The sequence below is a fragment of the Geothermobacter ehrlichii genome (assembly GCF_008124615.1).
In the GTDB taxonomy this organism is placed as follows: domain Bacteria; phylum Desulfobacterota; class Desulfuromonadia; order Desulfuromonadales; family Geothermobacteraceae; genus Geothermobacter; species Geothermobacter ehrlichii.
The window spans coordinates 115,001-172,671 of sequence record NZ_VNIB01000007.1 but is presented as its reverse complement, the minus strand read 5'-3'; the positions used below and the strand labels follow the sequence as shown (position 1 = coordinate 172,671).

The 57,671-nt window shown below is 59.6% G+C and carries 46 protein-coding genes (2 of these 46 running past the window's edge); 33 read left to right on the top strand and 13 right to left on the bottom strand.

All coding sequences use genetic code 11. From position 1 onward, the window contains the following. The 23 genes from EDC39_RS09375 to EDC39_RS09270 all read left to right on the top strand — a co-directional run. Positions 1–664, top strand: partial view of a glycosyltransferase family 2 protein gene (locus EDC39_RS09375; protein WP_148896118.1) — the 3' portion only. The gene continues 248 nt to the left of window position 1, outside the view; only the last 664 of its 912 coding nucleotides appear in the window; the start codon falls outside the window, past its left edge; the stop codon is at positions 662–664. 125 nt (positions 665–789) lie between these two features. After that, positions 790–1,890, top strand: coding sequence for an O-antigen ligase family protein (locus EDC39_RS09370; RefSeq protein WP_187426732.1), 1,101 nt, complete (start codon positions 790–792; stop codon positions 1,888–1,890). 202 nt (positions 1,891–2,092) lie between these two features. After that, positions 2,093–3,313, top strand: a complete 1,221-nt coding sequence (locus EDC39_RS09365) for an ISL3 family transposase (RefSeq protein ID WP_148896115.1) — start codon at positions 2,093–2,095, stop codon at positions 3,311–3,313. A 20-nt stretch (positions 3,314–3,333) separates the two neighbouring features. Continuing rightward, on the top strand, positions 3,334–4,479 hold the full coding sequence (locus EDC39_RS09360) for a glycosyltransferase family protein (RefSeq protein WP_148896116.1): 1,146 nt from the start codon (positions 3,334–3,336) through the stop codon (positions 4,477–4,479). Between the two features lie 310 nt (positions 4,480–4,789). Beyond that, the gene (locus EDC39_RS09355) at positions 4,790–6,010 is read left to right on the top strand and encodes an ISL3 family transposase (protein WP_148896115.1); all 1,221 of its coding nucleotides are present in this window, start codon (positions 4,790–4,792) and stop codon (positions 6,008–6,010) included. Between the two features lie 56 nt (positions 6,011–6,066). Continuing rightward, the gene (locus EDC39_RS09350; RefSeq protein ID WP_148896114.1) at positions 6,067–7,056 is read left to right on the top strand and encodes a radical SAM/SPASM domain-containing protein; all 990 of its coding nucleotides are present in this window, start codon (positions 6,067–6,069) and stop codon (positions 7,054–7,056) included. Between the two features lie 268 nt (positions 7,057–7,324). Then, on the top strand, positions 7,325–9,514 hold the full coding sequence (locus EDC39_RS09345; protein WP_148896113.1) for a bi-domain-containing oxidoreductase: 2,190 nt from the start codon (positions 7,325–7,327) through the stop codon (positions 9,512–9,514). Between the two features lie 6 nt (positions 9,515–9,520). Beyond that, the gene (locus EDC39_RS09340) at positions 9,521–11,143 is read left to right on the top strand and encodes a heparinase II/III family protein (RefSeq protein ID WP_148896112.1); all 1,623 of its coding nucleotides are present in this window, start codon (positions 9,521–9,523) and stop codon (positions 11,141–11,143) included. Continuing rightward, positions 11,121–12,392, top strand: coding sequence for a glycosyltransferase family 4 protein (locus tag EDC39_RS09335; RefSeq protein WP_148896140.1), 1,272 nt, complete (start codon positions 11,121–11,123; stop codon positions 12,390–12,392). The genes EDC39_RS09340 and EDC39_RS09335 overlap by 23 nt, the downstream gene beginning before the upstream one ends. Beyond that, the gene (gene wecB / locus EDC39_RS09330) at positions 12,389–13,504 is read left to right on the top strand and encodes a non-hydrolyzing UDP-N-acetylglucosamine 2-epimerase (RefSeq protein WP_148896111.1); all 1,116 of its coding nucleotides are present in this window, start codon (positions 12,389–12,391) and stop codon (positions 13,502–13,504) included. Before EDC39_RS09335 ends, wecB begins: the two co-directional genes overlap by 4 nt. Positions 13,505–14,096: 592 nt before the next feature. Continuing rightward, positions 14,097–14,696, top strand: a complete 600-nt coding sequence (locus EDC39_RS09325; RefSeq protein WP_148896110.1) for a nucleotidyl transferase AbiEii/AbiGii toxin family protein — start codon at positions 14,097–14,099, stop codon at positions 14,694–14,696. Further along, positions 14,671–15,687, top strand: coding sequence for a hypothetical protein (locus EDC39_RS09320; protein WP_148896109.1), 1,017 nt, complete (start codon positions 14,671–14,673; stop codon positions 15,685–15,687). Before EDC39_RS09325 ends, EDC39_RS09320 begins: the two co-directional genes overlap by 26 nt. A gap of 377 nt (positions 15,688–16,064) precedes the next feature. Then, on the top strand, positions 16,065–16,223 hold the full coding sequence (locus tag EDC39_RS15345) for a hypothetical protein (protein WP_187426731.1): 159 nt from the start codon (positions 16,065–16,067) through the stop codon (positions 16,221–16,223). A 14-nt stretch (positions 16,224–16,237) separates the two neighbouring features. Further along, positions 16,238–16,855: a hypothetical protein gene (locus tag EDC39_RS09315; protein WP_148896108.1), complete on the top strand. Its 618-nt coding sequence runs from the start codon at positions 16,238–16,240 to the stop codon at positions 16,853–16,855. Between the two features lie 454 nt (positions 16,856–17,309). Beyond that, positions 17,310–17,699 (top strand): GxxExxY protein, encoded by a 390-nt coding sequence (locus EDC39_RS09310; RefSeq protein WP_148896107.1) that lies wholly within the window; start codon positions 17,310–17,312, stop codon positions 17,697–17,699. Between the two features lie 167 nt (positions 17,700–17,866). Next, positions 17,867–18,256, top strand: a complete 390-nt coding sequence (locus EDC39_RS09305) for a VanZ family protein (RefSeq protein WP_148896106.1) — start codon at positions 17,867–17,869, stop codon at positions 18,254–18,256. A gap of 715 nt (positions 18,257–18,971) precedes the next feature. Next, on the top strand, positions 18,972–20,639 hold the full coding sequence (locus EDC39_RS09300; RefSeq protein WP_148896105.1) for an MraY family glycosyltransferase: 1,668 nt from the start codon (positions 18,972–18,974) through the stop codon (positions 20,637–20,639). Between the two features lie 397 nt (positions 20,640–21,036). Further along, on the top strand, positions 21,037–21,543 hold the full coding sequence (locus tag EDC39_RS09295) for a hypothetical protein (protein ID WP_148896104.1): 507 nt from the start codon (positions 21,037–21,039) through the stop codon (positions 21,541–21,543). A 452-nt stretch (positions 21,544–21,995) separates the two neighbouring features. Continuing rightward, positions 21,996–23,315, top strand: coding sequence for an outer membrane beta-barrel protein (locus EDC39_RS09290; RefSeq protein WP_148896103.1), 1,320 nt, complete (start codon positions 21,996–21,998; stop codon positions 23,313–23,315). A 416-nt stretch (positions 23,316–23,731) separates the two neighbouring features. Next, on the top strand, positions 23,732–24,529 hold the full coding sequence (locus tag EDC39_RS09285) for an SLBB domain-containing protein (protein WP_148896102.1): 798 nt from the start codon (positions 23,732–23,734) through the stop codon (positions 24,527–24,529). Positions 24,530–24,698: 169 nt separating this feature from the next. Next, positions 24,699–26,864 (top strand): GumC family protein, encoded by a 2,166-nt coding sequence (locus EDC39_RS09280; RefSeq protein ID WP_148896101.1) that lies wholly within the window; start codon positions 24,699–24,701, stop codon positions 26,862–26,864. Between the two features lie 102 nt (positions 26,865–26,966). Then, a complete protein-coding gene (locus EDC39_RS09275) occupies positions 26,967–27,662 on the top strand; it encodes a tyrosine-protein phosphatase (RefSeq protein WP_148896100.1) in 696 nt (231 codons plus the stop codon). Positions 27,663–27,813: 151 nt separating this feature from the next. Next, the gene (locus EDC39_RS09270) at positions 27,814–30,150 is read left to right on the top strand and encodes an O-antigen ligase family protein (RefSeq protein WP_148896099.1); all 2,337 of its coding nucleotides are present in this window, start codon (positions 27,814–27,816) and stop codon (positions 30,148–30,150) included. Between the two features lie 162 nt (positions 30,151–30,312). Here the strand turns inward: EDC39_RS09270 and EDC39_RS09265 are convergent, their stop codons facing one another. The 8 genes from EDC39_RS09265 to EDC39_RS09230 all read right to left on the bottom strand — a co-directional run bounded on the left by EDC39_RS09265 (position 30,313) and on the right by EDC39_RS09230 (position 40,636). Continuing rightward, positions 30,313–30,834, bottom strand: a complete 522-nt coding sequence (locus EDC39_RS09265) for a hypothetical protein (protein ID WP_187426730.1) — start codon at positions 30,832–30,834, stop codon at positions 30,313–30,315. A gap of 154 nt (positions 30,835–30,988) precedes the next feature. After that, positions 30,989–31,570, bottom strand: coding sequence for a methyl-accepting chemotaxis protein (locus tag EDC39_RS09260; protein WP_148896097.1), 582 nt, complete (start codon positions 31,568–31,570; stop codon positions 30,989–30,991). Next, positions 31,567–32,310 carry a peptidylprolyl isomerase gene (locus tag EDC39_RS09255; protein ID WP_148896096.1) on the bottom strand — a complete coding sequence of 248 codons (744 nt, stop codon included), beginning with the start codon at positions 32,308–32,310 and terminating at the stop codon, positions 31,567–31,569. The genes EDC39_RS09260 and EDC39_RS09255 overlap by 4 nt, the downstream gene beginning before the upstream one ends. A 230-nt stretch (positions 32,311–32,540) precedes the next feature. After that, on the bottom strand, positions 32,541–34,454 hold the full coding sequence (locus tag EDC39_RS09250) for a putative nucleotidyltransferase substrate binding domain-containing protein (protein WP_148896095.1): 1,914 nt from the start codon (positions 34,452–34,454) through the stop codon (positions 32,541–32,543). 2,665 nt (positions 34,455–37,119) lie between these two features. Then, a complete protein-coding gene (locus EDC39_RS09245) occupies positions 37,120–37,509 on the bottom strand; it encodes a hypothetical protein (RefSeq protein WP_148896094.1) in 390 nt (129 codons plus the stop codon). A 100-nt stretch (positions 37,510–37,609) separates the two neighbouring features. Next, complete coding sequence (locus EDC39_RS09240) at positions 37,610–39,412, bottom strand: sodium:solute symporter family protein (RefSeq protein ID WP_148896093.1); 1,803 nt, start codon at positions 39,410–39,412, stop codon at positions 37,610–37,612. A gap of 15 nt (positions 39,413–39,427) precedes the next feature. Further along, the gene (locus tag EDC39_RS09235) at positions 39,428–39,694 is read right to left on the bottom strand and encodes a DUF4212 domain-containing protein (RefSeq protein WP_148896092.1); all 267 of its coding nucleotides are present in this window, start codon (positions 39,692–39,694) and stop codon (positions 39,428–39,430) included. 171 nt (positions 39,695–39,865) lie between these two features. Continuing rightward, positions 39,866–40,636, bottom strand: coding sequence for an IclR family transcriptional regulator (locus tag EDC39_RS09230; RefSeq protein WP_148896091.1), 771 nt, complete (start codon positions 40,634–40,636; stop codon positions 39,866–39,868). 170 nt (positions 40,637–40,806) lie between these two features. On the opposite strand from EDC39_RS09230, the gene EDC39_RS09225 reads away from it, so the two are divergent. Beyond that, positions 40,807–41,151: a hypothetical protein gene (locus EDC39_RS09225; protein WP_187426729.1), complete on the top strand. Its 345-nt coding sequence runs from the start codon at positions 40,807–40,809 to the stop codon at positions 41,149–41,151. A 120-nt stretch (positions 41,152–41,271) separates the two neighbouring features. Here the strand turns inward: EDC39_RS09225 and EDC39_RS09220 are convergent, their stop codons facing one another. The 5 genes from EDC39_RS09220 to EDC39_RS09200 form a co-directional block, all read right to left on the bottom strand. Further along, on the bottom strand, positions 41,272–41,658 hold the full coding sequence (locus tag EDC39_RS09220; RefSeq protein WP_148896089.1) for a (deoxy)nucleoside triphosphate pyrophosphohydrolase: 387 nt from the start codon (positions 41,656–41,658) through the stop codon (positions 41,272–41,274). A gap of 35 nt (positions 41,659–41,693) precedes the next feature. Further along, complete coding sequence (locus EDC39_RS09215; RefSeq protein ID WP_148896088.1) at positions 41,694–42,221, bottom strand: cysteine hydrolase family protein; 528 nt, start codon at positions 42,219–42,221, stop codon at positions 41,694–41,696. A 62-nt stretch (positions 42,222–42,283) separates the two neighbouring features. Next, positions 42,284–42,997, bottom strand: a complete 714-nt coding sequence (ubiE, locus tag EDC39_RS09210; RefSeq protein ID WP_148896087.1) for a bifunctional demethylmenaquinone methyltransferase/2-methoxy-6-polyprenyl-1,4-benzoquinol methylase UbiE — start codon at positions 42,995–42,997, stop codon at positions 42,284–42,286. A 153-nt stretch (positions 42,998–43,150) separates the two neighbouring features. After that, entirely contained in the window at positions 43,151–46,315 is a 3,165-nt protein-coding gene (locus EDC39_RS09205) for a YhdP family protein (protein ID WP_148896086.1), read from the bottom strand. Positions 46,316–46,432: 117 nt separating this feature from the next. Then, positions 46,433–47,302, bottom strand: coding sequence for an RluA family pseudouridine synthase (locus tag EDC39_RS09200; RefSeq protein WP_187426728.1), 870 nt, complete (start codon positions 47,300–47,302; stop codon positions 46,433–46,435). Between the two features lie 158 nt (positions 47,303–47,460). Between EDC39_RS09200 and smc the strand changes: the two genes are divergently transcribed. From smc to tyrS, 9 genes are all read left to right on the top strand, one after another. Beyond that, positions 47,461–50,979 carry a chromosome segregation protein SMC gene (smc, locus tag EDC39_RS09195; protein ID WP_148896084.1) on the top strand — a complete coding sequence of 1,173 codons (3,519 nt, stop codon included), beginning with the start codon at positions 47,461–47,463 and terminating at the stop codon, positions 50,977–50,979. A 15-nt stretch (positions 50,980–50,994) separates the two neighbouring features. Next, on the top strand, positions 50,995–51,354 hold the full coding sequence (locus tag EDC39_RS09190) for a roadblock/LC7 domain-containing protein (protein ID WP_148896083.1): 360 nt from the start codon (positions 50,995–50,997) through the stop codon (positions 51,352–51,354). Positions 51,355–51,710: 356 nt separating this feature from the next. Then, positions 51,711–52,733 carry a signal recognition particle-docking protein FtsY gene (gene ftsY / locus EDC39_RS09185; protein ID WP_407925436.1) on the top strand — a complete coding sequence of 341 codons (1,023 nt, stop codon included), beginning with the start codon at positions 51,711–51,713 and terminating at the stop codon, positions 52,731–52,733. 101 nt (positions 52,734–52,834) lie between these two features. Further along, the gene (zapB, locus tag EDC39_RS09180) at positions 52,835–53,014 is read left to right on the top strand and encodes a cell division protein ZapB (protein ID WP_148896082.1); all 180 of its coding nucleotides are present in this window, start codon (positions 52,835–52,837) and stop codon (positions 53,012–53,014) included. A gap of 43 nt (positions 53,015–53,057) precedes the next feature. After that, positions 53,058–53,339, top strand: a complete 282-nt coding sequence (locus EDC39_RS09175; protein WP_148896081.1) for a cell division protein ZapA — start codon at positions 53,058–53,060, stop codon at positions 53,337–53,339. Between the two features lie 320 nt (positions 53,340–53,659). Further along, entirely contained in the window at positions 53,660–54,229 is a 570-nt protein-coding gene (locus tag EDC39_RS09170) for a 5-formyltetrahydrofolate cyclo-ligase (RefSeq protein ID WP_187426727.1), read from the top strand. Between the two features lie 197 nt (positions 54,230–54,426). Next, positions 54,427–55,992, top strand: a complete 1,566-nt coding sequence (rny, locus tag EDC39_RS09165; RefSeq protein WP_148896079.1) for a ribonuclease Y — start codon at positions 54,427–54,429, stop codon at positions 55,990–55,992. A gap of 84 nt (positions 55,993–56,076) precedes the next feature. Then, positions 56,077–56,859 carry a TIGR00282 family metallophosphoesterase gene (locus tag EDC39_RS09160; RefSeq protein WP_148896078.1) on the top strand — a complete coding sequence of 261 codons (783 nt, stop codon included), beginning with the start codon at positions 56,077–56,079 and terminating at the stop codon, positions 56,857–56,859. A 20-nt stretch (positions 56,860–56,879) separates the two neighbouring features. Further along, positions 56,880–57,671 carry the 5' portion of a tyrosine--tRNA ligase gene (tyrS, locus tag EDC39_RS09155; protein ID WP_148896077.1) on the top strand. Its footprint extends 426 nt past the window's final position, so only the first 792 of its 1,218 coding nucleotides appear in the window; the start codon lies at positions 56,880–56,882; its stop codon lies off the right edge, out of view.

The window sequence follows — 57,671 nt, the reverse complement described above, 5'->3', positions numbered from 1 at the left end:
TTCTAAAGACGGAACGCTTGATATAATTAGAAGATATGAAGAGCACATTGATCTCTGGTTAAGTCAAGAAGACAAGGGTATTTACGACGCGTTCAATAAAGGAATATATCTTTCTAGGGGAGAGCTAATCAAGCTGGTTAATGCTGATGATTTGCTTGTAAAGGATTCAATAAAAATGGCTTGTCAGTATTATGATAAAAATAAATCAAAACATTTTGCCCTATATAGTGATCTTGTTATCATTGACAAGCATGGACAATATGACTGTACGTGGCATTTGGCTAGGACAAGTAAGATTTTTCCAAATTTTCTTCACCCAACGTGGTACATATCAAAAAACATATATAGCGACTTTGGACTGTATTGCACAGACTTTGAGGTTTCTGCCGACTATGAATATTACCTCCATCTAACTCTTAATGGCATCAAATTCGCCCAGGCGAACTCACCACTGGCGAAATTTCGGCTGAATGGAGCATCAACTTCCTTTCGGGGAGTACTGGAGGTCTTCCAGATCAATAAATTATATTTTGGCCCGGGTGCCGCATTGCAGGTGGCGATTAAGCATGCTTTGATAAAGATCTTTTCCAGGCTCCTTAGGACTGCACTGGGCACTAAATATCATCGGATAAAATCCATTTTTATCCCTTCCAAAATAAAATGAAAAAACCTTTAGAGTATCTGTTGGTAATTTATGCCTCCTTGTTGCCGTTTGAATACTTATATGAGGTAGTTTTTGGGTTTTCGTCGGTATTCAAGCCGTACAGGGTTGCAGGAATAATTATATTGGTGGTTTTTCTTAAGGCCTTATTGTTTAATGGAAATAAAGTATTTATTTCCAATAATGTCAAAATATTCTGCATTGTTTTTATGTACGGGACATTGGCGTCCTTTGTTTTTATAATTTTTGGCAAAGGAAGGCTAGACTATGCACTTAACAGTATTGTGCTAATTGTATTCGGTTTTTTCATTTATATAGTGATGGACAATCTGAGAGTAACGCCAGAATTGATAAAAAAACTTCTTTTAGCGTATTCCGTTGGTACTATTTCGAGTATTATTATATTCTTGCTTTTCGATAGTAAAATATATATACCCAGGTTTTCTGGGCTCTATCGTAATCCAAACAACTTAGGACTGGCATGTGCTATTTCTATAATAACTATATTTCATTATTTGGTTAGAGGCGGGTCGCGCTTATTAATAAAAATATTATTAATGCCTAGTGTGGTTCTTCTTTTTTATGCATTGTTTGCATCAGGCTCAAGGTCGGCAATGCTAGCTCTTTTAATAGCTTTTCTGTGCATTTTGAGGAAACATATAAATTGCAAAAAAATAATACTTTTGGCTACGCTAGTTCTTTTGACTATTTGGTCAATGCCTTATTTAGATACTATAATTGCAACAGACTTTGACTATATTATTGGGAGGTATTCACAAGAGGCACTTAATAGTGGTTCTGGAAGGACCGATATTTGGAAGAATGCAGTTGAAGTTACCTTAGATCACTACTTTCTTGGAATTGGGGTTGGTCAATATAGGGCAATTCATTCTCTTTATATTCATAAATCAAAATCAGAAGTTTACGAAACTATTTTAAATCATGATCTTGGAACGCATAGTGACTTTCTTGACCTTTTAGCTAATTATGGAGTTATTTGTCTGATTTTATATATTTTATTTTTAGGGAATAATTATAAACGCCTTGTAGATATTGTAAATAATAATAAGGACGGGGTATTGCTACTATCTATTTTTGTTTGCATTGTTTTTTTTGGTTGTTTTAGAGAATCTTTTTCCTCTCCAGATTACTGGTTTTTGCTTGCGCTCACAACTTGTGTGAGCACCTACGGGTTTTCAAGTTCAAGTACTCCTGATTTTTCCTTATGAAAATGAAATTTATCGGCATTATACTTATTTATTCAAAAAAAATTGTCAGATGCATAATAATGATATGCCCATGGCTGCTTTTTAACCCCTATGGTAAAAGTTCATTTTTGTCTATTTTAATACTTTGGCTCATCGCTATTTCGTGTGGGTAATGGTATGAGAGTGTAACTATCATACCATGCCCGGAGGTTTTGCTTTTACCATGAATCCTGAAGCGCTCTTTGCTGTTGCTCTTGGAATTTCCCCTCCCTGGAAAGTCGTGGGTGTCGAGTTTTCCCAGGAGAACAAGCGACTCGACATTCGCATCGACTTTCCACGAGGAGCCCAGTTTGCCTGCCCCGTCTGCGGGACTGCTGCTCCCGTTCACGACACTACCGAGAAGGCTTGGCGGCACCTGAGCTTCTTCCAGTATGAAACCTACCTGACGGCCCGGGTGCCGCGGACCAAATGTCCCAATCAGGACTGCGGAGTCAAGCAAGTGGCGGCTCCCTGGGTTCGGGCCGGCTCCGGGTTCACCCTGCTGTTTGAAGCTCTGGTGATGGCCCTGGCCCGCCAGATGGCGGTCAATGCCATCGCTCAGTTGCTTCAGGCCCACGATACCCGGCTGTGGCGCATCATCTGTAGCTATGTTGAATCTGCCCGTGACGCGGAAGATTTCTCCGGCGTGACGCGCCTTGGTGCGGATGAAACCAGCGCTAGACGGGGCCATGACTACGTCACCTTCTTCTTCGACATGGACGCGCGCAAACTACTGTTCGGCGCCCATGGCAAAGACCATACGACTGTGGAACGTTTTGTGGCTGACCTCGAAGCCCATGGCGGCAGCACGGAAAACATCACCGACGCCTGCATCGACATGTCAAAGTCCTTCATCAAGGGGCTGCAGGACAATTTCCCCAAGGCGGTACTGACATTCGATCAGTTTCACGTCATCAAGATGATGAACGACGTGCTGGGCAAGATCAGCGCTGAAGAGGCCCGTCAGTTTCCCGAAGAGTTGCGCAAGACTCGCTATCTATTCCTGAAAAACCCCGACCGGCTGACAAAGGAGCAGGAGCAGCGGCTGCGCAGCCTGACCCGATTCGACCTGGGGAGCATCAAAGCGTACATCCTCAAACTGGGCCTGCAATTCGTCTACTTCGTCGAGAACCGCCAGGAAGCGGAGATTCTTCTCAAGCGCTGGTACCGCAGAGCGGTCCGCAGCAAGGTCGATCGAATCGTCAAGCTGGCCAAAGCCATCAAAGAACACTGGCGGGGAATCCTGAGCTACTTCGACTCACGACTGACCAACGGCTTTCTGGAAGGGATCAACAGCCTCATCCAGGTGGCTAAGGCCAAAGCGAGAGGCTACCGGAATCCGAACAACCTGATTGCCATGGCATACCTCATTGCTGGCAAGCTCAAGTTCCCTCAACCCACTTGAAACAGCGAAGAACCAACGTTATGAATGATCGACCGAGTAATATAGGAGTACGTGGTTTGCAAGAAAAAGAAATAATTATTGTTGGTAACGCACGTAGTTATCATGCGATCGATTGGTACAGAACTATAAAAAATATTTGTAATAATAAAAATGTATTATTGGCAACAGATTTAATCGACAGCGAAAGTTATCTTAAAATTGTGCGAGAAGACGATAGGTTGATCGATTTATATAATATTGATTGGCTTTTGTTCGATAGGCAAACGAGTGCAGGTAATTTGTGGAGAAATTTTATAAAATTTATTTTTATTCCTATTCAGGTTGTTAAAATCAACGACATACGTAAAAAATACCCGAAAGCCATATATCACGCACATTCAATGTATTATATGCTTTTGTGTTGGCTAGCTCGGATCAAATTCATAGGTACGCCACTAGGTAGTGAAGTGTTAGTGCGGTCAGACAAGTCATCCGTTTACAGGTATTTTGCTATTAAGTCATTGATGGCTGCTAGCCATATTCTTGTCGATTCTGAAAATTTAAAAAACAAAATTTATGATCTATGTGGCAAGAAAGCTATTGTAATCCAAAATGGAATAGACGTTTCTGCCATTAAAGGCCTGCAAACTAAAAATACAAAACGATCTAAGGTTCTTTCAATCAGAGCCATTGTTCCACTATACCGTATAGAAGCAATACTTGAGGCTCGTGATGCCTCTAAAATGAAACCGTCGATATCTTTTATCTATCCATTTTGGGCAGACGATTATAAACGAATTATTATGTCAAAATTAGATCCTGGTGATTCAGACTTAGGTCGACTTTCAAGGGGGCAAATGTATGAGTTGCTGACCTCAACAGCACTAGCTATATCTATACCTAAAAGCGACTCATCACCAAGAAGTGTATATGAAGCGATATTCTGTGGATGCTGTGTTGCAGTAACCTATAATCCATGGATTGAAAACCTCCCTTCATGCATGAGGTCAAGATTGTATGTAGTAGACATTGAGGATGAAGAATGGTTAGATAAAGCTTACGACTTTGCCCTTTCAATAACTAAGAAACCATTTAAGCCGTCACAAATGGCTTTGGATTTATTCGACCAGAAAAAGACAATGAAAAAAGTGGTTGAGACGTTTTATGAGGCGAAATGTGATTTATAAATGCTTTTGAGCAGATCATGAAAGTGATTCGACGAAGAACAAGAGTCGTACGTTTCATAATGGCCATTCACCACTGATGTATTGTGCGGCCCGGCTCAAACATATTCCCGGAACCAAGTTGGAACAAAGACGATATCTGAATATCGACGTACTCAGGGTCATTTGCTGGAATAACAAATGAAGTCGATTGTTTACAGGAGAGGAGAGACACTGTCAGAAAAAGCGAATTTTTTTGGCTCATCGCTATTTCGTGTGGGTAATGGTATGAGAGTGTAACTATCATACCATGCCCGGAGGTTTTGCTTTTACCATGAATCCTGAAGCGCTCTTTGCTGTTGCTCTTGGAATTTCCCCTCCCTGGAAAGTCGTGGGTGTCGAGTTTTCCCAGGAGAACAAGCGACTCGACATTCGCATCGACTTTCCACGAGGAGCCCAGTTTGCCTGCCCCGTCTGCGGGACTGCTGCTCCCGTTCACGACACTACCGAGAAGGCTTGGCGGCACCTGAGCTTCTTCCAGTATGAAACCTACCTGACGGCCCGGGTGCCGCGGACCAAATGTCCCAATCAGGACTGCGGAGTCAAGCAAGTGGCGGCTCCCTGGGTTCGGGCCGGCTCCGGGTTCACCCTGCTGTTTGAAGCTCTGGTGATGGCCCTGGCCCGCCAGATGGCGGTCAATGCCATCGCTCAGTTGCTTCAGGCCCACGATACCCGGCTGTGGCGCATCATCTGTAGCTATGTTGAATCTGCCCGTGACGCGGAAGATTTCTCCGGCGTGACGCGCCTTGGTGCGGATGAAACCAGCGCTAGACGGGGCCATGACTACGTCACCTTCTTCTTCGACATGGACGCGCGCAAACTACTGTTCGGCGCCCATGGCAAAGACCATACGACTGTGGAACGTTTTGTGGCTGACCTCGAAGCCCATGGCGGCAGCACGGAAAACATCACCGACGCCTGCATCGACATGTCAAAGTCCTTCATCAAGGGGCTGCAGGACAATTTCCCCAAGGCGGTACTGACATTCGATCAGTTTCACGTCATCAAGATGATGAACGACGTGCTGGGCAAGATCAGCGCTGAAGAGGCCCGTCAGTTTCCCGAAGAGTTGCGCAAGACTCGCTATCTATTCCTGAAAAACCCCGACCGGCTGACAAAGGAGCAGGAGCAGCGGCTGCGCAGCCTGACCCGATTCGACCTGGGGAGCATCAAAGCGTACATCCTCAAACTGGGCCTGCAATTCGTCTACTTCGTCGAGAACCGCCAGGAAGCGGAGATTCTTCTCAAGCGCTGGTACCGCAGAGCGGTCCGCAGCAAGGTCGATCGAATCGTCAAGCTGGCCAAAGCCATCAAAGAACACTGGCGGGGAATCCTGAGCTACTTCGACTCACGACTGACCAACGGCTTTCTGGAAGGGATCAACAGCCTCATCCAGGTGGCTAAGGCCAAAGCGAGAGGCTACCGGAATCCGAACAACCTGATTGCCATGGCATACCTCATTGCTGGCAAGCTCAAGTTCCCTCAACCCACTTGAAACAGCGAAGAACCTTTTTTTTACATTACCCGTAGACCTCAAGCGAGCCTAAAAACATGATCTTTGAAAAAATTTACCGCCTAGCCCAACTTGGTGTTTCATACAAACTCAAGACTTTAAGGCCCCTTGGCCCTCCATTTCAATTCTCAATAGAGGCGACTAACAAGTGCAATTTCAAGTGTGCCTTTTGTCCTCAGAGTAGCCCGACGCATAAGGATATTAGACCTGTCGGAAATTTAACTGCGGCCAATTTTTACTTCTTCCTCAAGAGCATTAAGGAACTCAAACATGGCAACAGGACTGTGTCCATTTGCCTTGACGGCGAGCCGCTGATGAATAAAGCCTTTCCCGACTTTATAGAAATTGGAAATGAGCTAGGGATGATGCCGAGATTCTCCTCTAATGGGAAATTGCTTACCCCCACTGTTACTGATAGATTGTCGAAATTTAGCTTTCTTGCTGCCGTTGACTTCGCTAGTGAACCTCGCATTTTTGATGAAATTCGGGGTCGAGAGGGCGATTTCGAGATCGTTCTAGAAAACCTACGCTATCTTATCTCGAAAGCGAAAGATAACCCCTCAATCCGTCTGGAGATCGTTGATATTACCCACTTCTCCGGTGAGGTAGATGATGTGGGTTCGCTGGCCAAGATGCGAGCATTATTTCCGCGCGACTTACCACCCAATATTCAGTTTTGGTCCAGGAAATTCCATAATTTTGGTGGGCACCTGAAGAATGGCAGTAAGGGCAATAGCCCGAATCATTACAAATTGTGCCCATATCCTTGGACATCCTTCCATGTCACATGGGATGGTGACGTGGTAGCCTGTGGACGAAACACAGAAGGAAAAACGGTCCTTGGTAACATTTATAGGCAGACCATAATGGATATCTGGAGAGGAGAGAAATATATCAACATGCGCAGAGCACTAATAGAAGAACGAGTCGAGGATATAGAGTGTTGCAAGGAGTGCGACATGCCGTACAGTGCATCGAGTGGACGTTGGAGAACCAAATACATATTTTCATCGCTCTTGCGCAGGTGAGTATTACAAAGCAAAGAAACCCAACTCACAGGAGCCTTGTCAAAATGTTGTTACGTGGCCCGAGTCTGCCGGGGCATGGTGTGGACGAGGATGAGTTTTTTACGTCTTTATTTAGACGAGTTGGTTGCCAACTTTTGGGGAGCGAATGACGCAGAGCAACAATATTCGAGTTTACTGCGCACTGACACAGTGCTTTGTCGAAAAAATTCATTTGTTATAGTTAAAATACTAGTTTTAGAACAATCGACTAATTAAGAGGGCCGAAGTTATGCAACAACTCATCCAATCCTACAAAACCGGCGAACTCGGCCTTTTTGAAGTGCCTTGCCCCGTTTGCGACCCAAACGGCCTCCTTATCGCCACCACTGCATCCCTAGTCTCCGCCGGCACTGAAAAGATGATCGTCGACATTGCCAAGAAATCCCTCCTTGGCAAAGCTAAAGCCCGTCCCGATCTGGTCAAGCAGGTTATCGATAAAATGAAGCAGGAGGGTGTCAAGAATACCCTTGAAAAGGTGTTCAACAAACTTGATACCCCCATCCCCTTGGGCTACAGCTGCGCTGGCAGGGTCATTCAAGTGGGTGAGCAGGTTGATGGATTTTCCGTTGGTGACAGGGTTGCCTGCGGTGGCGCCGGCTATGCAAATCACAGCGAGATCAACTACGTCCCTAAAAACATCTGCGTCAAAATTCCCGACGGTGTCGATGATCCCGAGGCCTCTTTTGTCACAGTTGGTGCGATTGCTCTCCAAGGTGTTCGCCAAGCGGAGCCGACCCTTGGTGAAAGAGTTGCCGTTATTGGCCTTGGCCTGATCGGCCAACTTACGGTTCAGTTGCTCAAGGCCAATGGCTGCAAGGTGCTGGGAAGCGATCTTGATTCCGACAAGCTGGCCCTGGCCGAAAAACTTGGCGCTGATTCGGTCTGTTCGGCGGGAGATCTAATTCCCATGGCCTCTGCTTTCAGCAATGGTCATGGTGTTGACAGTGTGATCATAACCGCATCAACTTCCAGCAATCAGCCGATCATCGATGCCGGTGAAATTGCCCGTTTGCGAGGCAAGGTTGTTGTGGTGGGGATGGTCGGTATGGATGTCCCTCGCAACAGTTATTATCGGAAAGAACTGGATCTAAGACTTTCCATGGCCTACGGCCCGGGGCGCTATGACCCGCAGTACGAGGAAAAGGGGATCGACTATCCCTACAGCTACGTTCGCTGGACCGAACAGCGGAACTTCGAGGCCTTTCTTGGCCTGGTTGCCGAAGGCAAAGTGACCCCGAAAGAGTTGGTCACCCACCAGTTTGATTTTGATGATGCGCTCAAGGCCTACGATCTTCTGGAAGGGAAGATTAAGGAAAAGTACCTCGGGATTGTTCTGAATTATCCCAACGCTGACGCTTATCTTGAATCGGCTCAGGCTGGCAACCTCTCCAGGGTGGTCAGGCTTAACAATCAGCACAGACCTGGTCTGTCCTCGGAAGATATTTCATATGGGCTGATCGGTGCTGGCAATTTCACCAAATCGGTCATTCTCCCCAACCTGAGTAAGGTCGGCGGTTTTGATCCGGTCGCTCTTTGTACCGCTACTGGCGTCAGTGCCCACTCCGTTGGCACCAAGCACGGTTTCGATGAAATCACGACAGACAGCGAAGCCATCTTTGCCAATCCCCGGGTCAATACCGTATTGATCACCACCCGACACAACACCCACGCCGATTACGTCTTGCGAGCTCTTAAGGCAGGGAAACATGTCTTTGTCGAGAAACCGTTGTGTATCAACCAGGCAGAGTTGGACGAGATCGAACAGGGTTACCGGTTCATGCTGGCCGATGGCAAGGCCCCGGTCCTTACGGTTGGTTTCAACCGCCGGTTCGCCCCACTCATAAGCAAGATGAAAGAAGCTGTCGGCGAACAGCCGTTGGCGGTGACCTACCGGATCAATGCCGGTGTGATCCCCAGGGATGTCTGGATACAGGACCCTGAGGTTGGTGGCGGCCGGATTGTTGGTGAAGTCTGTCACTTTGTCGATACTTGCTCCTTTCTGGCAGGGAGCAACCCGATCTCCGCATACGCGACCTGCGTGCGCAAAGCGGATACGTCGATCCCTGATGAAGACAATGTCAGCATCCTGCTCAATTTTGCCAATGGGTCCACGGCCGCGATTCACTACCTGGCCTACGGCAGCAGGCAGGTTCCCAAGGAATGGATCGAACTTTCGACGGGTTCGAAGACGATGCAGCTAAATGATTTTCGTGAGCTGGTCATCTTCGATGGCAGTTGTAAGGAAAAGCACAAGGGCGCCAACCAGGACAAAGGGTTTCAGGCCGAATTCATCGCCTTCCGCGAAGGGGTGCGCAGTGGGATAGCACCGATCCCCTTTGACTCCATCTGCGCCACCACTCGGACAACCTTTGCCGTCCTTGAGTCGCTGCGCTCAGGTCAGCCGGTTACGGTCGGATAAGGTGCGATGGACCTTGCGCAGTTTGTTCATACCGTTCGCTATCTGAAGCCGCGCCAACTTGTCTACCGGGGTTTTTACGCTGCCCGGAAAAGGTTTGGAGGCGAGGCGCTCAGATCAGTGTCAGGTGCGCATGCCGGGCATTCTCTGAATTTGGCCGCTTCGATCCCACGGGCGCATTCAAATGACGAAAATCGGTTCAGCTTTTTAAACCTCCAACAGGAGTTTTCCGGGGCAATTGATTGGGATTTTCAGAAGTACGGCAGGCTCTGGACCTATAACCTGAATTACTTTGATTTTCTCAACCAGGAGGGGATGTCCAAAGACCGGGGGCTTGAGCTGATCCACCAGTTTCTGACGAGTCTGGATGGATTGGAAACGGCATGGGAGCCTTACCCGACCTCTTTGCGGCTGGTGAACTGGATCAAGTTCCTCAGCTGCGAGAAAGTTCGCGACCCGGCCATCGATAAGAGCCTGTACGTCCAATCGGTCAATCTTACCAGACAGCTTGAATACCACCTGCTGGGCAACCACCTGCTAGAGAACGGTTTCGGTCTTCTGTTTGCTGCCGTCTTCTTCGCTGACAGCGAATTCCTCCGGCTGGCGAGAGAAATCCTGGAGCCAGAACTGAAAGAACAGGTCCTCGCCGATGGGGCCCATTTTGAACTGAGCCCCATGTACCACCAGATTTTGCTGGATCGGTTGCTCGATTGCATCAATCTATTGCAGAACAACCGCCCCCTTGGGGAGGACCTGCTGCCCTTGCTTACCGACAAGGCTTCAGCGATGCTCGGCTGGCTTGAAAAGATGACTTTCGCAAATGGTGAGATTCCCCTGTTCAATGATGCCGCATGCGGAATTGCCCCATTCAGCAGCCAGCTTTTCGAATACGCAGAACGGTTGGGGGTCCAGAAAAAGACGCTTCCTCTAGGTGAAAGTGGTTACCGGCGTTTCGAAAGCCCGGGTGCTGAACTGCTGGTTGATGTCGGCGCCATTGGCCCGGATTACATTCCCGGCCATGCCCATGCGGACACGCTCAATTTCGAGCTGGCCCTTTGGGGAGAGCGCGTCATTGTCGATACCGGAACTTCGACCTATGAGAAGAATGCTGAACGTCAGCGCCAACGAGGGACAGCGGCACACAATACCGTAACCATTGATGGGCAGGATTCCTCGGAAGTCTGGGGAGGGTTTCGAGTTGCCCGCCGGGCCCGGCCGTTTGGTCTGAAGATCGATGAACAGCCCGAGAAGACGACAATCTCTTGTGCCCATGATGGCTACCGGCGTTTGCCAAGAAAACCTGGCCACAGCCGGTGCTGGGAATTCGGTCAGGCCAGCCTGACGGTTGTTGACACTGTCGCTGGCGAGTTTGTGGAGGCGGTTGCGCGCTACCATTTCCATCCCGATGTCCAGGTGGCGATGGTCGATAATAAACGCGGCATTGGCCGGATGAAAGGTGGAAAGGAATTCTCTTTTTGGGTGATATCTGGTGTCCCGCGATTGTGCGAATCGACCTGGCATCCCGAATTCAATGTCAGCTTGAAAAATACCTGTCTTGAGGTGGCCCTAGAAGGCAAGGCTGCAGCGGTCCGGTTTGAATGGAATGAAAATGAAGATTCTGTTCCTCACTGACAATTTCCCCCCCGAGGTCAATGCCCCGGCAAGCCGCACCTTTGAGCACTGCCGTGAGTGGATCAAGTCAGGGCACCATGTGACAGTGATTACCTGCGCACCTAATTTCCCTAAGGGTGAGGTCTACGAGGGGTATAAAAACAGACTCTGGCAGACCGAGATCATGGATGGCATCAAGGTCATCCGCGTCTGGACCTACATTGCCGCCAATGAGGGATTTGCCAAACGCATCCTCGATTATGTCAGTTTTATGCTGTCTGCAATCCTGGCATCCCCCTTTGCCGGCAGGCCGGACCTGGTTATCGGTACGTCCCCGCAGTTTTTTACCGCCTGTGCGGCCTATGTTGTCAGCCGGTTGAAACGGGTTCCCTTTGTCTTTGAGTTGCGGGATATTTGGCCCGAATCGGTCAAGGCGGTCGGTGCCATGGGGGATTCAGCGGTTATCCGTTTTTTCGAAAAGATCGAGATGTTCCTCTACCGCAAGGCGGCAGGGATTGTCTCGGTGACCGAGTCGTTCAAGCGGACCCTCATTGAACGTGGCATCGATGGTGAGAAGATCAGTGTCGTGACCAATGGCGTTGACAGTTCCCGCTTTCAGCCGATGCCCAAAGATGCCGAACTCGTCCAGCGTTACGGCCTGGAAGGCAAGTTTGTGTCCGGCTATATCGGCACTCACGGTATGGCGCATGCCCTGGAGACGATTCTTGAGGCGGCAGAACGCGTTCGCCGTTTTGAGAATGGTGACCAGTACCATTTTATCCTGCTTGGGCATGGAGCACGAAAAGAGGCCTTGATCGAGAAGGCCAAACAGATGCAACTCGAAAACGTCATCTTCATCGATTCCGTGCCAAAGGAAGAAGTTCCTCGATACTGGTCTCTCCTCGATGTTTCGATCATTCACCTGAAGAAGACGCCCCTGTTCACTACGGTGATTCCCTCCAAGCTGTTTGAATGCATGGGGATGGGGATCCCGACCCTGCATGGCGTGGCCGGTGAATCGGCCGAAATCGTTGAAAGGGAAGGGGCTGGGATCGTTTTCGAACCCGAGAATGCTGATGAGTTGATCGAAAACCTGGTCAAACTCAAAGAGGATGGGGACTGTTATCGACAACTGCAGGAAAACTGCCTGGCGGGCGCAAAGAATTATGATCGCACGCATCTGGCAGGCGCAATGCTCGACATATTGAACGACATCGTCGATGGCGGCAGAAAAGTACCGGAAGTTATGGGAAACCAGGAGGGGAAATGAAGATCATCAATATCGTTGGAGCACGACCCAACTTCATGAAAATGGCGCCGATCATCGAGGCCATGAACAGATATCCGGAGCAGATCAAACATCTGCTTGTCCATACCGGTCAGCATTACGACGAGAAGATGAGCAAGGCCTTCTTCGATGACCTGGGGATGCCCAAGCCGGATATCGATCTGGAGGTCGGCAGCGGCAGCCATGCCGAGCAGACCGCACGGATCATGGTCGAATTCGAAAAGGTCTGCCTGCGGGAGAAACCGGATCTGGGGATTGTGGTCGGCGACGTCAACTCGACCATGGCCTGCACCATCACCGCAAAAAAACTCGGCATCAAGGTCGCGCATGTCGAAGCGGGACTGCGCTCGCGCGATATGGGCATGCCGGAAGAGATCAACCGACTCTGCACCGATGTGCTCTGTGATTATCTGTTTACCACCGACTATGTCGCCGATCGGAACCTGAAGGCCGAAGGGGTGCCTGAGGAGAAGATCCATTTCGTCGGCAACGTGATGATCGATACGTTGCGCAAGCATGAGCGCAAGGCCGAGTCTCTGACATTGCTGCACGATTGGGGACTGGAGGCTGGCCGCTATGCCACCATGACCTTGCATCGTCCGTCCAACGTCGATGACCCTCACATTCTGGCCGGTTTGCTGGAAGCACTGGCTGACATTTCCCGCGACCTGCCGATCGTCTTCCCGATTCATCCGCGTACCCGCAAGATGGCCGAAAAGTTTGGCTTAGAGCACTTTCTCAACAGCGGTGATCGGATCGAAGGTATCTGGTGCACCGAGCCGCTCGGCTATCTCGAATTTCTGCACCTGAACATGAACGCGAAAATGGTGCTGACTGACAGCGGTGGCCTGCAGGAGGAAACCACGGTGCTGGGCGTCCCTTGTATCACCATGCGCCACAACACCGAGCGACCCATTACCTGCACGGAGGGCACCAACCGGCTGGTGGGCAATGATCCCCGCAAGGTCAAGGAAGCCGCGGAGGCCGTTTTGCGCGGTGACTGGAATTTCGGCCAGGTGCCGGAAAAATGGGATGGCAAGGCGGCCGAAAGGATTGTGCAGGTACTGCTCTCTCACCCCCCAACGGCAGTGTGAAATCCAGCTTTCGTCTCTGGCGACGGAACTTCATCTCGACGCCGAAGTTCCTCTGGCTTGTGCTGAGGCAGAAATTGGGTGCCGCCGCGCCTGGACGGTGAACGGTCTGCGGCCGTATCCCTGGACACTGTTTCTCAAGCCGGTGCGGAAAATTCCGCAGTGGTTCAGGTGGCCGGATTTATAGTCACGGACGCATGCAGTCAACTGCGGACAGAAATCTTTGGTTTTTAGCCGCGGGTGAACGCGGAAAAGACCCTAACTCCAAAAGCGTGAGATCTTGAGGTCTTAACCCTCAAATCGCCTTTGCCGTTATCGGCGTCCATCGGCGCAATCGGCGGTTAGAAATGCTTTGGTTTTAGCCGCGGATGGACGCGGATGGACGCGGATAAAATCATAGAACCTGAAAGATCATAAAGGATTTTGGTTTTTAATCAGCGTGTATCAGCGCAAATCAGCGTCCGATAGATTTGGGGTTTGAAGGTCAAGGTCCTGGGGTGCGGGGTCGGACCTCGGCAAGCTGTTTGAATAATATTTTTATTGAAACCCATGTAAATGTATTTTATAGTGCGCAAAATGCGACCTAGAAGATTCAATGACGTACCAGTATGAGCAATTTGACACCGCGCTGCGCCTACTGAACGGGCGCCTGGTTATAGCGGGTGCTCCGAATTTCAATTTGGTGGTTTGTGGCGGAACCGCCCTGGTAGCTACCGAACTGGTCATGCGCGCCACCCGAGACGTCGATGTCGTCGCACTGGCAGATGATGACGGCGAGCTGATTGATCCGGCGCCACTGCCGGAAGCTTTGGAGAGAGCGGCACGGGAGGTGGCAGAGGATTTGGGGCTCCCGAGGGACTGGTTGAACAATGGCCCCAGTCGTGGCGAGGGGGGACTTTTTCGCCTTGGTCTCCCGGATGGGTTTGCTGATCGCCTGAGCTGGAAGAGGTTCGGGGAAAAGCTGACGGTTGCGTTCATTGACCGCATCGACCAGATCCACTTCAAGCTCTATGCAGCCGTTGATCAATTCGGTAGTTATCATGCAACCGATCTCCAGGCGCTCAATCCGACCGATGATGAGCTGTTGAGGGCTGTTGCCTGGTCCCGAACACATGATCCGTCGGAAGGCTACCTTGAGAGTATCAAGTTGTTTTTCCGGGAGTTCGGCTATGAACACCTCGTTGAACGAATTTAAAGAAAAGGTACTCGAACAGCTTCTGGCCCTTCTGTGGCGGCAGTGGTCTGCGATTGGCGTGTCCGGGTACAGTGGCTCCGAAGAATTGAAGGTGGTCGATCCGGAGGCACTCCTGTTGCTGACGTTAACCGTCGCTCGTTACGATGCGAGGCTTTTTGACGAGGTGCTCGATTGGCTGGTGGTCAACGGCGACTTTCTGAATGTTCAGCGACTTCAGAGCCTGGTGAAGCAATTCGATTTCCAGGCCAGGGCTGAACTGAGCGCGGTTGCCGAACTGCTCGGTCAAAAAGCGTCGGTGGCCCTCAAATGGAATAAGCTGGCAACCAGATACACCCAGGATAAGGAGTCGCCGCTCTTCTATATGAAAGACGGGCGGCTGATGCCTGCACCGAAGGATTGTGACAAGGTCTTTCAGCGGCACGGGTTATTGCGTCCACCTGTTAAAATGCGAAACCTTTCCCAGCCCTTCCCAAGTGAGGGGCTGCCAACGTTGCTGTTGAGGCTGCGGGCGTTGCTGGGGGTCAATTTGCGATGCGAGATTCTTTGTTTGCTCGGTTCCGTCGATGAAATTCACCCCTCGCTCATTGCCAGACGGATCGGGCAGCACCCCCGCTCAACCCAGAATGTGCTGGCGGAAATGGTTCTTTCCGGAGTGGTGCAAGTACGGACCCGTGCCCGAGAAAAAATCTATTCCTTGACTCCGGGGATACTTGACCGGCTACTGCGACCTGAAGGGTTTACTCCCTGGCAGAATTCGGTTCCTTTGTTCCGCGCCCTTGAGATTCTCTGGCTTGGGGTGTCAGACCCCAGGCGACAAAAACTCGACCCTTTAATGCTCGCTTCCGAGTGTCGACGCCTGGCCAAAGAGATGAAAGGTCTTTTCGGGGATGCTGGAATGGGTCAGCCGTTGCGGGAGGGCAGCGCCTTCCCGGGTGAGAAATATTTTGAGATTTTCCAGGAGGATGTCAAAAAAGTTTTAGAGCGTTTGTAAATGGAGCGGTGCGTGTGGTCGTCGGGTCGGACCTCGACAACTTTTTGCGAGGCCTCCGGAACTGGGAATCGGGTCAGACTTGACAAACCTGCTTTCTTGAAAGGCAGGGACAAGTGACGGGTGACAAAAAGGCAGTGACGGGTGACGAGGGACGAGGGACGAGTAAGGCTGGACGATTTTGCCATTCCCTGTGGAAGCCACGGAACGGAGGAGCGCGGCCGGCGGGCGCCCCCGCCGGTTGGGTATTTCGAGGGCGGGTGAGCAATGCTTATTCAGCCGCCGGTTGCGCCGATGAACGCAGATGAAAATCCGAAATCTTGTTTACAGGGTGATTGGAGTCAGATAATCTGACTGTACGATTGCCGGGAGGTGGGCAGATGCAAAAAACACAGGTCAGTGAAGAAACCAGCAAGATCTTGGAAGAAATGGAAAAATTTTCCCGCAAGGTGACGGCATCTTCCCGAAAATCACGGGAATTTCTGGTCAAAACCGGTATTTGCACCCCTAGAGGCAATCTCAAACAAGTTTACCGTTAGCATCCCTTTCTCGGATGTATTCAACCTACCCTTCCTTTGTTCTCGGTTTCCACGGCTGCGACAAGGCGCTAGCAGAAAAGATTTTTGCCGGTGAAGAGCGTCTACAGCCGAGTGAAAATGAATACGACTGGCTTGGCAACGGGGTCTATTTCTGGGAGCAGAACCCTCGGCGGGCCCTTGAGTACGCGCAACATCTAAAGAAACATCCTCACAAGGGCAAGGGCAAAATCGAAGAGCCGGCCGTTATCGGTGCGGTGATCGACCTGGGCTATTGCTTCAATCTGGTGGATTCGGAATCTCTGCTGATCCTTCGTAAGGGGTATGAACTTCTCGTAGCGACCCAAGAGAAGTCTGGATTTCCGATTCCGGAGAACAAGCCGATCGGTGAAGAGCGGGATCTTCTGCTGCGTCCCTTGGATTGTGCCGTTAATGAAGCGGTTCACGAGTTCCGGAAGGAGACGGGGATGCCAGAATACGATACGGTGCGCGGGGCCTTCTGGGAGGGGCCGGAGTTGTACCCGAATGCCGGGTTCAAAGAGAAGAATCACATCCAGATCTGTGTGCGAAACCTGAACTGTATCAAGGGCTACTTCCGACCTCTTGACCCTGTTGACGGCTACCCAGTCGGATGATCTCCATCATCACTGCCACCTACAATGCCGCGAAAACCCTGGCGGACAATCTTGCCTGTATTGCCGGCCAGTCTCTGCTGCCGGGGACAGGCACCTGCGGAGCCAGTCCCCGGGGCGGTGCGGGTGCGGCCCCGGGAACTCTCTGCGACCCTATCCCTGGACGCTATTTCTGAAGCCGGTGCGGAAAATTCCGCAGTGGTTCAGGTGGCCGGACTTATAGTCACGGACGCATGCAGTCAACTGCGGACAGAAATCTTTGGTTTTTAGCCGCGGGTGAACGCGGATAAGACCCTAACTCCAAAAGCGTGAGATCTTGAGGTCTTAACCCTCAAATCGCCTTTGCCGTTATCGGCGTCCATCGGCGCAATCGGCGGTTAGAAATGCTTTGGTTTTAGCCGCAGATGAACGCGGATGAGCGCGGACGAAATCGTAGAACCATGGATGGAGGGAAACGATGCTCAAGGATCGAGCTTACTACGATGCACTGACTGAACAGGTCATCGGCTGTGCCTATGCCGTAGGCAGGGAGCTGGGCTGTGGATTTCTCGAAAAGGTCTATGAAAATGCCCTTCGGATCGAACTGGAAAGGGAAGGGCTGCGGGCCGAGCAGCAGCATCCTGTCCAGGTGTGTTACCGGGGACAGGTGGTCGGGGATTTCGTTGCGGATTTGCTGGTCGATGGCGATCTGATTGTTGAATTGAAGGCTGTCAAACAACTGGAGGATGTGCATCTTGCCCAGTGCCTCAACTATCTCAAGGCGACCGGCCGGCCGGTAGGGTTGCTGATCAATTTCGGGCAGAGCAAGGTGCAGATAAGGAGAGTGGTGAATCGTTTTCCAGATTAGTCTGTGGAAATGCTTTTTTGTTTGTAGCCGCAGATGGACGCAGATGAACGCGGATAAGGATTAAAGCCTGAAAATCATAGGGATTTTAGTTTACAAATCTGCGTTCATCGGCGTGATCGGCGGTTTGAAATGTTTTGCTTTTCAGCCGTGAACGGGGTGGGGCCATTGTGATTTTTCTTCGCAGGTTTTTTCTCTCACTCTTTTGGGGGCTGCTTGTCCTGACCGCCGTTCTCAGTCTGCTCGACGGTGTCACCACGGAAAAGGTCTACACCGCTGCCGCCCATGCCCTGTTCATCGATCTGAAGGCCCATCACATTCAGTCGGTGCAGATCAGTGATGCCGGCCACTTTGTCGCCGGCTTTGTCCTTGCCGGTCTGGGGCTGCACGTCGTTCGCCGCTGGTGGGTGCTGCCGCTGGTGCTGCTCTTTCTCGGCGGCATCGAGCTAGCGCAGCACTTTTCGCCGGAGCGGCAGGCGAGCTGGTCCGATCTGCTGCGCGGCACCGGCGGCGTCCTGGTCGCCTGGACGGTGGTGACGATTGCGCGCCGCGAATCGTGAAAGTGCGAAATCTTGTGTTTTAGCCACGGATGGCCGCAGAAGAACGCGGATAAAATCGTAGAACCTGAAAAATCATGAAGATTTTGGGTTTTCAATCGGCGTGCATCGGCGCAATCGGCGGTTGAAATGCTTTGGTTTTAGCCGCAGATGAACGCAGATGGACGCGGATAAAATCATAGAACCTGAAAAATCATGAAGATTCTGGGTTTTCAATCGGCGTGCATCGGCGCAATCGGCGGTTGAGAAAAATCTTTGATTTTAACCGCAGATGAACGCGGATGGACGCGGATGAAATCGTAGGGTCTGAAAAATCATGAAGATTTTGGGTTTTCAATCGGCGTGCATTGGCGTGATCGGCGGTTGAGAAAATCTTTGATTTTAGCCGCAGATGAACGCAGATGGACGCGGATAAGGCTTAAAGCCTGAAAATCATAGGGATTTTAGTTTGCAAATCTGCGTTCATCGGCGTGATCGGCGGTTTGAAAAATCTTTGGTTCAGCCGCAGATGAACGCAGATGAACGCAGATGATTTTTAAAAAGCGGCACCAGGCACCCGGCACCCACCCTCCAGCCCCCTTCTTTTTTTCATTTTTTTTCGGATTTGCGGGAAAATTTGAGATTTTTTTGAGATCGCAGGGCTATACTTTCAACTCTGCTGATTGAAAAATCTGTCTGGCAATGGATGGCCACAGGCTTTTGAGGGGGGGGGATAGGCATGCGGCCGCAACTGATGTTGAGCTTCTACATTTTTCTGACGGCGCTTTTCGCAGCCCTGCTTGCCGTGCCGGCGTTGCGCAGGTGGGCGCTGGGAACGGGAAGTCTCGATCTGCCGGACGAGGAGCGGAAGGTGCACAGCCAGGCCACGCCGCGGCTGGGCGGTGTCGCCATCTTTCTCGCCTTTCTCTTTGCCATGCTGATGTTCAAGGAGTTCAATCTGCAGGTACGGGCCCTGATGGCCGGCGGCCTGATCATCTTCGTCACCGGCCTGGCCGACGACCTGGTCGGCCTGTCCCCCGGCCGCAAGTTCGCCGGGCAGATTCTCGCCTGCCTGGTCACCATGACGGTCGGTGATCTCTACCTGAGCAATCTCGGCGACCTGTTCGGTTTCGGCGAGATCGTGCTGCCGCTGTGGCTGGCGATTCCGTTCACGGTGTTCGCCGTGGTCGGCATGATCAATGCCGTCAACCTGATCGACGGCCTGGACGGTCTGGCGGGGGGCGTGACGGTGATCGCCCTGGCGACCTTTTTCGTGCTTGATCTGCACGCCGGCAGCGGCGAATGCATGATCCTGTGCGCCGCGCTGCTCGGCGGCGTGCTCGGTTTTCTCAAGTACAACGTCTATCCGGCCCGCATCTTCATGGGAGACGTGGGCAGCCTGCTGGTCGGTTTTCTGCTCGGTTTTCTCGCCATCCAGCTGACGCAGAATCCGGGACAGAGTATCAGCCCCATGGTGCCGGTACTGGTGCTGGGGGTGCCGATCATCGACACGGTCTGGGTGATGACCCAGCGGATGTTGTGTGGCGGCAGCCCTTTTGTCGCCGACCGGACGCATCTGCACCACAAGTTTCTCGACTTGGGAGTGCAGCATCGCTTTACCGTGCTGATCATCTACGGGCTCTCCCTGTTCGGGGCGGTCTGTGCGCTGCAGCTGCACGAGCAGCCGGAGTATCTGCTGCTGGCAGGTTATCTCGCCGTTTCGGGCCTTTTCTATCTGGCGTTGAGGTTCGTGCTGCGCCATCGGGATCGGTTTCCGCTGCTGCAGCGCGATTCCCAGGCGGGCCTGAAGCAGACCGCCGCCTATCGCCGGATGCAGGACCTGGCCGATCTGGCGGTCAACGGTCTCAAGGCGCTGGTCGGGTTGCTGTTGCTGCTGGCGGTGCTGGCTGGCGGCCGGGCGTCGACCCAGGAGGCCATTTTCGCCCTGGCGGTTGTCGGTTCCGGGGCGGTGCTGGTCTGGCTGACCCGTGATCCGGGAAACCATTTCTTTCACGGGTTTCTCTACCTGGCCGGGCTGGTGCTGATCGTCCTGCTGGAACAGGCCGGCGGACACAGGATCGTCGGCGAGCTGGATGTCGCCCGGGCCGGCCTGATCCTTTACGGGTTGATGGCGCCGCTGGTGGTCGTGAAGATCATCTTCAAGCGCCCGCAGGAAATCTACCTGTCGACGCCGTTCGATTTTCTGATCCTGGCCATGAGTCTGTCGCTGGTGATCGTTTCGCCCGAGGTGACCCTGGCCTACAATCTGCCCTGGATCGTCGGCAAGGCGGTGCTGCTCTTTCTGGCCCTGAAGATTGTCGCCATCAGCGCCCGCAGCTATGCCAACCAGGTTTGCGGCGCCATGCTGGCGGCGCTGGTGATTGTCGTCGTCCGCGGGCTGGGGTAAGCTCGCGAAGCACGAAGCGGTTAAGGACCAAGGACAATCGGCGTGCATCGGCGCAATCGGCGGTTTGAAAGGTTTTGGTTTTAGCCGCAGATGGACGCAGATGAACGCGGATAAAATCATAGAACCTAAAAATCATGAAGATTTTGGGTTTTCAATCGGCGTGCATCGGCGCAATCGGCGGTTTGAAATGCTTTGGTTTTAGCCGCAGATGGACGCAGATGAACGCGGATAAAATCATAGAACCTGAAAATCATGAAGATTTTGGGTTTTCAATCGGCGTGCATCGGCGCAATCGGCGGCTGAAATGCTTTTAGTTTTTAACCGCGGATGACGCGGATAACATCTGGAAGAGTTCGGTCTTACATTCAAACCAATGTTCACCTGGGGAGACAGAGCGATGAAACGAATCCTGACCATGATCCTGCTGCTGGGCCTGGTCGTGCCGGCCTTTGCCGCCGACACGGGAGAGAAAGCCGCGACCAACGGAACCGACTGCGCCAGCGACGTGCGGCCGGTGGTGAAGACGGTGTTCGAGGCTGGGGAAAAGGCCGGCAAGCCGCTGGAGACGATGGTGGCCGAGGCGATCAAGATCGGTCCCAATCTCTGCGGCGTGCTGGTGGTGGCCCGTGAGCTGGGTTATGCCGAGGAGGCGGTGTTGGCCGCCTTGCAGAAGGCGCGGGTCGACAACAATGTCATCGCCCGCGTCGCCATGGACGCCGGCTGCGATCCGCAGGTGGTGGCCAGGGTCGTGGGGCAGGAGGAGCTTGCCGGTCTCGGTTACACCTCCGGTCCCGCCGGTACCGTCGGTACCGGCGGGACCGGAGGCGCGCCGGTGGCCACGCCGGCGACCATCGGCGGTGGCGGTCGCGGCGTCTCGACGGTGAGCCCGTCGGCGGTGCAATAAAAGAAAATTTTTGGTTTTTGGCCGCAGATGAACGCGGATGAAATCGTAGGGTCTGAAAAATCATAAAAGTTTTGGTTTTCAATCGGCGTGTATCGGCGCAATCGGCGGTTAGAAAAATCTTTGGTTTAGCCGCAGATGGACGCAGATGGCCGCAGATGAACGCGGATGAAATCGTAGGGTCTGAAAAATCATAAAAGTTTTGGTTTTCAATCTGCGTGCATCGGCGCAATCGGCGGTTTGAAAGGTTTTGGTTTTTACCGCGGGTGGACGCAGATGAACGCAGCAGATAGGGTAAAGGCAGGAATTCTGTTTTAGATTTAAATCAGCGTGTATCAGCGTCCTGTACGGTTTTGGGGGGTGGAAAAAATCAAAGGCGTTTATGGGGCAGATGGGCGTTTTTCAACGGCCTGCTAGTGTCTCAGGCGCCGTGTGCTTAGGGTGGAGGTTTGTCGATGAAACGTTTTTTGGCCCTTGCCGGGCTCGTTCTGTGTCTGTTGCCCGTGGCCGGACCGGCCGCGGATGAGACGGTCGCGCCGCCGGGCGGGTATCTTGCCGGCCCGCGTTTCGAGGCGCAGAGCGCCGGTGACGTCTTCGGCGGCCGCACCGGCTATGTGCACCCCTATCTTTCGGTCGGCCAGATCTACACCGACAATTTCTTCAATACGCCGGACAATGAAGAGGACGAGTGGGTGACGGTGGTCACTCCCGGCATCTGGGGCGCCTTTCCGGCGATGAAGCAGGCGCCGGAAAAGACCACCACCCTGAACACCACGCCCGGCGGCATGCCGCTGACCCGTTTCCGGCAGGATACCGGCCGGCGCTTCCAGCTGTATGGCGGGTACAGTGCCGATTTCTACCGCAACGAAAACTTCAGCGACCAGGAAGAGACCATCCAGCGCGGCGAGGCGATGCTCGATGTCAACCTGCGCGGCGGGCTGGGGATGAACCTGCTGGCGGTCTACGATGATACCCACGATCCCTACAGCACCGGTGTCAACCAGTTGCCGCAGACCGACGACTATACCGCCCTGACCCTGAACGACCTGGTGACCTGGGAAATCGGTCCCCGCACCGATCTGCGGCTGGAAGTCGGCTATTACGCCCTCGATTACGACGACGCCCGCAACGCCTTTCGCGATCGCGACGACCTGAAGGGTGGTCTGGCGCTGGGCTACCGGCTGACGCCGAAAACAAGGCTGTTCGTCCAGTACGAGTATATCGACATCCGCTATGACCGGGAGATCCAGGACGACAGCGAGGAGCATCATTACTTCGCCGGCCTGAGCTGGCAGCTGACGGCGAAATCGCGCGGCATGGTCAAGGCGGGCTACGGGCAGAAGAAGTTCGACCACCGCAGTTCCGACGACAAGGACGAGTTCATCGGCGAGCTTCAGCTGAGCCACCAGCTGACCCCGAAATCGTCGCTGAACCTGGCGGTGACCCGGCAGACCAACGAATCGGACATCTCAGGTACCGACGACCGGCTGTCGGATTTCGTCTCTCTCGGCTACCTGTGGAAGATGACCGCCAAGACCAGTCTGAAGCTGGACCTGTCGTGGCTGCGCGACGAGTACAATGACCAGATCACCATCGGCGGCCAGACCGGTTTTCGCGATGACGACTACCTGCGGTGCGGCCTGGGCGTCGGCTGGAACGTGCGTAAATGGCTCAACGTCAGCTTCGGGTATGCCTTCGAGCAGCGCGACTCGAATTTCGACACCTTCGATTACGACAACAATGCCGCCTATCTGAACCTGACGGCGGTGATGTAGAATCAGTGTGAATCCGCGTAATCTGCGGCAGAAAAATCTCTGGTGTCAGCCGCTGATGGACGCAGATGAAATCATAGAACCTGAAAAATCATAAAGGTTTTGGTTTTCAATCGGCGTGCATCGGCGTGATCGGCGGTTAGAAAAATCTTTGGTTTAGCCGCGGATGGACGCGGATGGACGCGGATGAAATCGTAGAACCTGAAAAATCATAAAGGTTTTGGTTTTCAATCGGCGTGCATCGGCGTCATCGGCGGTTTGAAAGGTTTTGGTTTTTAGTCGCGGATGGACGTGGACAATAAATTAATTGGCACGACAGTGAATGGGCAGGGAACAACGGCAAAAGATTCCTGCTGCCTGTCACCCGTCACTTGTCATGAACTTGAATTGACAGCTTTCTGCAATAGGATGAACCGGGAATGATGAAAAAAGTGGTTGTTCTGGCCCTGGCGGCGGTTCTGTGCCTGGACCTGGCCGTCGTCGCGGCGGCCGAAAAGGATTACAGGGTCGGCGACGGGGATGTTCTCGAGGTCACGGTCTACGATCATCCCGATCTTGCTACCACGGTGCGCGTCGGCGGCGACGGCAGCATCATCTTTCCTCTGATCGGCCAGCTCGACATCGGTGGCCTGACGGTGAACCAGGTCGCCGCGAAACTGGCGGCGGCCCTGGGTGACGGCTACATCATCAATCCGCAGGTTTCGGTCTTCGTCAAGGAATTCCGCAGCAGCAAAGTGGTGATCGTCGGGCAGGTGGAGCGTCCCGGCCTCTACGAGCTGACCGGCTCCACCACGCTGCTCGAACTGATCTCCAAGGCCGGCGGCCTGGCCCGGGACGCCGGTGATACCGCCACCGTTCATCGCCGGCTCGAAGGCGGCAACGAGAAGGTGATCCAGGTCGACCTGGAGCGCCTGTTCGAAACCGGCGACAGCCGTCTCGATATCCCTCTGCAGAACGGTGACAATGTCTTCATTCTCAAGGCCGGCATGATCTATGTCACCGGCGAGGTGCGCAGTCCCGACTCGTACAGGGTCGAGCCGGGGATGACCGTGCTCAAGGCGATCACCGAGGCCGGCGGCTTCACCAACCTCGCCGCCCGCGGCCGGGTCAAGCTGATCCGCAAGACCGACGGCAAGGAGAAGATTTTCGACCGGGTGCCGATGAACATGGTCGTGAAGCCGGAGGATGTGGTCGTTGTGCCGGAGAGTTTTTTCTAGCCCTGGTTTGTTAGCCGCGGATGGACGCAGATGAACGCGGATAATTCGCAAGAGCTGCAATAGAGGTTTTGTTTTTTGTCGGCGCGCATCCGCGTGATGGGCGGCTGGCATCCGAATCTGACCCCCTGATTCCGCGTCCGGCACCTGGTGCCCGGCGCCCGAAGTGTCTATGAATTCAGAAGAAATCCACCTTCGCGACTATCTGCGCGTCATCAGCAAGCGCCGCAACCTGGTGCTGACCGTGTTCGGCCTGATCTTCGTGGCCGTGGCCCTGTACACCTTCGCCAGGACGCCTCTCTACGAGGGGACGACGCAGGTGCTGATCGAAAAGGCCCGCCCCAGCGGCCTGGGTTCGGAGGGCTCGTACCGGCTCTACGACCCGGAGTTCTACGAGACCCAGTTCCAGCTGATCAAGAGCCGGGCGGTGGCCCTGCGGGTGGTCCGGGCGCTGGAGCTGACCGCCGCCGACCTTGAGGCCGACCGCGAGCGGGGACTGCTCGCTTCGCTCGGCGACTGGGTCCGCGACCTGAAGCGGACGGTGAAGAGGGTGATTCTGGGCGAGATGGAGGAGCCGGAGGCGGTCGATGCCGAGGGAGAGGAGATCGCCCTCGCTGACGAGATCAGCGAGAACCTGACCGTCCGGCCGTTCAAGAACAGCCGCATCGTCACCATCAGCTACCGTTCGCCCAACCCGGAGTTCGCCGCCCGGGTGGCCAACACCACGGCCAGGGCCTACATCGAGCAGACCCTGAACATGAAGCTCGATTCGACCCGCCTGACGCTCGACTGGATGACCCGCAAGGCGGAGGAGGAGCGCAAGAAGCTGGACAAGGCGGAGAAGGCGCTGCAGGCCTACATGGTGGCCAACGACATCGTCACCCTCGAGGACCGGCTGGCGGTGACGCCGCAGAAGCTGAACCAGATCAGCAGCCAGCTGGTGATCGCCGAGGCCAAACGCAAGGAACAGGAGGCGATCTACAACCAGGTGCGGCGGCTGGTCGACAGTCCGGAAGAGGCCGAAACTCTGCCTGCCGTCGCCTCCGATCCGGCGATGCAGACCCTGCGCACCGAAATCCTCAAGGCGGAGCAGCATGTGCGGGAGCTGTCGGCCAAGTACGGTCCAAAGCATCCGGTGATGAAGAAGGTGGTGGGGGACCTGGAGGTGCTGCGCCGCAAGCGCGACCAGGAGGTGCAGCGCATCGTCCGTTCGCTGGAGAACCAGTACGAGCTGGCGGTGTCGACCGAGGAGGGGCTGCGCGCCCAGCTGGAGAAGACCAAGGCCGAGGCGCTCAACCTGAACCAGAAGTTCATCCAGTACGGGGTGCTGAAGCGGGAGGTGGAGACCAACCGCCAGCTCTACGACGCCCTGATGATGAAGATCAAGGAGCAGAGCATCACCCGGGAGACCCAGCCGGTCAACCTGTGGATCGTGCAGAAGGCGTCGGTGCCCGAGGGCCCGGTTTTGCCCAACAAGCCGAAGAATCTGCTGCTCGGTCTGATCGTCGGGCTGATGGCCGGCATCGGCCTGGCCTTTTTCGTCGAGTATCTCGACAACACCGTCAAGTATCCGGACGAGACGGAAAAGGCCCTCGGCCTGTCGGTGCTCGGCCTGGTGTCGCTGTGGAAGGAGAAGGACAAGGTGCTGGAGCGGGTGCTGCTCGATCAGCCGCGATCGGGTTGCGCCGAGAACTACCGCGCCCTGCGCACGGCGGTGATGCTCTCTTCCCCGGAGGGAGCGCCGGGCCGGATCCTGATCACCAGTCCGGGAGCCGCCGCCGGCAAGACCACCACCGCCGCCAACCTGGCGGTGACCATGGCGCAGACGGAAAAGAAGGTACTGCTTATCGACGGCGACATGCGCAAACCGCGACTGCACCGGGTGTTCGGTCTGTCCAACCGCTACGGCCTGTCGAACTACCTGGCCGGCGGCAGCGGCGAGGATCTGCTGCAGAAGGGGCCGGTCGACAACCTGGCGATCATCACTTCCGGGCCGGTGCCGCCCAACCCGGCGGAACTGCTCTCCTCAGCGCGGATGAGCAAGCTGCTCGACGGGCTGGAGAAGAACTTCGACGTCATCATCTGTGACACGCCGCCCCTGCTCACGGTGGCCGACCCCCGCATTCTCAGTCGCCTGTTCAAAGGCACCGTGCTGGTGGTGCGCGCCCGGCAGACCACCTTCGAGATGGCCGGCAAGGCGATCAAGTCGCTGGCCGACATCAACGCGCCGGTGCTCGGTCTGGTGATCAACGCCCTGGAGCTGAAGAAGAGCGACTACTATTACCAGTATTATTATCAGTCGTACTATGGCGAGGAGCCCGAAGCCCAGGAAGGCTGAGTTTTGGTTTCTCGCCGAAAAGCGGGCGTCGGGCCCCCCTGCGTTCAGCGCCTAACCCCCAGCGGCCAGTGCCCGGCTCCTGATACCTGATACCCGACGCCCATGATCGATCTGCACTGCCACATCCTCCCCGGCGTCGACGACGGTCCGGCCGACCTTGAGGGAGCCTTGGCGATGGCGCGCCGGGCGGCGGCGGACGGCATCCGCGTGCTGGCGGCGACGCCGCACGTGCCGCTTTGCGGCCTGGGCATGGAGGAGATCGCGGCGCGGGTGGCGGAGCTGCAGGCGGTGTTCGACCGGGAAGGAATCGGGCTGCGGCTGATCGCCGGGGCCGACGTCGCCACGTCTCTCGGTGTCGGTGGACTTTGCGCTTACCGCCTCGGACCTGGTCCGGCGCTGCTGGTCGAGTTCCCCCATACCCACCTGCCGGCGGAGGCCCCGGAGCTGATATTCGAGCTGTCCCGGCGGGGGAGGATTCCCGTTGTCACCCACCCGGAGCGCAACCCGGGGGTGGCCCGCGATCCGGAGCGGATCGTGCCGCTGATCGAAGCCGGAGGCCTGGTGCAGGTCACCGCCGAAAGCCTGACCGGCGGTTTCGGTCCGGTGGCCCGTTCCTGCGCCCGCCACCTGCTGCGGCGGGGATGGGTGCACCTGCTGGCCAGTGACGGTCACAGTGCCGACTGGCGACCGCCGTGCCTGAGCGTCGGGCTGAAGGCGGCGGTGAAACTGGTCGGTCGGGACGAGGCGCGGAAACTGGTGGTGGATCATCCGCAGAAAGTGCTGGACGGGAACTGGTAGAAGTACAAAATGCGGATTGGTCTTGGCCGCGGATGGACGCAGATGAACGCGGATAAAAGCTGGATGTTTTTGGTTTTTTGAAATCAGTGTCATCGATGGCTGAACACCCATACGGCGAGTTGTGTGCCCCGCGTCCTTTGAGCGTATTTTCATGCTCCATGTCCTGCTGACCATCCTGATTCTCGCTCCGCTGGCCTACGGCACCACCGGCCCCTGGGCGCGTCTTGCCATTCAGGGCGCGGTTTTCGCGCTGCTCGCCGTCTGGTTCTGGCAGGCCCAGCGAGGGCGGGCGCATCGTTACCGGCTGCCCGGCGGCCGGCCGCTGGCCGCGCTGCTTCTGCTGCCGCTGCTGCAGCTCGTCCCCCTGCCGCCGGTGCTGCTGCGCCTGCTGTCGCCGGTCGCCGCCGCCCGTTACGCCGAAGGGGTCTGGCAGCTGCGGCCCGACGCCTGGATGCCCCTGTCCGTTCATCCGCGGGCGACCCTGCTCGAGGCCGTTCAGCTCTTCTCCGCCGCCGCAATCTTCTTTCTGCTGGTTCAGCTGGTCGACAACCGTGCCGCGCTGGCGAAGGTGCTGCGCGTCCTGGTCGGTTTTGCCGGCATCTACGCCCTGCTGGCGATTCTCTGTGATCTTTTCCCCAACGGCCGGATTCTCTGGTTGCTGGCTCCCTGGCCGGCGGAGGCGGGGCAGCCTTTCGGAACCTATGTCAACGGCAACCATTTCGCCGGCCTGATGGCGATGGTTTTTCCCCTGGGCCTGTGCTGGTTTTTCGTCAGCAAGCCGGTGGTGGTGCACGGCAACTGGCGGGAACGGCTGGTCGATTTTTTCAACGATCCGCAATCGAGCCCGCATCTGATCTACGGCGCCCTGGCGCTGGCGAGCGGCCTGTCCGTCTTTCTTTCCATGTCGCGCGGCGGCATCCTCAGCTGTCTGGGAAGCCTGATCGTGCTCGGGCTGCTGCTGGCCTTTGCCGGCGGCGACCTGCGCCGCGGCCTGGTGCTGACCGCCTTTTTCGGCCTGCTGCTGACGGCGGTGGGCGGTTTCGGCTGGGATCCGATCTTTGCCGATTTCCAGCGGCTGCGCGGTACCGATGGGCTGATTCACGAGCAGCGTCCCGCGTACTGGCGGGACAGCCTGCGGCTCTGGCGCGATCATCCCCTGTTCGGTACCGGCTTCGGCACCTTCGCCGACGCCTACCGCGGCTACCAGAGCGTGGATACCGGCGGCAAACTGGTCGATCATGCCCACAACGACTATGTTGAGTTGCTGACCGACGCCGGTCTGGTCGGCGCCGGTCTGGTCGGCTGGCTGTCGGTGGGCCTGCTGGCGACCAGCTGGCGGGCCTGGCGACGGCGCAGGTCGCGTCTGCCGCAGCTGCTCTTTCCCGGCGTGCTGGCGGGGCTGGCCGCCATCGCCCTGCATGGCCTGACCGACTTCAATCTGCACATCGGGGCGAATCTGCTCTGGTTCGCCGCTCTCTGGGGACTGCTGGTCGCCGTGTCGCATGGACGCTCCCGTGCCGGTAGCCGCTCCACCGAGCTGGATGCCGGCCGGCGACCGTCCGTCGCCGCCTTTCTGGCGGTGACGCTCGGGGGGGGCTTTTTCTGTCTGGTTCAGGGGGGCGTCTGTCTGGGGCTGCTCGCTTTCGCGCCGGCCGAGGGGGGGGATCTGCGTCAGCTGCGCGACGATGAACGGCTCGAGCGTCTGCTCACGGCCAGCGAGGAAGCGGCGCGTCTCGATCCGCTGCAGGCCGATTATCGCTATGCCGTTGGCAACCTGCGGCTGGCCCTCGGCCGTTCCGCCGAAGCCCTCACCGCCTATGGCCGGGCGATCCGCCGCAATCCCCTGAACGGCGAGATGCTGCAGCAGGCCGGTCTGCTGCTGGCCGGCCTGGGGGATGGCGGCCGGGCGGAAAGGCTCATGCGCCTGGCGGTCGAGGTCGACCGGCGGCGGCCGGAGCGCGGGATGGTCTACGGCGGCTGGCTGTTGCGTCAGGGACGACGGGAGGCGGGACAGGAAGTGTTGCGCCGTACGCTGCGTCTGGCGCCGGAAAAGACCGGTGATGTTCTGACTCTGCTCATTCTTGCCGGTTTTTCCGACCGGGAGCTGGCGCCGGTGTTGCCCGAGTCGTCCCGGTGCTGGCTGGCCTACGCCCGTTACCTGCTGGGCCGCAAGCTGCCGCAGCAGGCCGAGGCGGCTTTCCGGCGCGCCTTTACGCTGGCCCTGGCGGAACCGGCTGGCGGCCGGAGCGTCTGGTTGGCAGCGCGCTTTTTCGGTGACCGGCGCCGCTACGAAGAGGCCCTGCATCTGCTCGACGAGGGCACGCGGACCTTCCCCCGCGATGTCGCCCTGCACCGGCTGCGGGGGCAGTACGCCGAACGGATCGGGTTGCGCGAACTGGCCCGCAGGTCGTACCGGCAGGTGCTGCTGCTCCGTCCCGGCGACCGGGCCGCCCGCAGACGGCTCAGGACTCTTGCGGCGGAGGAGTGATGGGAAAAGATGGGTGATTTCTCCGCCGTGGATGCATGCAGAAAACCAAAACCTTTCAAACCGCGGATGCACGCAGATACGCGCAGATGAAAACAAAACCCTTGGTTTTTCCAGGTTTTAAAAGCCCCATCCGCGGTTGACACCAGTCGGCTTTCCCGGTTCTCAAATCTGGCTTTCCACATACTGCGCCAGCAGCTCGTGAATCTTGGTCGGCGGGGCGCGGTGAAAGTAGTGGTGAATCACCGCGTGGGCCAGTTCGTGGGCGAAGACGTTGCGGTCGACGTCGGCGGTGGAGATGTAGATGGTGTCGGTCTTGGGGGAAAAGAAGGCGATGAAGTCGCGTTTCATGCCGTACTGCTGCTGGTAGACGCGGTCGACGTCTTCGGCGCTGTCGAGCAGCACCACCCGGTAGCGAAAGTTGTCCGGCCGCATGTCGAGGATCGTCTGTACCAGGGAGGCGAATCGGTCGAGTTTGTTGCTGACATCCCTGTCGATCTGCCCGCTTCCCGATCCGAAAGAGAAGAAACCGCCGGACAGGCGCACCCTGCTGTTGAACTGGCGCAGCTGCTCGGGCCGGTCGTAGACCAGGCTGGCCTGCCGGGAACGGATTTCCGCGCCGGCGGCCGGTATCGCCGCGAGCACTCCGGACAGGAGCGCCACGGAAAGGATGTGGGCAGGGTGCATGGCTATCAGGATCGGAAGCGGTATCCTCGCAGCAGTTCGAGAATGACTTGGTTCTCCTCTCTTGCCCGCCGCAGCAGTTCGCCGCCGGCCGGTATCAACGCGAGCACTTTGGACAGGAGCGTCACGGAAAGGATGTGGGCAGGGTGCATGGCTATCAGGATCGGAAGCGGTATCCTCGCAGCAGTTCGAGAATGACTTGGTTCTCCTCTCTTGCCCGCCGCAGCAGTTCGCCGTCGGCCGGGCCGCCCTCCTGCATCTCCTCCAGAAGCTGTTCAAGGGTTTCGCTGCGGCGCAGAATGTCCCGCAGATCGTTGCTGATGACGTCGTTGACGATGTTGAGCTTGGCGGCGGTCTGTTTGGCCTCGTCCTTGGCCCGCAGCACCACGTTCCAGCTGAAATCGCGGTTGCTCATCGCCTCGAAGGTCTTTTCGAAGCGGAAGAGGGGACCGGCGATGCGATGGGTGACGAACATGGAAAACACGGCGATGAAGACGCCGGCGGTGACCAGGAAGAACCAGTGGGCCTCGACCATCTCCCGCAGCAGGATCATGGGCGTGGCGCCGATCCGCAGCTGTTCGCCATCGTAGGCGATGGTCAGGTTGTCCTGCGAGAGGTAGCTGAAGGCCAGGGCGAAAAACATGACCCCGGCGAAGCTGAGGATGAAATAGCGGAAGATGAAACGGCCCTGCAGTTCTTTGTTGATGAAGAAATTGCGGCGGCGGTATTTCCGGCTCATCCTTCCCTCCTTCCATCGCCGGTGCTCAGGCTGATCTCGATGTCGGCCTTGCGTCGCAGCTGTTCGACCCAGCTGTCGAGCCGCGCCTGTCGCGCCGCCTCTTCGAGCTGGCGGCGGATGCTCTCGTCGTCGAGCCCGGACGGGGGACGGGCGGCGGACCGGATGCTTTCGACCATGAGGTGGCAGAGGCCTTCATTGGTGGGGAAGGGGGTGCTGCTCTCCCCGGGGCGCAGGTCGAGCAGCTGCAGCTGCCAGTTGGGCGGCAGGTCGAGAAAGTCTTCCTCGACGACCTGTTCGTTGCCGCCAGCGGGCGTTGCCGGTTCGATGATCCGGGTCAGCCGGTAGCGGTATTGCGCACAGTCGCGAAAGCGTTCGATCTGCCGCCGGTCGACGCTGACGGCGATCTCCTTGCGCTTTCTTTCGAGCAGCTGGTGGATCAGCGCCTGCTCGTAGTGATCCTCCATCGCCACCCGGAAGGCGTCCTCGCGGTCGATGCCGCGCCGGCGGGCTTCCTGGATCAGCAGCTCGCGGGTCACCAGGTTGTCGACGAAGCTCGCCTCGTCCTTGAAGGCGTAGGGCGCGTAGCGGCGTCGCAGGTCGAATTCGGCGCGGGTGATGATGCGGCCGTTGACCTTGACCACCGCTTCGCTCCGCGGCCGGGGGGCGAGCATCCGGTCGGTCAGCCAGACGCCCAGGGTGGCGAGGATCAGAATCAGTGCCGTGTAGTAGATGTAGCGCATCGGTCCCTCCTGTCTTTCATCGGTGCAAGTGGCCGGAAGATTTAGCGCAAAGAGGTGGGTGCCAGGGTAGAGGCGTGCACTTGGTGTCGGGCGTCAGGTGTTGGGAGAAAGGCGGGGGTCGGGCGTCAGGTACTGGGAGAAAGGCGGGGGTCGGGCGTCAGGTACTGGGAGAAAGGCGGGTGTCGGGCGTCAGGGCCAGGAAAAACCCGGCACCCGGCGCCAAGCACCCTTTAATGCACCAGCCGCGAAAAATGCCGTCGGGTCGAATCCTGCAGCTTGCCGGCGGCGCGGAAGGCCTCCTTGAGCAGGTCCTGCTCGATCCTGGACAGGGCGTAGGGATCAAGGTAGTGGGTGGGCTTCTTTCCCTGCTCGATCAGGTTGATCTCGTTGCGCAGGCGCAGGAAGGTGAAGGCCTCCAGTGCGGCCTTGAGGTGTTCGGCCGTGTCCTGGGTGAAGACGCCGCGCTTGACCAGTTCGTCCAGCCGCTCGATGGTGGTGGTCGCCTCGAACCCCTGTTCGAGCATGAAGATGCGCACGCAGTCGACGATGAAGATGCTGCCGGCCTGTTTCAGGGAGAGCTTCCCCCTGATCTCGTCGTCCTTTTCGACCACGAAGCGGCCAAGCAGGCTGAGGGGCACCTTGTGCTGGAAGTCGAGCTCCATCAGGTGGTAGAGGAAGACCGGGGTTTCGCGGATCAGCAGGTGGACGATGTCGCGCAGGTCCTGGCAGAGGCTGGTGTCGCCGACCAGGGGCATGAAATCGAAGAAGATGGTCGAGTAGCGCACCCGTTGCGGTTCCGGAACCCTGATCCACTCGGTGATGCGCTCCTTCCAGTCCTGCAGCCGGCCGCGCCAGAGGGGGTTGTTGGCCATCACCTTGCCGTTGCACAGCGGATAGCCGATTGCGGCGTAGGCGGCGACCAGCCGTTCGGCGAAGGGGACGAAGAAGGCGTCGACCTCCTGCCGCATCTCCTCGGGGAAGTCCTCGAAAATGAAGCCGTTGTCCTGGTCGGGACCGAGCAGCATCTCCTTGCGGCCGCCGCTGCCCATGATGATGAAGCAGTGGCGGATGGGAGGCGGCACCATCCCTTCGGCGCGCATCTGCTCCAGCACCAGCTCGTAGCCGCGCCGCAGGATGCAGTGGTGGATGTAGGAGAGGATCTCCATGGTTTCGAAAGGCGAGCGGGTCTCGCTCATCAACCCCTTGGCGACCTTGACGATCTCCTGCTTGGCCCGGGCCAGGTCGTCGAGGTTTTTCGCCTCCTTGACGCTGCCGACCAGCAGCATCGACTTCTGGCTGCGGTACTTCATCAGGTCGCGCAGGGAGATGATGCCGACCAGTTCGCCGTTGTCGACCACCGGCAGGTGTTTGATGCGGCGCGCCATCATGAAGGTCGCCGCTTCGTACATGTAGGCGGACGGCGGCAGGGTCAGGGGGGAGGGGGTCATGATCCGCTCGGCGGTCAGTTCCGCCGGATTGGCGCTGTCCCGCGCCAGAACCTTGGTCACCAGGTCGTTCTGGGTGATGATGCCGTCCGCGCGGTTCCTTTCGTTGGAGACGACGATGGCGCCGATGCCATGCCGGGTCATGGTCCGGGCGACATCCCGGGCGGTCGCCTTGCCGTCGCAGGTGATGACGGGCGAAGTCATGATTTCCGACAGCCGTTTCTTGAACGGATAGGCCTCCATCTGGGTCAGCGCGCTCTGGGCGTGGTCACTGACCATGTCGGCGTAGAGGCTGCGCACCCGTGAATAGACGGCGCGGGTGAAGAAGTCCGCCACGTCGGGATAGTCGCGGACGGTTTCGGCGATCAACTCCGCCGGGATGAGGTAGCACTCGGTTTCCTTGGCGGTGCGGGCGCCGGCGGTGTATGACTCGTTGGTCAGAATGGGGGTGCAGCCGAAAAAGGAGCCGTCGCTGCGCAGATCGACCACCATCTCCACCCCGCCGGGGGTGGTGGCGACGATTTCTACCAGCCCCCGGCGCACGATGTAGAGATAGCCGGTGGGCGGATCGTTCTGGTTGAAAATGTGGATGTGCGGCGGAAATTTCCTGATGAGGGCGGCCTGTTCGAGGCGGGTCACCACCTCGTCGGGCAGCAGGTTGAAGGGTTGTGTGTCCTTGAGTGTGCTGATCCGGCCCATGGCGTCTCCCGTGGCAGAAGGGGGCGCCTGTTCGCGCCCGGCTAACACTCAGGAAAGGTTAGCAAAAAAACGAAGATGAGCAAAGGTTCATGTGATGTGCGCAGTGCGATTCACGAATCTAGAATCGCGAGCCATTTCGGTTTTGAATTTTGCCCTTCGGGCGATGTGCGTAGATCCGGGGTTGCGTCCCCGGACGACGCCTTACTCTTTGGCACTCCAAAGAGTAAGCAGAAAGAGCTTAGCCTGCGGCGGGCATTGCAATCGCCAAGGTTCGATGGGTCGAGGTGCCGTTTGTCCCATCAAAGAAGCGTCGGTGCTTCGGGCTAACAGGAAAAGCTTCCCAACGAGCGGCAGGCCGCTCGTTGGGCCAGGTTGCACCGACGCAGCCTCAACGGGGACGTTCCTGTATCGAACAGCCGTTTCCGTCGAGGCAGCTCTGAACCGTTTGGCCCGTGTGAGCGCAGCGAGCCCGGGAACGATGCTTTTTCTGCTGCCGCGAAGAAGATGCCGGCTTGTTTGGCGGCAGCGTTGAAGAGGCCCACAGGCCTTGGCGACTGCCATAAAGCCCAGCGTTTTTGCTTACTTTTTTCGCGTTGAAAAAAGTAAGGCGCCTGGCGGGGCGCGACCCGCCGGTTTTGCTTTTGATTTTGCTTGCGACCTTGCGGTCGGATGAATGTCGATCCGGGGTTGCGCCCCCGGACGACGCCGTCCTCTTTTGCTGGCCCAAAAGAGGACGCAGAAAAGGGCCTTATGCCTGCGGCGGGCATTGCTGTCGCAAAGGTTCGGTGGGTCGAGGCAAGGCTCGGACCCACCAAGTAGCGTCGGTGCTCCGGGCCGGCAGGAAAAGCATCCCAACGAGCGGCAAACCGCTCGATGGGCCGGGCCGCACCGTCGCGGCCCCGACGGGAACGGTTGTGCCAGGACGGGCGTTTCCGTTGGGGCACCTCCGAACAAACTGGCCGTGCGAGCGCAGCGAGCCCGGGAACGATGCTTTTTTTGTGGTCACGGAGAAAGGGCGGTCTGTTTGGGCAACTGGTTGAAAAGGGCCACAGACCTTCGTGGCAGAAATAGAAACAAGCGTTTTTGCTTACTTTTTTCGCGCTGAAAAAAGTAAGGCGCCTGGCGGGGCGCGACCCGCCGGTTTTGCTTTTGATGGTTTGCGACCTTGCGGTCGATGTGCGTAGATCCGGGGTTGCGTCCCCGGACGACGCCTTACTCTTTGGCGCTCCAAAGAGTAAGCAGAAAGAGCTTTCGCCTGCGGCGGGCATTGCTGTCGCAAAGGTTCGGTGGGTCGAGGTTCCGTTTGTCCCATCAAAGAAGCGTCGGTGCTTCGGGCTAACAGGAAAAGCTTCCCAACGAGCGGCAGACCGCTCGATGGGCCAGATCGTACCGCCTCAGCCCCGACGGGAACGTTTGTTGTTGAGACAAGCGGCACACATGGGGCAGCTCCGAACAAACTGGCCCGTGCGAGCGCAGCGAGCCCGGGAACGATGCTTTTTCTGCTGCCGCGAAGAAGATGCCGGCTTGTTTGGCGGCAGCGTTGAAGAGGCCCACAGGCCTTGGCGACTGCCATAAAGCCCAGCGTTTTTGCTTACTTTTTTCGCGTTGAAAAAAGTAAGGCGCCTGGCGGGGCGCGACCCGCCGGTTTTGCTTTTGATTTTGCTTGCGACCTTGCGGTCGAAGGATGTCGATCCGGGGTTGCGCCCCCGGACGACGCCGTCCTCTTTTGCTGGCCCAAAAGAGGACGCAGAAAAGGGCCTTACGCCTGCGGCGGGCATTGCTGTTGCGTGGGTTCGGTAGGGCAAAGGTTCGTTTGTCCCGTCAAAAGAGCTTCAGCTCTTCGGGCCAACAGGAAAGGCTTTCCCAACGAGCGGCAGACCGCTCGATGGGCCAGGTTGTACCGCCGCAGCCACAACGGGGACGTTCCTGTATCGAACAGCCGTTTCCGTCGAGGCAGCTCTGAACCGTTTGGCCCGTGTGAGCGCAGCGAGCCCGGGAACGATGCTTTTTTGTGGTCACGGAGAAAGGGCGGTCTGTCTGGGCAACTGGTTGAAAAGGGCCACAGACCTTCGTGGCAGAAATAAAAACAAGCGTTTTTGCTTACTTTTTTCGCGTTGAAAAAAGTAAGGCGCCTGGCGGGGCGCGACCCGCCGGTTTTGCTTTTGATTTTGCTTGCGACCTTGCGGTCGATGGACGTAGATCCGGGGTTGCGTCCCCGGACGACGCCGTCCTCTTTTGCCGGCCCAAAAGAGGACGCAGAAAAGGGCCCTTCGCCTGCGGCGGGCATTGCTGTTGCGCGGGTTCGGTGGGTCATTACAACGTCGGCTCAACCCGGAACGCCGGCTCTTCGGGCCGGCAGAAAGGCTTTCCCAACAAGCGGCAGGCCGCTCGATGGGCCAGGTTGCACCGCCGCGGCCCCGACGGGAACGGTTGTGCCTTCCGTTGGGGCACCTCCGAACAAACTGGCCCGTGCGAGCGCAGCGAGCCCGGGAACGATGCCTTTTCTGCTGCCACGAAGAAGATGCCAGCTTGTTTGGCGGCAGCGTTGAAGAGGCCCACAGGCCTTGGCGACTGCCATAAAGCCCAGCGTTTTTGCTTACTTTTTTCGCGTTGAAAAAAGTAAGGCGCCTGGCGGGGCGCGACCCGCCGGTTTTAAGCTTCGAGCCTATTCTTTCTTTTTCTTCCCGAACTTAAAGGGATGCGCCTGGCGGCTGATGACGAAGTCGGCGAAGATCTTCAGCCACAGGGTCGAGCCGGCGATGCCGATCCAGGTGTTGAAATCCATGAAGGGGCCGATGGCGATGCCGGTGGCGATGTACAGGGGGACGCCGAGGGCGACCCAGACCGCCACCAGACCGGCGGCCAGGTTGACGATGCCGGTGAAGGGGGCCCATTTTTCCGGGTTTTTCGGCGGCTCGCCGCCCTTGAGAGCGACTTCTGAATAGTCCTTTTTCCTGAAGATGCGCCAGGCGCGGCGCAGCCAGAAAAAGGCCATGAAGTAGAGGGCCAGGTAAAGAATCCAGGTGAGGGCGATACTGACGGTGAAAACGGGCATGGAGACACTCTCCTGTCGGGGTTCGCGGGCAAGAAAAATCCCGCCAGCACAAGCTGGCGGGATAATGACACAATCGAATCGAATCGGCAAGAACTGCGGCTCAGTGAGCGCCGCCGATCTCCTTCGAACCCTTGGGGATACGAACGGCTTCGACCAGCTGGGCGATCTCATCGGGCACCGGAGCGGTCATGTTCTTGACGGCGAAGGCGACGATGAAGTTGACGACAGCGCCGATGGCGCCGAAGGCGTTCGGCTCGATGCCGAAGAAGAAGTTGGGTTTGCCGCCGAACAGGCCGAGGAACGAGGTCCCCTTGATGAAGAAGATGCCTTTGTGGGCGAAGACGTAGAGCATGGTCACGCCGATTCCGGCCAGCATGCCGGCGATGGCGCCCTGCTTGTTCATAGTCTTGCTGAAGATGCCCATCATCAGCGCCGGGAAGATGGAGCTGGCGGCCAGGCCGAAGGCAATGGCCACGGTACCGGCAGCGAAGTCGGGCGGATTCAGGCCGAGGTAGCCGGCCACCATGATGGAGCAGGCCATGGCGATCTTGCCGGCGAGAAGCTCGCCCTTCTCGGAGAGGTCAGGCATGAACTTCTCTTTCAGCAGGTCGTGCGAGATGGCCGACGAGATGGCCAGCAGCAGGCCGGCGGCGGTGGAGAGCGCGGCGGCCAGACCACCGGCGGCGACCAGGGCGATGACCCAGTTGGGCAGCATGGCGATCTCGGGATTTGCGAGAACCATGATGTCGCGGTTGACGCTCAGCTCATTACCGGCCCAGCCGGCGGCCTTGGCCTTCTCGGCGAACGTCTTGTTCTTGTCATTGTAGTACTGGATGCGGCCGTCGCCGTTCTTGTCATTGAACTTCAGCAGGCCGGTGACTTCCCAGCGTTTCATCCAGTCGGGACGCTCGTCGTACTTGATCTGGGCTTCAGGAGCGAAGACATCGCTACCCTGCATGATGCCGGGATGGATGGTCTTGAGCAGGTTGATCTTGGCCATTGCCGCCACGGCCGGAGCGGTGGTGTAGAGCAGGGCGATGAAGACCAGGGCCCAGCCGGCGGAGGAACGGGCGTCCTTGACCTTGGGCACGGTGAAGAAGCGGACGATGACGTGCGGCAGACCGGCGGTGCCGATCATCAGCGACACGGTGTAGACGAACATGTTGAAGTAGCTCAGCCGCGGCGTGGTGGTGTACTGGGCGAAGCCGAGTTCCATGGAGATCTGGTCGAGTTTCTCCAGCAGCGGAGTGGTGGTGCCGACCAGGTCGGAACCGAGGCCAAGCTGCGGCAGGGGATTGCCGGTCAGGTGCAGCGAGATGAAGATCGCCGGTACGGTGTAGGCGATGATCAGGACGCAGTACTGGGCGACCTGGGTGTAGGTGATCCCCTTCATGCCGCCGAAAACGGCGTAGACGAAGACGATGGCCATACCGACGATGATGCCCATGGTGTTCGAAACACCGAGGAAGCGGGAGAAGGCGACACCGACACCGGTCATCTGACCGATGATGTAGGTGACGGAAGCCATCAGCAGGCAGAGAACGGCGACCGTGCTGGCGCCCTGGGAATAGTAGCGGGAGCCGAAGAACTGTGGCACGGTGAACTTGCCGAACTTGCGCAGGTAGGGGGCGAGCAGCATGGCCAGCAGGACGTAGCCGCCCGTCCAGCCCATCAGGAACAGGCCGCCGCCGTAGCCCATGGCGGCGATCAGGCCGGCCATGGAGATGAAGGACGCAGCCGACATCCAGTCGGCGCCAGTTGCCATACCGTTGAGAACGGGGTGAACACCGCCGCCGGCGACGTAGAACTCCTTGGTGCTGCCGGCACGGGCCCAGATGGCGATGCCGATATAGAGCGCGAAGGTCAGGCCGACAATAATGTATGTAATGGTTTGCAGACTCATTGTAGAAATCCTCCCTTAATCTTCGTGGACGTCAAACTTCTCGTCGATTTTGCCCATGAGTTTGGCGTAGATGAAGATGAGCGCCACGAAAACATAAATGGAGCCCTGCTGGGCGAACCAGAATCCCAGCGGATAACCGCCAATCTTGATGCCGTTGAGTGCCGGGGCCAGAATGATGCCGAGCCCGTAGGACACGACGAACCAGACGATCAGAATGTTTCTGACCAGGCCGAGGGTCGCTTTCCAATACCCTTCGTGATCATGTGCATGATGTTCTGCCATAGTTTTGCCTCCTCTCTCTCCTCATTACGTTGGTTGAACAACCTGACTCTTCTCCCCCCTTGCATCCAGACCCTGTGGCCGCGGGGGAACACCAGCGGTCGTTGATTTGACTCTGTCACCTCCTTGTCAACCCGGTCCTGGTCCTGCCCGGACCGAAAACTCACATTGCTTTCAATTGCGGCCGGGAGAAACTCCGCCGCCGAGAAAATGACCGACATAGCCGAGCTTGCTGGAAATGATGGTGCCGGCCTCGACCAGTTGCGGCGCCAGTTCGTCCCGGATGATCTCCTCTGACATCCGGAAGTCCGGGGCGACCAGGCAGAGACTGCCGGCCAGCCGCCCGCCCTTGGTCAGCAGCGGCACCGCCAGGGCGGTGACGCCGTCGCCGAGCGTGCCCGTGTCCTGGCAGAAGCCCTGGGCGTGGATGCGGGTCAGGTCGAGCTTCTGTCCTTCGTCGAGCTGCGGTCTGTCGCTTTCTTCGGCGAAGGCGAGCTGAACACGACCGGCCGCCGTGGTTTCCAGCGGGTAGCGGCGACCCACCAGGGATACGATCTTGACCTGGTAGGTGGTGTCGACCATGTCAAAGAACAGTACCTCTCCGGTGCGCGGTACGGTGAGGTAGACCGCTTCTTTCGTGGAGCGAACCAGCTTTTCCATCACCGGCCTGGCCTTGCGCAGCAGCTCCATGCGGGAAAGCAGTTTCTGCGCGACCTCGTAGGCAGAAAGTCCCAGCCGGTATTTGCTCGATCCGTCTTCGCGTTCGACATAGCCACGGCTCTCGAAGGTGGCCATCAGCCGGAAAACGCTGGTTTTGTTCATGCCGAGGCGCTGGCTGAGCCGTGAAATGCGTACCTCGCCTTCCTCTTCGGAGAGCGCCTCGAGAACGTCCAGCGCGTTCTCGACCGACTGGATGGAATAGGATTCACGCCCTCTCGCGCCCAAGTTTCAACTCCTCGAAAACTGCGGCTGATGTTCGCGATGCCTCGATTTCGGCACACTGTTTTAAAAATATTGGACGAAAAAGTAATACGGCGTTTTATTTTTGTCAATCTCTTTTTTTTGCAGACGTAAATGTTGCTAAAAAAACCATTTAAATCAAACAGATGGGAAATGTGCAATGTTATGAAATGCTGGCTTGCCTGCCCCATGAATCGCAAAATATGCCGCATATGTTTTCGGCCGAATGCGGCTCTGTAAAATTGCATTTTATTATTTGTGGTAAAAAGTTTGATAAATCGCTGCATCTTTCGTCCCCCGGTCGGGAGTGTTTTGAAACGGGTTTCCTGTTTGGGTTGTCTGGAGGTCTGGCGGTAAAACGGATTTCGATTCGCAGCGATGTGTTGAAAATTATAGCATCGGCGTTTCGGCTGTCGAATCGATGTCGGAAAATTTTTCACTACGGGTTCCCGGGAGCGTTCCGGGCCGATGCGGGGTTCATTGTGGGGAATGACTGGTGACCGGCCGGGCAAAAAGTCCGGACGCAAGGTATCCGGCCTTCCGGGCGTGAGGCATGTTTCGAGGTGCGTCGATGAGGATGATGCCGCCCGCAGGCCTTTTTCAGCAGCCTGAGGCGAGAGTCAGGTCCCCGCCAGTTTCCGTACCAGGGGAGCGTCGGCCGGCAGGAAGGGAAGCGCCAGCATCTCGTCGGGACGCACCCAGCGGTGTTCGGCCACGCCGAGGTGACGGATTCGACCGCCGAGGATGCGTGCCCGGTAGGCGAGCAGCAGGATGGCGCCCCAGTCGTAGCGATGGTGAAGGACATCGACGATGCCGGCGACCTCGATGTCGAGATCGAGTTCTTCGCGCAACTCGCGGATCAAGGCCTGCTCGGGGGCTTCGCCGTCTTCCAGTTTGCCGCCGGGAAACTCCCACAGGCCGGCGTGACGGCAGTCGTCCGGGCGGCGGGTGACCAGGAAACGGCCTTGCTCCTCGATGATGGCTGCGGTGACGATCAGGGGCGGCATGGCGGGTCGCGCGGGGCTCCGGAGAAGGCGGTTTCTCAGTCTTCCTCGACGTCGACGCCCAGCACCTGCCGCATCTGCCGCAGGGCGAAGGCCCCGTCCCCGGGGTCGAGATGGGCGACGCAGTCGGCGGGAACCCTGACCCGGTAGCCGCGCATCACCGCGTCGGCCGCCGTGTACAGCACGCAGATGCTGGTGACGCAGCCGGTCAGGACCAGTTCGTCGACCTGCAGCCGGCGCAGATGCTCGTCCAGGTCGGTGGCGTGGAATCCCGAATAGGTGGTCTTGCAGACCGTGGTTTCGCCGGGCAGGGGAGCCAGCTCGTCGACAATCTGTGCGCCCCGGGTGCCGCGCACGGCGTGCGGCGGCCAGCCCATGCGGCTGAACTCGCTGTCGTCGGGGGCGTGGGCGTCGCAGACGTGGATGACCGGCAGTCCCTGCGCGCGCGCCTGCCGCAGGCGCTGTTGCAGGGCCGGCAGGATCTCCCGGGTCGCCGGAACTTCCAGGGGGGCGCCGGGCTGGACGAAGTCGTTGAGCATGTCGATGATGACAAGGGCCTGTCGCATGACAACCTCCCCGCTTGGTGCTGGTCAGTTTCGGTCGCTTTCCCCTGTCAGCATAACAGAATTCAGGCCGGCCGGTCGCCGACGTAGATGGTGGCGATGCCGAAGGTCAGGTCCCGGTGGTAGAGGCCGGTGAAGCCGGCAGCGGCCATCATCGCCTTGAACGCCGCCCGGTCGGGAAATTTGCTCACCGAGTCGGGCAGGTAACTGTAGGCGCTCCGTTTCGACAGCAGCCCTCCGAGCAGGGGGAGAATGCGATGAAAGTAGAAGTGGTAGATCGCCCGGAAGAAGGGATTGCTCGGCGTGGAGAATTCGAGTATGACCGCCCGTCCGCCCGGCTTGAGCACCCGAAACATCTCTTTCAGGCCGGCTTCGCGATCGACCACGTTGCGGATGCCGAAGGCGATGGTGACGCCGTCGAAGGTGGCGTCCGGATGCGGGATGGCTTCGCAGGGGCAGCTGACCAGCGTGATGCGGTCGCGGTGCCGGGTCGCCGCGATTTTTCCCTTGCCGACCACCAGCATGCCGGGCGTCAGGTCGAGGCCGACGATCTTGACGCTTGGATCGGTACGGAAGGCGATTTCGAGGGCGACGTCGCCGGTTCCGGTGGCGACGTCGAGGACCCGGCCGCCCGGCGGTATGGCCAGCTGTGACACGGCGCGGGTGCGCCAGCGCCGGTCGATGCCGAGCGACAGCAGCCGGTTGAGCAGGTCGTAGCGGGGGGCGATGGCGTCAAACATCTCGCGGATGTTGCGCCCCTTTTCACTGAGTCGAAACATTGAGAGGTGATTCTTTCGGGATGGGTTTGGCGCCGTTTTTAGCACACCCGGGGCGGGGTGTCAAAAAGCAGAAAGGCGGGCGCCCAACACTTCGATTCATCTTGTCCGTGTAAATCGGTGTCATCTGCGGCTGGAAAGTCTCGAACCGCGAAACTATTTTTCAGGGTCGCTCGGCTGCGGCAGCAGCACCTTGCCCGGATCGGTCAGCACTTCGCCGGGCAGGGTGAGCACCCGTTTGAAGATGCCGAAGATCTTTTTTGACAGCGAGGTGACGGGGATGGCCTCGACCTGCGGTTTTGAGGCGTCGCCGGTGATTTTGAAGTGGGCGGTGACCAGCGCCCGTTCCCGCCCGCCGAGAATCCAGCCGGCGATGGGGATCTTGGTGATGATCCTGTCGACGGTCTTCAGCGGTTTGACCCCGACCACGGCATCGAGCCGGTTGCGCGGCAGGTCGTAGTCGCCGACGAAGGAAAGGTCCATGGCCTCGCTGCGCAGCAGCAGGTCTTCGGTGTGCACTATCCCCTGTTCGATCGAGACGGTCACTGTCAGGCTCTGGTAGGGCATCCCCTTTTCCACCAGGTCGGGCAGCTTGAAGGCGAAGAGCTGCGACACATTGAGCAGGGAGAAGACCTTGGAGAGGAAGGCGAACTTGTTCAGCACGCCGTCCCTGACCTCGAGGCTGACGCCGCCGTCGAGGGTGGGGATGAAGTTCCTGCCGGCTTCGCCCTCCAGGTAGAAATCGCCGCGCAGGGTGCCGCTGAGCAGGCTCTTTTGCTGCAACAGGTCGCGATGAATGGCCGCCGCCGGAAAGTTTTCCGCGTGCCCGGCTATCTTCAGCCGGGTCGGGCCGGGGCCGGTGCCGTCGCTGATCACCATACCGGTGGCGTAGCCCTCTCTGGCCCTGAAATGCAGGGGAAAGACGGTCAGCAGGCCGCGTCCGTCGCTGGTGACGGTTCCGGCGGCCTCCGTGAAGTTCAGGCGGCCGAAACGCCCTCTGGCGACCCGGGCCTCGACGGTGACCAGCGTTCCCTGTCTGCTCTTTTTTCCTGACGCCGGCGGCCCTTCCGCGGCGGGGGAGTGGGCCTTGGCCGGCCCCCGCCAGAGCCCGATGATTTCGTCGATGTCGGCCCAGGCGGCGTTTGCCTGCAGCTGCACCTGCGGGTTTTTCCAGCCCAGCATGGCGCCGCTGACGACGCAGTCGGTGCCGCCGTCGAGGCGTACGGCGACCTTCTTGAAGCGGATGCCGTCACCGTCGATGGCAAGTTCGGCATCCAGGTTGTGAAACCAGTTGTCGGTCGTTTTGAAGATCAGTTCATCGGCCCGCACCTTGCGCCCCTGCAGCCGCAGTTCCAGGCGCGGCCGGTCGAAGTCGGCGAGACGGGCCTGGATGGTGACCGGCGAATCTCCCAGCCGGGCGTTGAGCAGAACGGTGTCAAAGGAACGGCCGTGGAACAGGAAAGTGCCTTTGATCCGGTCGAGGTCGGCGAGGATGGAGGTGAGGTGCGTGCCGGCGTTCTGCAGGGTGATTCGGCCGTTGATCTGCAGCGGCCTGTCGGCGGAGCCGGCAAGCTGCAGGTCGAGACCGGCGGTGCCGCGCAGACGGTACCAGGCGAGATGCCGGCTGGTGCCGAGACGCCGCAGGTCGACGGCGTCGCTGCTCAGGTGCAGGCTGTAGGCTCCCCTGCTGCCGATGGAGCCGTTGAAATCGACGCTCGTCGCCGCCAGCGTGATCCGTCCCCGCTCGATCGTCCAGCCTCCGTTCCCGTATTGCAGCTGCAGTTTCATCGTGCCGGCTTCGCCCGCCTGCTTGCGGAACCAGCCGCCGAGGTTGGCGGTCAGCCGGGTCAGGTCGCCCTCGATGGCGAGTCGCGGGTTGGCGAGCGGTCCGTTGATGCGCGCCTGGACGGGCAGCGGACCGTTCAGGTCGATCCGGTTCGCATCCATGCCGGTTTTCTGCAGCAGCGCCGTCAGCGGCGGCGACAGCTCGGCGTTCAACTCAAGGGTCGGGATGTCTCCGGTCAGATCGACGCGGCCCTGCAGCTGTTGGGTCCGACCCTGCCAGCTGGCGGTAAAGCGCTCAATGCTCAGAACGCTGTCCGCCAGCCGCAGGCGGGCTTCTCCCTGCTCGAGCGGTGGAAGCTTTTCGAGCGGCAGGGCCAGGTCGGCAAGGCGGAATTCTCCCCGCAGACGGCGCAGCAGGCCGGTAGCGGTCAGTTCCGTCCAGGGGGTCCGCGGCAGGACGAGATCGAAACCGAGGGTGCCGGTCGGCCGGGGCAGGTCTGCTTGCGGCAGCCAGGGGCGCAGCTCGTCAAGGGCGAGCGGCGCCAGCCGAATCTGGCCGGCGAGGTTGTCCCGGTCCAGCTGCAGTTCGCCGTTCAGGCGCAGACGGCCGTGGTTCAGGGTCAGCCCGGCCAGACTCTGGGTTCCGTTTTGCCGCCGCCAGGTCCCTTGCAGGCGCCAGCGGCCGAGGGGGAGAGGCGGCCGTTCCCGGCGCATCAGGCTGCCGCTGTCGGCGGCCAGATCGAGATCGAAGGCGAGTTCTTCGTTCGGATTGCCCTGCAGCCGGCAGTCGAGGTCGGCCCGGCCGGCGAGGGCGACGCCGTCGGGCAGCAGCCGGTGGTCGATGGCATCCAGGGGGAGGCCGTGCAGCCTGAGAGCCAGGGTCAGCGGATTGCGGCCCCATTGCAGCGGACTGTCGCCGCGAACGATACCTTCGAGGTGAAGGGGGGTGCTCAGCCGTTCCTTCTCGAGGCGGGCGTCGAGCACGAGATCGAGCCGACCGTCCGGCCGGGCGCCGAGGCCGAGGTCGGCGCCGGTCAGCCGCAGCGGCGGATAGCCGCTTTTCCTGGGGAAGCGCAGTTCGATGGCGCCGTCGTGGATGCGGATTTCGCTCAGGCCGGTGTCGGACCAGTCGCTGCCGCTGTCGGCCGGCGGGGCCGGCCCGGCTTTTTGCGGCCGGTCGAGGTTGATGACCAGTTGCGGCCGCGCCAGGATGATTTTGCGCAGGGTCAGCTGCCCCTGCAGCAGTGGCAGCAGGCCGACCTTGATGTAGAGATGGTCGGCCTGCAGGTAAATGGTGTCGCTGGCGTCTTTTCCGATCACCAGTTGGTTGCAGTCGATGGCCAGTCCTTTGGTGACGGAAAAACGGATGCTGGCGAAGCGGACCGGGCGGCGGAAGAGGTCGCTCAGGGCCGATTCGATTTCGCCACGGTAGCGGTTCAGGTCGAAGGTGGCGAGGAAGAGGCTCAGGCCGAGGGCTCCCAGGCAGAACAGCAGGATGATGATGCGGGCGATTTGGCGAGAGCTTTTTCGGGCCATCCGCGAGACCAGGGTCGGTTGGGGGTTGTCGGCCGAAGGCGTTCCGGCTCGCTCCCCTTAGCCGGGCGTCGGCGGCCGGAGCGGGGAGCAGGTCACTCCTGTCCGATTATAAACATTTCACGCTGTCGGGCCAGTCCCTTTTCCGTCGTCGGGCGACGCCAGCCACTGCCGCAGACCGTCGCGCAGTTCGCGTGGCAAGGGAGCGGTCAGGGTCTGTCCGTCTTCGAGCTCGATGCGCAGGCAGTGGAGAAAGGGCCGGGGCGGAAGCGGGGGCGCGTCGACACCGTAGCGCCGGTCGCCGAGGATGGGCCAGCCGGCCGCAGCCAGCTGACGGCGCAGCTGGTGGGTGCGGCCGGTTTCGAGTTCGAGCAGCAGCAGGCTCTGCCCGTTGCGGCTGGCGAGACGCCGGAAACGGGCGCGCGAGGGCCTGATCTTTCCCCGGATCGGCAGCGGCTGGTCCAGGGTGCCCCCGGGCGGGGCGAGACCCGCGGCCAGCGCCAGATAGGTCTTGCGCCAGAGGCCGGCCATCAGCGATTTGCCGAGCCGGCCGGCGGCCTGGTGCCCCTTGGCGAACAGGATGACGCCGGAGGTGCCGCGGTCGAGCCGGTGGACCGGAGAAAGACGGTAGCGATCGCCCCGCCGCCGAACCAGCTGCCGCAGCAGGCTGGTCAGGTCGGTGTCGACGCCGGCGGTCCGATGGACCGCCAGTCCCGCGGGCTTGTTCACGGCCAGCCAGTCGTCGGTTTCGCGCAGAATAGACAGGGCGGGAGCCAGCTCCGCGATCTCGCGCAGCCGCCGGCTGTCGGGCAGGCGTACCCGCATCCCGCGGCGGGTCGGCAGGTCGGCTTCGGCGACCCGGCCGTCGGCCAGAATCCGCCCCTTGCGCAGCAGCTGGCGCAGATAGCCGGCCGGGGCCGCGGGGAACTGGCGCTGCAGCCATTCGGACAGCGGCAGACCTGTGTCCAGGGAGTCGACAATCCTTTCCATGGCCCCCATCTTAGAGAGGGAACGACGGTTCGGCAAGGGGCTGGTCGCGGGGTGGTTGCGGCGCGGCGGAAGGCGGTGCGAAGTCCTTTACAGCGAGGGGTTGGATTGCTACCATAGCCCGCTATCGCCGGGGGATGGCTCCGGCGCAGGGGGGCTGGATGCGCATCAAGCGGCTTGAAATCATCGGTTTCAAATCCTTTGTCGACAAGGTCGAGATCGACTTTCAGGACGGGGTGACCGCCATCGTCGGGCCCAACGGCTGCGGCAAGAGCAACATCGTCGACGCCATCCGCTGGGCCATGGGCGAACAGAGCGCCCGTAACCTGCGCGGCAAGTCGATGGAGGATGTCATCTTCAACGGCAGCGAAACCCGCAAGCCGCACGGCATGGCCGAGGTCTCTCTCATTTTCGACAACGAGGACGGCCTGGCCCCTCCCGCCTTTGCCCAGTACGCCGAAATCATGGTCACCCGCCGCCTCTACCGCAGCGGCGAGAGCGAATACCTGCTCAACAAGACCCCCTGTCGGCTGCTCGACATTGCCGAACTGTTCATGGACACCGGCGTCGGCCGCCGCGCCTACTCGATCATCGAGCAGGGGAAGATCGGTTTCATCCTCAACGCCAAGCCGGAAGAACGGCGGTTTCTGATCGAGGAAGCGGCCGGGGTGACCAAGTTCAAGGCCCGCAAGAAGACTGCCATCCGCAAGATCGACGCCACCCGCCAGAACCTGCTGCGGCTCGGCGACATCATCAGCGAGGTCAACCGCCAGCTCGCCAGCCTCAAGCGGCAGGCCAACAAGGCCGAGCGTTACCGTCGTTACCGCGAGGAGCTCAAGGGGATCGAAACCCGTTTCGCTCTGCGCCGCTTCCGCCAGCTGACCGCCGAGATCGCGGAGCTGGAAAAGGGGGAGCGCGAGGGGGGCGGCGTTCTGGAGAGGCTGGGCGGCGAGCTGCAGGTGCTGGAGATGCGGCTCGACGAGGGGCGGCTGCAGCAGGCCGGACTGGAGAAGGAGCTGGGCCGCATCCAGGAGCAGGTTTTTCATCTGACCGCCGAGATCCAGCAGGCGGAGGGGAGGATCAGCTTCGCCCGCCAGCAGCGGGAGAAGCTGGAGCTGCAGAAGGAGCGGCGGGCGGCCGAGAGCGAAGAGGTCCGCCAGCGGCTGGTGGCGCTGGACGACGAAGAGGAGGCGCTCGAGCGGACCGTCGACGGGCTGGCCGGCGAGCTGGCCGAAGCCGAGGCGCGGCTGGCCGAGGCGGCCGAGGCGGCGGCCGAGTGGGAGCGGCTCGAACGGCGGCGGAACGCGCAGCTCGAGGAGACGCGGCAAAAACTTTACACCCTTATGTCCGGGCTTTCGCGGTTGCAGAACCAGCAGCAGGACGCCCGTCGCCGGTTGGAGCTGCAGGACGAGCGCAAGGCCCGCAACCGCCGGGAGGCGGCGGAGATTCAGGAAGAGCTGGCGCGGGTGCAGCAGGAGGCGCAGGAGCGCAGCCGCCGGCTGGAGGAGGACCGCCAGCGCCATTCCGGCCTGCGACAGGAGCAGGAGCGTGTGCGCGAAGAGCTCGACGGCTGGCGGGCGCGGCGCACGACCAACGAGGAGGAGCTGCTGACGGCGCGGGAGGATCTCAACCGGGTCCGTTCCCGGCTCGAATCGTTGCGCCAGCTCGAGGCCGACCTCGAGGGCTATGCCGGCGGGGTACGCACCCTGCTGGCCGACGACGGGCTGAAATCCCGCCTCGGCGGCCTGGTGGCCGATCACCTGGGCGTTCCGCGGGAGCTGGAGACGGCGGTGGAAGCGGTGCTCGGCGAACGGCTGCAGGCGCTGCTGGCCGACAGCGGCGACGCCGAGGCGGCCTTCGCCCTGCTGCGGCAGAAGGGCGGCCGGGCGACGCTGCTTCTCGGCGGTCCGCAGCCCGCCGGGGTGCCGGCCTGGAGCGAAGGAAAGCATCTGGCCGAGCTGGTCGAGACAGCGGACGACGCCCGCCTGCGCGGACTGCTGACCGGCGTCTATCTGGTGGAGGACGTTCGCCCCTGGCTCGGGCGCACCCTGCCGTTCGGGGTGACCCTGGTGACCCGCGACGGCGATACCCTGACCGGTCGCGGCGAATGGACCGGCGGCTCGGCGCCGGCGGCCGGCGGCGGGCTGCTGCACAAGAAGCGCGAAATCAGGGAACTGGCCGACCGGCTGGCCGGCCTGGAGCGGAGGGTGGAGGAGCTCGAGGCGGAGCGGCAACAGCTGCACGGCCGCTGCGCCGAGGGCGAGGAAAGGCTGCAGGAGCTGGCCGCCGCCATCCACCGGCAGGAACTGCGGCTGGTCGACAGCGACAAGGACCTGGCCCGCTTCCGGCAGGAAGAGGAGCGGCTTCTGCAGCGGATCGAGGTCCTCAGCCTCGAGGAGGACCAGCTGCACGGCGACCGGGAACACCTGCAGCGGCTGCTGCAGGAGGCGACCGACGGCCTGCGGCAACAGGAAGAGGAGCGGCAGCGGCTCGAGGCTGAGATCGAAGAGCTGACGGCGACGCTGGCCGAACAGCGCCGGGAGCAGGAGCAGGCGCGGGAACGGCTGACCCGCCTGCGGGTCGAGGTTGCCAGCCTGAAGGAGAGGGAGGCCGCAGCCCGCAGCAGCCGCGAGGGGCTGGAGCAGTTGCGGCACGAGCTGCAGGGCCGGCTCGCGGTGCTGGCCGGCGAGCGGGAGGACGCCACCGCCGAACAGCGCAGGCTGCAGCAGGAAGCCGAAAGCCTGCAGCAGCGGCTGGAGGTACTCTTCGCCCGCCGCGAGGAAGAGAAGAAGAAATACGATCGGCAGCGCGACCGGTTCGAGGAGACGGCGCAGCAGCTGCTGCTGGAGGAAGACCGGCTGCGCGAGCTGCGGCAGCAGGTCAACCGGGTGCGTGAGGAGGTCGGCGGCCTGCAGCTGCAGCTGCGGGAGAAGCAGCTGGCCCTGGAGCATCTGCGGCAGTCCTTTCTCGATCGCTACCGGCTCGATCTGAACGACCTGGAAGAGGTCGAGGACGAGCCGGAAATCGACCAGCAGGCGGCCGAGCGGCGTCTCGAGGAGCTGAAGCGCCTCATCGAGGGGATCGGCGAGGTCAACCTGACCGCCATCGACGAATACCGCGAGCTGGAGGAGCGGGCCCGTTTCCTGCTGGAGCAGCAGGAGGATCTGCGGCAGTCGCTGCACGGTCTGCAGACGGCCATCGCCAAGATCAACCGCACCACCCGCAAGCGGTTCAGGGAGACCTTCGACCAGGTCAACGCCAAGTTCCAGGAGGTCTTTCCGCGCCTGTTCCAGGGCGGTCGCGCCGAGCTGCGCCTGACCGACGAGGACGACCTGCTGGAAACGGGCATCGACATCATCGCCCAGCCGCCGGGCAAGAAGCTGCAGGGGGTGACTCTGCTCTCCGGTGGGGAGAAGGCGCTGACGGCGGTGGCGCTGATTTTCGCCATCTTCCTGATCAAGCCGTCTCCCTTCTGTCTGCTCGACGAGGTCGACGCGCCGCTGGACGAGGCCAATATCGGTCGTTTCAACGAGATGGTGAAGGAGATGTCGGCGCTGTCGCAGTTCATCATCATCACCCACAACAAGCGGACCATGGAGATGGCCGACACCCTTTACGGGGTGACGATGCAGGAGCCGGGGGTGTCCCGGCTGGTGTCGGTCAGGATCAACGAATTCTGAACGGGATGAGATGCCATGCCCTTCAAGCGGACCCTGAAAGAGATGCTCGACCGCATTCCCGGCTCCCTGGGGGCGATCATCGTCGACTGGGAGGGGGAGGCCGTCGACCAGGTCGGACGGATCGACGAATACGAACTGAAGGTGATCGGGGCGCACAAGGGGCTGATTCTCGATAGCATGCGGCGTGCTGTCCGCCGGGCCGAGGGGAATGAGCTGGAGGAGATCCTGATCACCACCAGCTGGCGGCAGACCCTGATTTTGCCGCTGGACAGCGAATACTTCTTCGTCGTCACCTTTGAAAACCGGCGCGCCATGGGCCGTGCCCTGTTCGAGGCGCGCCGCTGTCGGCAGAAACTGAGAGAGGAGATCGCCTGATTCCTGCGGGACGGGCGAAACGGAAGCAGTACACGATGAACGAACAGATGACGCAACTGGTACAGCAGCTGGGCGACTGGCTGGTCGGGCTCGGGGTTCCCGAGACCCAGAAAACGGCGGCGGCCTTCGGGCTGCTTTTTCTTCTGGCGACCTTTCTGGTCCTGATTCTGATCCTGGTCCTTTTCCGCCTGCGCGGCGGCCGGAAGCCGGCTGCCACCGGCGAAGAAGAGCCGGAAGAACGCAGGGAGCCGGAACGGCCGGCGAAAGAAGTCCCGGCGGAAACGGCCGGCGAAGAGGCCCCGGCCGAGGCGGTTGCCGAGGTGCCGGAACCGCGGGCCGTTGCCGCTGAGGAGCCGTTGGTGACCGACACCGGGGTTGAGCCGGTGGCTGAAGAAGCCGAACCGGCAGGCGAAGAGGCCGAACCGACGGCCGACCAGGCGGCAGAGGCTCCGCCGGAGGAGCCGGCCAGTCTCTTTCAGCGCATGCGTCGGGGGCTGGCCAAGACTCAGGCCGGCCTGGTCGGCCGCATCGACACCCTGCTGGGGGGGCGCGGCAAGGTCGACGCCGAGCTGATCGAGGAACTGGAAGAGATCCTGATCACCGCCGATCTCGGCATGCAGACCACGCAGGCGCTGATCGCGGCCATCGAGCAGCGCATGGCCCGCGACGCCGCCGCCGACCCGCAGATGGTGCGCCAGGTGCTGCAGCAGGAGATGTCCCGCCGCCTCGCGGAGGTCGATACGCCCTTCGATCTCGATCGTCCGGGGCCGATGGTGGTTATGGTGGTCGGCGTGAACGGCGTCGGCAAGACGACCACCATCGGCAAGCTGGCGCATCTGTGGACCGCGCAGGGCAAGAAGGTCCTGCTCGGCGCCGGCGATACCTTTCGCGCCGCCGCCGCCGACCAGCTCGAGGTCTGGGCCGGTCGCGCCGGCGTCGACATCGTGCGGCACGCCGAGGGGGCCGACCCGGCCGCTGTCGCCTTCGACGCCGCCAAGGCGGCGGTCGCCCGTGGCGCCGACATCCTGCTGCTCGACACCGCCGGACGGCTGCACACCAAGGTCAACCTGATGGAGGAGCTGAAGAAGGTGCGGCGTGTGCTGGCCCGGGAGATTCCGGAGGCACCGCACGAAACCCTGCTGGTGCTCGACGCCACCACCGGGCAGAACGCCCTGGTCCAGGCGCGGCTGTTCAAGGAGGCGGTCGAGGTGACCGGCCTGGTGCTGACCAAGCTGGACGGGACCGCCCGCGGCGGCATCGTGGTCGCCATCGCCAACGACCTGCAGCTGCCGGTGCGTTTTGTCGGCATCGGCGAGGGGATCGAGGATCTGCGGCCCTTCGAGCCGGAGATGTTCGTCCGGGCCCTGTTCGAGAAATGACTGCCGCCGTCAATTCAATGTTGACTTGACCTGAGCAGTTCCCTAAACTTTTCGTAAGTTTAACCCTGCCCGCCAAAAGGCAGGCGGGTCGGGAGGGTGTGATGGCGGATGTGGTCGACCGTCTTGAAGCGGAGATCGACCGACTGATCGAACGTCACCAGGCGCTACGCGAGGAATGCCGCCGCCTGCGGGAGGAGAACCGGCTGCTGCACCGGGAACGCGGGGAGGTCGCCGCCGAGGTCGACCGCATTCTGGCCCGGCTGGAACCCCTCCTCGACTGACGGTTCTTCCGGCGTCGCCGGCGGTGGACAAACGGGTGCGGGTGTGAAGCGATCGGTTCAGGTGACCATTCTCGGCCAGCAGTACACGGTTCGGAGCGACGCTTCTCCGGAGCGGATCGCCCGGGTCGCCGGTTTCGTCAACGACAGGCTGAACGAAGTCGCCGCCCAGGCGCCCACCGCCGACACGCACCAGATCACCGTCCTGACCCTGCTCAACGTGGTCGAAGCCTATCTCGACCTGGCCGACCGCCGGGAAGAGGCGGGCGGAAGCGAACGGCTCGAGCGGCTGCTGCGCCGGGTCGAGGCGGCCTGCGAGGCGGAGTGAAGGCAGGTCCGCAGCGGAACAGACACTCCTCGGGGAGTTTTCAGATAGATTGGAGCAGACAGGTTCGCGTCCCAGGACGCTTATCCAGGTAAATCGCAGCAAGCAACGAGCGAAGCGGGTTTTCTGGCGGATATGAGAACGAGCGAACGATCGCATCCGGAACGACTGCACCGCGACGGCGTCCAGGCGCCGCACAGGAGAGTTGCAACAGAAACCCGCACAGCCTGACCAGCCAGCGACCTTCCGGCCCTGCCGGGCCATGTTCTGACCATTCCTATCTGCGGCTTCCTCGGGGAACAGCCCGAAGGGGAGTCCCTGTCGTGCCCAAACGCACCCTTCGATCGTTGGTGCTTGAACGCCGCGCCGCTCTCGACGCCGAATGTCATGCGCGCCGCAGTCGGGCGGTTCAGCAGCGCCTGCTGGCCACGCGGCATTTCGCGCGTGCCGGCTGTGTCGGGCTCTACCGCCCGATTCGCAACGAGGTCGCCACCGATCTGCTCTGTCGACAGGCGTGGGCAGACGGCAAGCGGGTGGTCTATCCGCGGGTTCGCGGCGAACGGCTCGAGTTTCTGGCGGTCGGTCCCGACACCGGCTGGATCGAGGGGACCTTCGGCGTCAGGGAGCCTGCCGGCGACGAGCGGGTCGAGCTCGTCGCCGTCGACCTGCTGGTGGTGCCGGGGGTGGTTTTCGATCGCGACGGACATCGGCTGGGCTACGGCCGCGGCTATTACGACCGGGCCCTTGCCGGACACGGCTGCCGTCCGCTGCGGGTAGGGCTGGCTTTCGATTTGCAGGTTGTCGACCATGTGCCGCGCGAGGAGCATGACGTGCGGCTGCATGTTCTGGTGACCGAGACCGGGGTGAAGGAGTTCGCCGGTTTCGATCTTTGACAGCGTGTTGAAAAACTATTGCGGTTGGCGATACAGCGTTGAAAACAGTCGCAAAATGCTCATTTGCCGAGTTTGCAAACTGCGCTTTTTCGACTGGTTTCGCCTTGTCCCGCCCGCCCTCATGACGTTTTTCAACACCCTGTTAAGAGGGGACAGAACGGCCCGAGGGCCGAAAACCGGAAACGGAGGATGACGTCTTGAAGATAGAACTGCTCATTTTTCTTTTGGCGGGCGGGGGGCTCGTCGCCGGATTCGCCGTCGGCTATCTGCTGCGGCGGCAGATCGAGAAGACACGCGTGTCGAGCGCCCGCCGGGATGCGGAACAGATCATCGAGGAAGGTCGCAAGGAGGCCGAGGCGATCCGCAAGGAGGCGGTGCTGCAGGCCAAGGACACGGTGCTGCAGGCCAAGGCCGAGTGGGAGAAGGAGGCCCGTGAACTGCGCAGGGAGCTGCAGGGGCAGGAGCGACGCCTGCAGCAGCGTGAGGAGAACCTCGACCGCAAGATGGCGCAGCTCGACGCCCGCGGCGAGGAGCTCGAGGCGCGCGACCGGGAGCTGCAGAAGGCCCGGCAGCAGCTCGAGGCCATGCACAAGGAACTGGAGGAAAAGCTGGAGGAGCAGGCCCGTCTCCTGGAGCAAGTCTCCGGTATGAGCGCCGAAGAGGCCAAGCAGGAGCTGATGCGCAACATGGAGAGCGAGGCGCGGCACGACGCGGCCAAGCGCATCAAGCAGATTGAGGACGAGGCCCGGGAGACGGCCGACAAGAAGGCGAAGGAGATTCTCGCTCTGGCCATTCAGCGCTATGCAGGCGATTTCGTCGCCGAAAAGACGGTCAGCGTGGTGCCGCTGCCGAGCGACGAGATGAAGGGGCGGATCATCGGCCGCGAGGGGCGCAATATCCGCGCCATCGAGGCGGCGACCGGCATCGATCTGATCATCGACGACACGCCGGAGGCGGTGATCATCTCCGGCTTCAATCCGGTGCGCCGCGAGGTGGCCCGGCTTTCGCTCGAGAAGCTGATCCAGGACGGCCGCATCCACCCGGCCCGGATCGAGGAAGTGGTGAAGAAGGCGGAGGAGGAGGTCGACCAGGCGATCCGCGAGGCGGGTGAACAGGCGACCTTCGATGTCGGCGTGCACGGCATCCATCCGGAGATCGTCAAGCTGCTCGGTCGGCTCAAGTACCGTACCAGCTACGGGCAGAACGTGCTGCAGCATTCGGTGGAGGTAGCCTTCCTCTGTGGCATCATGGCCGCCGAGCTCGGTCTCAACGTCAAGCAGGCCAAGCGCGCCGGCCTGCTGCACGACATCGGCAAGGCGGTCGATCACGAGATCGAGGGCTCGCACGCCGTCATCGGCGCCGATCTGGCGCGCAAGTACGGCGAGTCGCCGAAGATCGTTCACGCCCTGGCCGCCCATCACGAGGACGAGAAGCCGGCCACGCCGCTGGCCGTGCTGGTGCAGGCGGCGGACGCCCTCTCCGGCGCCCGTCCCGGCGCCCGTCGCGAGATGCTCGAAACCTACGTCAAGCGCTTGGAGGATCTCGAGCGCATCGGCACCAGTTTCCCCGGCTGCAGCAGCTGCTACGCCATTCAGGCCGGGCGCGAGATCCGGGTGATGGTGGCCAGCGATGAGGTCTCCGATGCCCAGTCGGTGGTGTTGGCCAAGGAGATCGCCAAGAAGATCGAGGACGAGATGACCTATCCGGGACAGATCAAGGTGAATGTCATCCGTGAAACCAGGGCGGTGGAGTACGCCAAGTAAACCAGGTGCCCGCATGGTCGACCGAAACCGCCGGCCGGCTCGTCCGTCCGGCGGTTCGTTGCGACCGGGGCGGATCGGTCAGTGATGAACATACTCTTTATCGGTGACATCGTCGGTCGGGTCGGCCGGCGGCTGGTGGAGCGGCTGCTGCCGCGCCTGGTCGACCGACATCAGGTCGATCTGGTGGTGGCCAACGGCGAGAACGCGGCCGCCGGCTTCGGGTTGACAGCCGACGTGGTCCGTGAGCTGTTCGATGCCGGGATCGATGTCTTGACCACCGGCAACCATGTCTGGGACAAGAAGGAAGTCTGCGGCTTCATCGACGACCGGCCCCGCCTGCTGCGGCCGGCCAACTATCCGGGACAGGCGCCCGGGCGGGGCTGCGGCGTCTTCGCCACCAGCGCCGGGCACAAGGTCGGCATCATAAACCTGGAGGGGCGGGTCTTCATGAGTGCTCTCGACTGTCCGTTCCGGACCGCCGACCGGCTGGTGGAGGAGCTGCGTCGGCAGACGCCGGTAATCCTGGTCGACTTTCACGCCGAGGCGACCAGCGAAAAGGCCGCCATGGGGCACTACCTCGACGGGCGGGTTTCGCTGGTCGTTGGCACCCATACCCATGTGCCGACCGCCGACGCGCGAATCCTGCCGGGCGGGACGGCCTATCAGACGGACGCCGGCATGACCGGCAGCCGCGATTCGGTCATCGGCATCCGCAAGGAGCTGGCGATCGAAAAGTTTCTGACCCAGATGCCGGTCAAGTTCGACATCGCCAAGAAGGATCCCTGGCTCAACGGCACTCTCTGCACCATCGATGTCGAAACGGGCCGGGCGACCGACATACGCATCATTCAGGAACCGGGCGAATAACGAGGGAATCGAGGTTTTTCATGAAATCAGTCAGCGAACAGATGGCGGTCATCCGCCGCGGCGCGGTGGAGATTCTGGTGGAAAGCGAGCTGGAGGAGAAGCTTGCCAGGTCGATCGAAAGCGGCAAGCCGCTGCGGATCAAGGCCGGGTTCGATCCGACGGCGCCCGATCTGCATGTGGGCCATACGGTGCTGATCCAGAAGCTGAAGCAGTTTCAGGACCTGGGACACCAGGTCATCTTCCTGATCGGCGACTTCACCGGCATGATCGGCGATCCGACCGGCAAGAACGAGACCCGCAAGCCGCTGACCCGCGAGCAGGTGCTGGAAAACGCCGAAACCTACCGCGAGCAGGTGTTCAAGATCCTCGATCCGGCGCGGACGGAAATCGCCTTCAACAGCACCTGGATGGGGAAGATGACCTCCTCGGAGATGATCACCCTGGCGTCGCGCTACACGGTGGCGCGCATGCTGGAGCGGGACGATTTTCACAAGCGGTTCACCAGCCAGCAGCCGATCGCCATCCACGAATTTCTCTATCCGCTGGTGCAGGGGTACGATTCGGTCGCCCTGCAGGCGGATGTCGAGCTGGGCGGAACTGACCAGAAGTTCAACCTGCTGGTCGGGCGCGAACTGCAGAAGCAGGTCGGCCAGCGGCCGCAGACGGTGCTGACCATGCCGCTGCTCGAGGGGCTGGACGGCGTCAACAAGATGAGCAAGTCACTCGGAAACTACATCGGCATCACCGAGCCGCCGAAGGAGATCTACGGCAAGACCATGAGCATCTCCGACGAGCTGATGGTCCGCTACTAC

Excerpts from the sequence above, each read along its gene's own strand:
- EDC39_RS09190 (WP_148896083.1), top strand. The coding sequence starts at position 50,995 with ATGCCCTTCAAGCGGACCCTGAAAGAGATGCTCGACCGCATTCCCGGC.
- EDC39_RS09290 (WP_148896103.1), top strand. The coding sequence starts at position 21,996 with ATGAAACGTTTTTTGGCCCTTGCCGGGCTCGTTCTGTGTCTGTTGCCC.
- EDC39_RS09200 (WP_187426728.1), bottom strand. The coding sequence starts at position 47,302 with ATGGAAAGGATTGTCGACTCCCTGGACACAGGTCTGCCGCTGTCCGAA.
- EDC39_RS09300 (WP_148896105.1), top strand. The coding sequence starts at position 18,972 with ATGCGGCCGCAACTGATGTTGAGCTTCTACATTTTTCTGACGGCGCTT.
- EDC39_RS09250 (WP_148896095.1), bottom strand. The coding sequence starts at position 34,454 with ATGGGCCGGATCAGCACACTCAAGGACACACAACCCTTCAACCTGCTG.
- EDC39_RS09235 (WP_148896092.1), bottom strand. The coding sequence starts at position 39,694 with ATGGCAGAACATCATGCACATGATCACGAAGGGTATTGGAAAGCGACC.
- EDC39_RS09280 (WP_148896101.1), top strand. The coding sequence starts at position 24,699 with ATGAATTCAGAAGAAATCCACCTTCGCGACTATCTGCGCGTCATCAGC.
- EDC39_RS09360 (WP_148896116.1), top strand. The coding sequence starts at position 3,334 with ATGAATGATCGACCGAGTAATATAGGAGTACGTGGTTTGCAAGAAAAA.
- EDC39_RS09295 (WP_148896104.1), top strand. The coding sequence starts at position 21,037 with ATGAAACGAATCCTGACCATGATCCTGCTGCTGGGCCTGGTCGTGCCG.
- EDC39_RS09335 (WP_148896140.1), top strand. The coding sequence starts at position 11,121 with ATGAAGATTCTGTTCCTCACTGACAATTTCCCCCCCGAGGTCAATGCC.
- ubiE (WP_148896087.1), bottom strand. The coding sequence starts at position 42,997 with ATGTTTCGACTCAGTGAAAAGGGGCGCAACATCCGCGAGATGTTTGAC.
- EDC39_RS09285 (WP_148896102.1), top strand. The coding sequence starts at position 23,732 with ATGATGAAAAAAGTGGTTGTTCTGGCCCTGGCGGCGGTTCTGTGCCTG.
- EDC39_RS09345 (WP_148896113.1), top strand. The coding sequence starts at position 7,325 with ATGCAACAACTCATCCAATCCTACAAAACCGGCGAACTCGGCCTTTTT.
- EDC39_RS09320 (WP_148896109.1), top strand. The coding sequence starts at position 14,671 with ATGAACACCTCGTTGAACGAATTTAAAGAAAAGGTACTCGAACAGCTT.
- wecB (WP_148896111.1), top strand. The coding sequence starts at position 12,389 with ATGAAGATCATCAATATCGTTGGAGCACGACCCAACTTCATGAAAATG.
- EDC39_RS09310 (WP_148896107.1), top strand. The coding sequence starts at position 17,310 with ATGCTCAAGGATCGAGCTTACTACGATGCACTGACTGAACAGGTCATC.
- smc (WP_148896084.1), top strand. The coding sequence starts at position 47,461 with ATGCGCATCAAGCGGCTTGAAATCATCGGTTTCAAATCCTTTGTCGAC.
- EDC39_RS09350 (WP_148896114.1), top strand. The coding sequence starts at position 6,067 with ATGATCTTTGAAAAAATTTACCGCCTAGCCCAACTTGGTGTTTCATAC.
- EDC39_RS09245 (WP_148896094.1), bottom strand. The coding sequence starts at position 37,509 with ATGCCCGTTTTCACCGTCAGTATCGCCCTCACCTGGATTCTTTACCTG.
- EDC39_RS09260 (WP_148896097.1), bottom strand. The coding sequence starts at position 31,570 with ATGAGCCGGAAATACCGCCGCCGCAATTTCTTCATCAACAAAGAACTG.
- EDC39_RS09275 (WP_148896100.1), top strand. The coding sequence starts at position 26,967 with ATGATCGATCTGCACTGCCACATCCTCCCCGGCGTCGACGACGGTCCG.
- EDC39_RS09160 (WP_148896078.1), top strand. The coding sequence starts at position 56,077 with ATGAACATACTCTTTATCGGTGACATCGTCGGTCGGGTCGGCCGGCGG.
- EDC39_RS09315 (WP_148896108.1), top strand. The coding sequence starts at position 16,238 with ATGTATTCAACCTACCCTTCCTTTGTTCTCGGTTTCCACGGCTGCGAC.
- EDC39_RS15345 (WP_187426731.1), top strand. The coding sequence starts at position 16,065 with ATGCAAAAAACACAGGTCAGTGAAGAAACCAGCAAGATCTTGGAAGAA.
- EDC39_RS09220 (WP_148896089.1), bottom strand. The coding sequence starts at position 41,658 with ATGCCGCCCCTGATCGTCACCGCAGCCATCATCGAGGAGCAAGGCCGT.
- EDC39_RS09255 (WP_148896096.1), bottom strand. The coding sequence starts at position 32,310 with ATGCGCTACATCTACTACACGGCACTGATTCTGATCCTCGCCACCCTG.
- EDC39_RS09325 (WP_148896110.1), top strand. The coding sequence starts at position 14,097 with ATGACGTACCAGTATGAGCAATTTGACACCGCGCTGCGCCTACTGAAC.
- zapB (WP_148896082.1), top strand. The coding sequence starts at position 52,835 with ATGGCGGATGTGGTCGACCGTCTTGAAGCGGAGATCGACCGACTGATC.
- EDC39_RS09340 (WP_148896112.1), top strand. The coding sequence starts at position 9,521 with ATGGACCTTGCGCAGTTTGTTCATACCGTTCGCTATCTGAAGCCGCGC.
- EDC39_RS09205 (WP_148896086.1), bottom strand. The coding sequence starts at position 46,315 with ATGGCCCGAAAAAGCTCTCGCCAAATCGCCCGCATCATCATCCTGCTG.
- EDC39_RS09365 (WP_148896115.1), top strand. The coding sequence starts at position 2,093 with ATGAATCCTGAAGCGCTCTTTGCTGTTGCTCTTGGAATTTCCCCTCCC.
- EDC39_RS09270 (WP_148896099.1), top strand. The coding sequence starts at position 27,814 with ATGCTCCATGTCCTGCTGACCATCCTGATTCTCGCTCCGCTGGCCTAC.
- EDC39_RS09265 (WP_187426730.1), bottom strand. The coding sequence starts at position 30,834 with ATGCACCCTGCCCACATCCTTTCCGTGGCGCTCCTGTCCGGAGTGCTC.
- EDC39_RS09240 (WP_148896093.1), bottom strand. The coding sequence starts at position 39,412 with ATGAGTCTGCAAACCATTACATACATTATTGTCGGCCTGACCTTCGCG.
- EDC39_RS09355 (WP_148896115.1), top strand. The coding sequence starts at position 4,790 with ATGAATCCTGAAGCGCTCTTTGCTGTTGCTCTTGGAATTTCCCCTCCC.
- EDC39_RS09215 (WP_148896088.1), bottom strand. The coding sequence starts at position 42,221 with ATGCGACAGGCCCTTGTCATCATCGACATGCTCAACGACTTCGTCCAG.